Source organism: Spirochaetota bacterium, from assembly GCA_034190085.1.
Taxonomy (GTDB): domain Bacteria; phylum Spirochaetota; class UBA4802; order UBA4802; family JAFGDQ01; genus JAXHTS01.
The window spans coordinates 1-47,553 of sequence record JAXHTS010000026.1; the positions used below are offsets into that span (position 1 = coordinate 1).

Genomic DNA, 47,553 nt, shown 5'->3' on the forward strand with positions numbered 1-47,553 from the left:
CTTCTACAATTTAAACGGATAAACATATTTTAATCTATTTCAAACCTATAATTTTGACATTTCGCTTCCCAAATTCTCAGCACCAATCTAATTTCTAAATTATCCTTGTATTTTTTTTTTACTTCCTCTAAATTAACTTTTACTTGAAATACTCCATATTATAATACAATATTTGTTTTTCGTTATTCATTAATTCCAGAAGAGGTGAGCCTATCAACTAATAGTTTTCTGCCTAATATTGGCTATTCTTGGCAATTATAAAGATAATAAATCGATGCAATAGGAATTTAAAATGAAAATTGAGGATATCATTAAACAGGATAGCGATAGATTGTTTATTATTGATCCTGAATGTTTTATAATCTTTACAGGAGATTCTATTGATGATCCTAAACCCTTTATAAGAATTGGGAATTGGATAAATCTGCCTGTGAAGAGTATACCCCTTATTGAGAATGTAATTATCCCTGATAGAATTATTGGGAATCCTGCCTATGAACAATTCAACATTCATCTCAAAGAGATTGGATCAAATAGATATGTTGGAAGCAAAGCCATCATTAAGAGGTACTTGAATTTTCAGAATATCTTCGGGATTGATCTCTCAAACGTCCCAATCGTTGATGTTGAAACAGATTTGCCATCTTTATCAAAAGAAAAAATAATCTCCGACAAAGACACCTTCATCGGAGTGTTTTATATTAATGGCAATTTTTCAGTCATTCTTAATGATAACAAGGTCTTTGATCTGGAAGAAGTCGAAAGAAGTACAATCACCGATGTAAAAATACATGATATAATTTCATTCACCAACAAGGATACAAAGAGATATGCTGACTCAGGTATTATTTTATTTGGCAATAATCCTATTTTTTATAAAAATAGATACTTCACCTTTTATCATTTTCCAAATAATTATTTTGAAGGATTTGCACGATTGGGAATCGATCCTGCTAGAGTAAGAGAAATAATAATCCCAAACTCAAATCTTTTGAACATTACAAAATTTATAAAATGGAAGAACAGTAAAGGAGGTCGTATAAAGCTATTCTCTGATTCAAAGGAAAAAATCGATCTGATGCAAAAACTTTTTTCAGATGTGTCCATAATAAGAAAGGATTCCAATGGCCTGTCCTTCAATACTGGGGATGGAATAAATGTTAGGAACTATCCAGGGACACTTAATCTGATAATCACATATATAAGTATTAAGCCTGCATATAAGGAGATCACAATCGCCTACATTAAGAGTTACACTGGCATTCAAGAAATATTTAAAGAAACCCTTGATGCGATTTTTATTCCCTATACTATTTTTGAGAAGATTAACATACTATTTAAATCAGTGAGCACCCCATACATAATTATTTATGATGGAAATAAAAACATATCGAAAGTAATTGGCACAGAGAATATAGTACTCTATCCATTCATTCAGTATGAATTCCAAAAACATACAAACATTGAAAACATATTTCAAAGTGCAATAAGTCTAATTAATGACAGGGATTTAGCATCTGGTCTAATTGATGACTATATAAAGAGTATTCATGATGTAATATTTCATAACCAAGCGCCAGGGAAGGAATTATCCTTCAACGAAATGCAGGATATCTTTAACGTTATATCAATCTTAAGACTAAACCAGAACTCAACAACTGATAGAAAATTGGTCTCTTTGATCCAGAAATCACTCTATAAACTTCGATCCCTTGTTAATAATAATACCATGCTTATTAATAATAAAGAACACTTCAAGATTATTTTAACATTTTATAATAATTCAATTTATGAGTTTATAAAAAAAATAGATGTTGCCATTTCAGAAGAAGCTGTGTCGTTTGTAGCAGAAGATGGAGAGGAGATGATTGGATATCTTGCAGATGATAGTAATATTGATTATAGGGGTTTCCGCGAAAGGATAATAAATGATAGAAGAAGATTTAACGAATTAGTAAATATGTATAATAAACATCATAAAAGAGATAAAGATATCCCTTGGATGGATGACAAATTTAGAAAAAAGAGAGAAGGTCTCTTATCTGAAAATATTGAAAATGACACCAAAGAGCTGACAAAAAGCATCTTTAGGATGAGGTTGAGAAAAATCACACGAGTGTTATTGGTATTAGTTTTCACTGCACTCATCTTTATTGTATCTTTATTGAGTTTTAATTATTATCAACGATATCAGGAGAGAATAAGGATTGAAAGAGAGAGCAGAAAGATTGAAAAACTTATAAAGAGATACAATATTCATATCTCCGACAAGGATATATATCTCTATGCAGACGAGGTAGCGGTGAGGAATGGTTATGAAAGGCTTGATTTTAAGACCTTAAAAAAGAAGAATCCTGATTGGATATTTCCTAGTAATATTTTTATATTGCTAGATAAAGAAAGGATTGTTGTAAAAAAGGGGGACACTCTCTGGGGAATTTCACATAAGAAACTAATGCAAATAAGCATTGAATTCTATATGATAATTGATATAATAAAAGAAAAAATAGATAAAGGGACAGATATAACTGATGATTTGACAAAGGCAAAAAAGCTTGCCTTTTCAGAAAAGCACTTCAAGTTAATACAGAATTTACTGAAGAAGACCAAGGATGAAGAGAAGTAGCACTTAGAAATCATTTTGTATTCTTCTTTCCGCTCAATAATATTATTACTGCATTTTTTCGTTGATGGCGCTTATCAATTTATAATGACAACTGAAGATAAAAAAAACTTCTATATTGAGCCAGTTGAGATTGAGGTTTACTTTAAAAAGGCTGGAAGGGTACGAACCTTAATCAAGGACCTATATATAAAACTCATTGATGTTAAACCAGAAACAGAGCATAGCATTAGGATATTTAATTACTTTTTGGAGAAGGATGAGCCAATCGATCTGATGGAGGTTATGAATATTTTTCCTGAATATATGCCTGTTATCTTTGATTCATACTATCACAGAATAGCATTATTCGAAAAGCTAAGCATGCACTATAAAGAAGGTCTTTCCGGCAGCATTGATGCATGGAGACTCTCCCTATATTTCACAGAACTACTGCATAAATATGAGCCTACAGTTGCTTCTACCAAATATCTTGGCAATTTCCAAACGCATAATTTGAACTATCTGATCAGGAAACTCAATGAACTAAATCAACAATTTCTTTTAGAGGATTCTACTGTTGCGTTTCTAATAAAAAGGCGCAACAAGGCATTTGAGGGAAAACCTCGTGATCGAATGTTTGATAAACTCGTTGAATTGTGGGAGTTTAATGTAAAAGAGGGAAGCAGATAACAAATATAGTTACACAAATTTCGAATATACTCCAATCATCTGATTAACAGCGATCTCCCAGTTAAAGCATTCCTCAACCCTCTTAATGCCATTTTGCGCCATGAGTTTAAGTCTTTCACCATCTTTCAGAAGATCATTTATTGCTCCTGCAAGAGCGACATCATCCTTGGCTGGAACAACAATTCCAGCATCCCCAACAACCTCCGGAAGTGCGCCTCCATCACTAGAAACTACCGGTATACCACACGACATGGCCTCAGCGGCTGGGAAACCGAAGCCCTCATATACAGAGGGGACAATCGCAATCTCAGATTCACAATAATGCTTCACCAGCTCTTCAATTGTAACCTTTCCAGTAAATTCTATATTATCTCCAACTCCAAGCATTTTCATCAATCTTAGTGTGCTCTTTCTGTGTGGTGAACCGCCATCAACAACTGTCAAAAAGGCTTTTTTATTCACCTGCTTCATCGCCTTTAAAAGATAGACAAAGCCCTTCTTTCTATCCTCTACATTCCCAACAAAGATCAACTTACCCCTTTTTTTCTTTATCCCCTTAATAGGCCTAAATATACTTCTATCAAGGCCGTTATACACCACAGTTTGCTTTTGCATTGGCACCTTAAGATAGCGATTTGTCTTCTTTTTAGAATCCTCAGAAACGACAATAACATGATCAAGTCGCGGAGTTACAAGCCTTTGCATTAGGACTGGATAGAAGAGAACCGGACCCATCTTTACCCTGAAGTTTGGCGCTCTTTCAACAGTTTTTTCAAGATCAATATGCAAGGGATGATGGACAGTGGCAATAATTGGAATACCAAGAGACTTCATCAGGAGAAGCCCATACCCTAGGCATTGATTGTCATGAATAATGTCAAATTTTATTTGTCTCGAGAGTTCCTTCAACTTCAGATATGCCCTTATACTAAAGGCCATGATTTCAGAAAATATACCAAACCTTGTGCTGAAATATTCATAGAAATTGATAGGGCTCAAAACATTAAAAGGGAACTCATTGTTTATCACATGAATGCCTTTTTTTATAAAATACTCATTATTATATATGTAGTGGACTGTTACTCCCTTACTCATAGTTGGATATGGCGGGCCTATAATAGCATGAACATCATGACCCTGACGCAGTAGTTCATCAGCAATATATTTTAAATATATACCCTGCCCGCCAGAATATGGATTCCCTCTATAGCATAACAAACAGATTCTCAAAGCTTAGTCCCTCCGAAATTGAAATTTGGCTGTACTATCATACTATACAAATTGTCATCTGCAATTACCATCCCACATCGACAAATAAAAAAATATTTATCAGTATCTGTGAGATATATCACTAATACATACTATTAAACTAAACCTGCGATATCTATTATATCATGGTAATATAGTGACTAATAAATTCAAAATTTCTTATTATAGCTTCCTTACCGATAATATAATCCATATGTCCAGGAAGAAGTATCTCAATATCTAGATTTCGTATCTTCTCAATACTATTCTTAAGCAGTACTGCATCCCCTCCCGGGAAATCCACTCTACCCACGCTCTCCTTGAAAATCAAATCGCCACAGATAAGCGCTTTTTTCTCTGGCCAATATATACACATTGAACCAGGAGAATGCCCGGGTGTATGATATACCTCAAGAGAAATATCGCCTACCTTCCACTCACCCTCTTGAAGAATTTTATCAAATGATAATGATGGTAACTGAATTCCAAGCATCTTAAAAATCACTGGGCCAATCTCATTTATAAAATCTATTTCATCATTATATATTACGATTGGCACACCCCTTTCGCGAAAGTATTCACTACCCTCAAAATGATCAGGATGTGAATGGGTATTTGCAATATATTTGATATCCTCTATATCAATTCCATCCCTTTTCATGTCCTCAAATCTTAAATCAATATAGCGTGTCAATCCCGGATCAAATAGAATGTTTAAGGGATCACCAAAATAAAACATATTACAATTATTTTCGAAAACGCCTCTCCATATATAGGCATATATTCCATCAAAAATCTTCATTTCTTCCACTCCATATTTTTCCTAAATTATTTGATCACAACCCTTTTACTTATAGAGAGAAGATAAATTGGAAAAATATAGCTATTATTTTAAACTTCCCCCCTGAAGGACATAAAGGATTATATGTGAATTATTAATTTCTATAATAATTACTCAATTGCTTGACTCTAACGGATCGATCACGTTAATATAATTAGGTTAACAACTCTGATAAACCCTTATACCCTTATTCTAATATACCTTTTAAATTGCAAGTGACTTTTTTTATGATCCTTATAAGAGTTTATTTCTCAAAAAAATAATTAAAGAGAATTGTTCATCACCTTTATTTTTAATGTTGCTAACCTATCAATTATAATAAAGACGATCCAAGCCTACAAGCTTAAGAGTTCCTGTATTTTAAAGGGATTGATATGAATATAGAGGTTAAACTTTTTTTAAAGACATTGCTCTACCTAACACTATCACTTCAATTACATCTTATTTGTCCAGATCAAACTTTTGGGAAAAACAATTTAATAGTTATAGATAATTTTGAACACCCGAGAGGTGATCTCTTTCAAACATGGTTATTGCGCAATGCGCCAATAAAAGAAGCTAACAAAATATATAAGATTCAAACAAGCAACAACAATAGATTTTTGCATGCAGAATCCATAGGAACATCGATACAGATAGCAAAGAAAGTTAAGTGGAATATAAAGCGATATCCTATACTCACCTGGAGATGGAGGGCTGTTGAATTAGCTGAAGGAGCTAATGAAGGGGCAAGAGGGAGAAATGACACAACTGCAAGCATTTATGTCATATTTCAGAGAAATAGTATACCCTTCCTCTCATGGAAATACCAACCCGTGAATGTTATTAAATATCTATGGAGCACAACCCTGCCAATTGGGAAGGTTGTTCAAAAGGAAAAGGTCAAAATGGGTAAAACAATCTTTGAAGGGAAGTATTTGGTGCTACAATCTGGCAAGAAATTGTTAAATAAATGGATTTCTGAAAAACGAAATGTATTATTAGACTATATCAATTTATTTGGCACCCCCCCTAAGTATAATCCCATACTCATTGGTATTTTAACGGACTCAAATGATACTAATAGTACTGCAATAGCTGACTATGATAACCTAATTATTCATGAATTGAGCCAGTAATATGAGAATCATACATATATATATGATATAAATTCTATTATTAAAACACTACTCATTGACTAAGCCTTATACCTTCCGTCTGGCAAAGATAGGGGAATCTATATTCTTTCCGATATCAATATTAGAATATATTTCAATTATCTTTTTCACAAAACGGATATCAAAGGTATGTCCCGACCTACAGACAATGAAATAACCCAATACTGGCTTTCCGATTAGTGCTATATCCCCTATAAAATCAAGAATCTTATGCCTAACGCATTCATCTGAAAATCTGGGTTCATTAATATATGAATCATCGGATATTACTAAAGCATTGTTGAGGCTTCCACCCATAGCGAAAGAACTTTTCTGTAGGGATTCAACGTCCTTTTCAAACCCATATGTCCTTGCTGGAGCGATCTCTTCTTTAAAGGTATCCTTAGTTAGGGTAAATTGTGCATACTGTGTTTTAACAATTGGATGATCGTATCTTATTGTATAGGATATCTTTGGAACATCAGAAGGTAATGCTATGATGAATCTATCGCCATCCATTATCCAAATGGGATTTATTATCTCTATCGGCTCAATCCCCTTTTCGAATATATAAAATCTCTTTTCATTAAAAAGATTTATTATTGGTGTTGCAGAACCATCGAAGATTGGTATCTCATCCCCATCAATCTCAACAATAATATCTGTTATACCAAACGTATAGAATACAGATAAGAGATGTTCCACTGTCCTCACTTGCCACTTCCCATTACAAAGTGTAACAGCAAAGTTAGTGTCAATTACTGATTCCGCGATAGCCTTTATCGGATACTTTATTCCATATTTCTTATTGATAAAGATAATACCGGTATCAACCTCCGCTGGCAAAAGCTTCATTCTTATTGACTTGCCAGAATGAATGCCTATACCTTCTGTATATATAACATCCTCAATTGTTTTCCTGCTCCAAATAAAATGTCTATCCATTGCTATACCCGTAGAATTAAGACGTATAATTATATGTTAATAAATCAGCAGTCTCCTCTCTAAATAAGGAGATAGGTTTTGTTTATTTCAAATAGGGAGATAGTATTATAATATAAGCGCGTTCTCCGCTTAATAATTGGGGTGAGCTTAATGTATGCAAATCTCTGGATCCTTTTATTCACTTCTTCAAACTCGCGAATCTTTTATTACTCAAATTCCTCATTGTGAAGCAACATTATTAAACATTTTCTAATCTAAAAAATTCAACATCCAATACCAAAGCTAATATAATAAAATTACATCCTATTCTGCGATTCTCGAAAAATCAAGAAAATTTCTAAATGGATGTAAAATTATTGTTAATAAGGCTAGCCTATTATCCCTTAACTCAATATCATCAATCATAACCATTACTGAATCAAAAAAACTATCAATTATCGATTTTCCATCAATAAGAAGTCTAAATAACTCTATATATCGATTAGTGCGCAAGAAGCACTCTATCTTGGCTTGTCTGGTATTAAAAAAACTATATAAATCCCTTTCCTCTTCCTCTTTAAGAATATCTGGATTAAACTGAAGCCTGTATCCTGGATTTTTATCCATAAAGATTGAAAGGATGTTATTCATTCTTTTAAAACTCAATAACATCTGAGTAAAACCCTCCATCTTTCTGAAATCACTCAAGCTCTTTGCTCTAATGAACAATTCGTAAAAATCATATAAGCCAATAGATAAACAAGCGTCAATCTCATCATGCTTTAGGCCATTTTCGAGAAAAATAGTCTTAGTTCTAGCTGTAATAAAATGTAATATCTTCTCCACAAGGGAATCACCATTTTTATAGTGCTTTGATATATGACCAACCACACCCTTTAAGCATAGATTGATCTTGTTGACTATTAACATCTCAACAATGGCTGTTGCCTGTCTTCTCAAAGCATAAGGATCAACTGAACCCTTTGGAATATTGCCCACAGAAAAGGAACCAAAGATGTTATCAAGCTTTTCTGACAAAGAGACAACAATGCTAATCATATTATTAGGTAATTCATCGTCCTGATGTCTAGGTTTATAGTGATCACTTATTGCATTTGCAACCTCCAGGGCCTCCCCATCTAATAGGGCATAGATCCTTCCCACCTCTCCCTGAAGAGATGAAAACTCTGAAACCATCAAAGTAGTAAGATCAGCCTTGCAGAGAATAATTGCCCGCTTTATCTTATTCATATCCTCCTCTTTAACATGTAAAGAGGTTGAGATGAACTCAGCGATAGTAGCAATTCTCTTCACTTTATCATCAATGGTCCCAAGATCTTTGTGAAACAGTATGCTCTTTAATGATTCAACCCTTTCAACGAGTTTGATCTTCCTGTCCTCATTAAAAAAGAAGGTGGCATCATTAAACCTTGCGGTAATTACCTTCTCATTCCCCTTTTTTATATATGAGGTCTGAGGATTGTTGGAAACGACCAAGAAATTTGGCATCAATCCACCTTCAGGGTATTTTAAGGCAAAATAACTCTGATGCTCCTTCATCTCAGTTATTAAGACTATTTCTGGAATTTTCAGGTATAATTCATCAAAATCACATGCAATAATACAGGGATTCTCAGTAAGAAAGGTTACTCTATTTAGAAGTTCTTCATCTTCAATTAAGACACCCCCAAGTGTACTCGCTGCATTGGACAATTCCTTTCGTATGAATTCCTTTCTTTCATGATGATTTAGAATGACTCCATGCTTTTGAAGCCTTTTTTCATATTCATTGATATCAACAATTTCTATCATTTGATTGGATTGGATATAATGCCCTCTAGTGGTATTAGATGATATGATTCCAGACAACTCAAAAGGGATGACCCTATTATTTAGGAGAATAAGGAAATATGTAATCGGTCTGGGGAAGTTAATATCTTTATCACTCCACCTCATCCTTTTGGGAAAAGAGAGACTAGTGATTATAAACTCGAATATCTCCGGTAGGATATCTGGTGTGCTCAAGGCTTCCATTTTTTTTATTGCATAGACATATTCTCCATTATCTGTCATTTTTTTGTAAACATCATTGTCCTTAATGCTGTTCGCCTTCATAAAACCATGGAGAGCCTTTGTTGGGCTGCCATTGCTATTATATGCTGCTCTAGCCGAAGGACCTTTTATTTCAACTTCACACTCCCTTTGGAAACTCGCCATATTAGATACAAGAACAACCAGTCTTCTAGGTGTTGCGTAGACCTCAATCTCATCAAATTCAATTCTACTATCATTAAGCTTTTGCTTAAATATCTCCATCATCGCATTTAAGGCGGAAGGGATATAAGCAGCAGGGATCTCCTCTGTCCCTATTTCAAAAAGAAAATTAGCATTCTTAAGCATATAAGTAATTCCACTTAGTTTTGTTATTTAAATTAAGGTTCCGAATTTGGAATAGGTGAAGGATAAGGCTTTAGTTAAATCCTATGATTTGATATAGAATTTTGACGAATTATTGATTATTGAATGCATGTGGGATCTAAAAAAATCTAAATTCCTTATTCAAAAAAATATAAAAGTCACACTATCTCAAATACTTGTAGGGATTGATATGCTTTCCCTTCTTCAATAACTCAAAATGAAGATGTGGTCCAGATGAGTACCCAGTATTGCCGCTCCTAGCTATAAACTGGCCCTGTTTCACATATTGCCCTTTTCTAACTATTGACCTTGAGAGATGCCCATATAGGGACTTCCATCCTCCGGGATGCGCTATTACTACAACTCTTCCATATCCCCCAAGCCATCCTGTGAAAGTAACCTTACCGTATTTAGTCGCTCTTACCCATTGGTATTTAGACCTAATGTCGATTCCTAAATGGAAGTGTCTCCTTCTATTAATTGGATGCCTTCTCCAACCATAACCGCTGGTAATATACTTGGTTTGAGCAGGCCATAAAAAACCAGGGATTATATTTAATGGTTTTGCATCTGGAACAAAAATATCCTCACCTATAGATATAAAATCATAATTTTTTATACTATTTTCAGATAATATCTTATCAATTGATATTTTATATTTGTTTGCAATATATATAATATTTTGACCCTTCTTAACCCTGTGAAGGATCCCATCCTTATTGGGAATTCGTAGAATAGCGCCCTCCCTAATTATATCATACGAATTGAGACAATTAGTTCCGCAAATAGTATCCATTGAAACCCCATTCTCTTGTGCAATCTCACTCAAGGTCTCTCCTCTTTTCACCTTATGAAACCTAATTTGAAGGGGGGTAATACTCTCGGGTGTGGAATAGTCTGTATTATGCGAAAGAAGAAGTTTGTTTTTCTTCTCCTCATCTGTCCATAACTCATCGCTATCCCTGATTTTATATGAAGCGAGAATAAGGAATATGCTGAGTAAAACAAAGGTGGATATAACAATTATTCTCTTTCTTGTAAGTAAGGAGTTATTCCAACTTATTGTTTTTACATAAATCCTTTTTTTCCCGCTGTATAGCAGTGTAACCTCGTGTAATAAAAATGAAACACAGAAATTACGAATTCTATATGTCTTTGAATATCTTTTTCTCATTAAATAAAGCGAACTTACCCAATGCTAACATTGTAATCATCGGATTATAAAAATTATTTATTTAACCTCTTTTGAGTTCTCCTTCTCCTTAACCTTATCGCCCGTATAGCATTCATCCACTAACTTTTTTATATTCTTATTTTCACCACCAGTAACAGTAATCCGCCCATCTGCAATGACTCCCTTCTCTATTGTAAGGATTGGAGTAACTATATCCCCACTCACCTTGCTAGAACCTATAAGCCTAACCTCCTCAGTTGCATTGATATTACCAATAACCGTTCCTGCTATAATCACATACCTGGCATCAATATTAGTCTTTACCTTTCCCGTTTCACCCACTACCAATTCCTCATCGGTCTTTATTTCACCCTCAAATTTTCCATCGATTCTCAATGATCCACTAATATAAAATTTACCCTCAAAGGTTGATCCTTCACCGATGGCGCTATTAACGGAATCATTTTTTCCCGCCATAAATATCTCCTGAGTTTGGTTAGAAAATACAGTATATCTTTCTCATGTTATTAGTATCAAATAAATTTTACTCACAAGGATAAAGGACTAATTACACCTATTGCTGAAGCAGCAGGCGTAATAAATATTTTTTATTCATTAATGTTGAAGATATAATTCCTTGTTATCAATCTCTTTCAGTCTTCCAATTGACGCAACAGCGAATCGCTTGTCTTTGAAAATTCTATTACAAACCCTTTTGAAATCATCAATAGTAACATTATCAATTTTCTCTACAATATCCTTAAAAGAAAAGTATCGACCATATGCCATTTCATTCACTGCGAGGTGACTCATCCTCACTTCCGTGCTTTCTAATCCTAAAGCAAGATTCCCCTTCATATAAGCCTTTACATCTGCAATCTCCTGTTCAGTAATGCCATTCCTTAAAAGTTTCTCACATTCTGTAATAATTAATTCCAGCGAGCGGTTGTAATTATCCGGGGAGGTACCACAATATATCCCGAATACACCATTATCAGTATAAGTCGAGTGAAAAGAATAAATTGAATAGCAAAGGCCCTCCCTTTCCCTTACACTCTGGAAAAGCCTAGATGACATGCTACCACCAAGCAGAGTACTTAGAATATATAAAGCCCATCTATCATCATCACTTTTATTTAATCCATCAGTTCCAATACAAAAGTGTATCTGCTCGAGGTCTCTTTCAATGTGTGTCCTGTATATTCTAATGGGGGAAGAAGAATCGCTTGAATGGTTGACTGAAGGGTTACCAAGTCTCTCAGAAAAATACTTCTCGACTAATGAGACAGCCTCGCACTCTTTAAACTTGCCGGCAACAACAAATATGGTATTATCATTGTGATAATACTCATTAAAAAAACCAATTATATCTTCCCTGCTAACATCCTGTACACTATCGGTAGTTCCGAGAATAGAATGCCCCAGTGGATGAGAAGATAGCATACTAGACATGAAGATATCATGGATTAGCTCATCAGGAGTATCATCATACATTCTAATCTCTTCAATGATCACTTTCTTTTCTTTTTCGAGCTCCCCCTCATCGAAGAGAGATCTGTAGTACATCTCTGCAAGCAATTCAATTGAAGACTCAAAATAATCGGATATTACATTTATATAATAGCAAGTATATTCTCTATTAGTGGCAGCATTATGCTGACCACCAACCCTATCTACAATCTGAGCTATCTCCTTAGCGGAATATTTTTCAGTCCCTTTAAATAACATATGCTCAACAAAATGAGCATACCCCTCTTCATTAGGGGTTTCATGTCTAGAACCAGCCTGCACCCATAAACCTAATGATATTGAAACCACGCTATCTATTGGCTCCAATAGAACAGTAAGCCCCTTATCTGTTTTATATTTCACAAACATTCAATAATGCTATCCAATCTTACTTATATAACTCTATAAATAATCAAATCTGAATACCCAACACCCAAACCCTGCAATAAGCCTCACATTTTATTTCAATTAGTTAATAAATAATGAACTCAGGAAATGTTTTTCTTGTATAATCATTGTAAATAGTATATTAAATCTTGCAAAGGTCAATCCTTCCCAAATCATCAATGCCTATAACCTTTACCATTATATTATCTCCTTCATGAAATAAATCTGCAACCTTTTTTTCCCTTTCATGCCCAAGTTTGGACACATGAGCCAATCCCTCTTTTCCTGGTAATATCTGCACAAATACTCCATAATCCATTACACGTTTAATTATACCATTGTATGTCTTGCCAATTTCTACTTCCTCTACTATAGCATTGATCCTTTCAACTGCCCTATCCACAGCCTTCTGTTCAACAGCTGACACAGTAATGGTTCCATCATTCTCAATATTAATCTCTGCTCCTGTCTCTTCAATTATATCTTTAACAACCCTGCCACCAGGGCCAATTACCTCTCCAATCTTATCCTTATTCACAGTTATCAATACAATTCTGGGTGCATGAGGAGATAGATTTTTTTCCGGTCTGGATATAACATTATCCATCTCATCAAGTATATGCAGCCTGCCAGCCCTGGCCTGAAGAAGAACCTCCTTCATTATTTCCGGTGTAATACCCTCAATCTTTATATCCATCTGGAAACCTGTTATCCCATCCCTAGTTCCAGCCACCTTAAAATCCATATCACCGAGATGATCCTCAAGTCCAAGGATATCACTGAGAACCGCCCTTTTCTCTCCCTCTATAACCAATCCCATAGCAATTCCTGCAACCGATGACTTCAATGGTACCCCAGCATTAAATAGGGATAAAGAACTCGAGCAAATCGTTGCCATAGAGGATGATCCATTGGATTCAAGGATTTCTGAAACCACCCTTATAGTATAAGGAAATTCAGTTTCTTCTGGCAAAACATATTCAAGCGATCTTTCCGCAAGCATACCATGCCCAATCTCTCTCCTCCCGACACTCCCTATTCTTCCGACCTCTCCAACTGAAAAATTAGGAAAATTATAATGCAGCATAAATCTCTTATATGTTTCACCCTCCAAAGCATCCAGCTTCTTTGAATCTGCTACACTTCCAAGTGTAACAACCCCCAAACTCTGTGTCTGACCTCGCGTGAATACCGCTGATCCATGGGCTCTGGGCAAAATGCCCACCATGATATCTATTGGCCTGATCTCGTCTATTCTCCTACCATCAGCCCTAATACCATCATCAAGAATCATCTTTCTTACGATATCTCTGTCAAAATTATCCACAATCGATTTTACCTGATTAATAGTATCTGGAAATCGATCCTTTAATTCCTCTGCTGCCCTCTCAGCTATCGAATCGAAAGCTTGTTCCCTATCCTTCTTGTCTTTTATATTTCTTAAACCCTCAATATCTGAATAATAACCCTTTTCTATCTCTTCAATCAATTCATTGTCAATGACATGCGGAGAATAATTCATTATCGGCTTCCCACAAGCATCCCTCATTTCCTCTTGTGTTTTGCAAATTTTTATTATATTCTCATGAGCAATCATGATTGCTTCTATTATTTCATCCTCGGATATATTCTTGGCAAATCCCTCTACCATTGTCACACCATTCTTCGTTCCAGAAACGACGACATCCATCATGCTATTCTCAATCTCCTCAAAGGTAGGGTTGATTATTATTTTATCATCAATCTTTCCTACCCTTACCGTTCCCACAGGCCCATTAAAGGGAACCCCTGAGATAATAAGTGCAGCAGAGGCAGCATTAATAGCTATTACATCTGGCTGAATCTGGTTATCAGCTGAAAGGACATAGATAACGACCTGCACCTCATTTACATAATCCTTCGGGAAGAGCGGCCTTATTGGTCTATCCCCTAATCTGCTTGTTAAGACCTCCCTATCACTAGGCCTTCCCTCACGCTTTAAGAATCCCCCAGGGATCTTCCCAGCTGAATAAAACTTTTCTCTATAATCGACGGTTAAGGGGAAAAAGTCCCTACCCTCCTGTACTGTCTTTGATGCTACTACTGTAGCAAGAACTATTGTCTCATTACAGGATACTGCTACGGCACCATCAGCCTGTTTTGCAAAATAACCAGTATTAAAATGTATTCTCTCTTCACCAATCTTTACATAATAATCCGAACTCATATTATTAACCTTTTCTTTTATTATCTAGCCCTCTTACATTGAATAAATTATTCACTCTAATGTCAATTATTATCGCTTTAATACCCTACACTCGGAACAACCGTATACAAATTAAACATACGAACAATAAAACAACTTAATCCACATAAAAAATGGCTTTTATCTCCCACACCCATGAAATTAACGGTCTATCCTCAATCATACCTCAAGCATTGATAGTTATATAGGGGTGAATAATCATAACTATAATCCCTTGCCAAGGATACCCTTAAACATATCTATCTTCTAAGACCTAATGACTGGATCAAACCTCTATATCTCTCTAAATCCTTTCCTTTCAAATATGTAAGGAGCCTTCTCCTATGGCCTACTAATTTTAGCAGACCCCTTCGTGAATGAAAATCCTTCTTATGCAATTTGAAATGCTCAGTTAGGTTGTTTATCCTTTCTGTTAATAGAGCAATCTGAACTTCTGGGGAACCAGTATCCTTCTCATGAATTCTGTATCGTCCGATTGTCTCACTCTTGGTATTCATGCCTGTCATCTATCCTCCTCATTGTCTGGAATCATCATTCCTTACTGCCTATTCAATTCATAGAAATAAATGGGAATAACTGTTATACTCTATTAGGGTTCAATTCCGTCAAACCCGATTGTCTATCATTGGGGAAGAACTACCCCTTATTAAACACACTCTTATATTCAATTTTCCAATTACTAATATCTATATCTGCTATGGCAATAAGATTTTTATTCTCATCTAATATCATAAAGGGATTATCTTCCCTGTTGTTAATCTCTATTACATCCCCTCTCCTAAAATAGGCACCGTTTATGATTCGATGCCTGATAGAATCTTTTACTATAATGGAGCTAAGACCAGATAAAGCCTCAACTGGATTATAATGAAAAGTCTTATCTATAATGTTACCCTCAACATGTTCAGTCAACTGGCTCAATGTAACTGCATTTTCCACTGAAAAAGAACCAGATGCTACCCTACGAAGACTCTGTAGATAAGCCCCTGTCCCAAGAAATTCTCCTATATCCTTAGCGAGTGATCTGATATAGGTACCCTTAGAACAGAGGACATCAATTGTAATAATTGAGTTATCAAGGTCAAACTTTTGAATATTCAATTCCTTTATAAATATTTTCCTCTCCTTTAGTTCAACTTCCCTTCCCTCCCTAGCGAGATCAGAAGCCCTCCTCCCTCCAATCTTTATAGCAGAATACTTTGGCGGAAGCTGAAGCATCTCTCCTGTAAACCGCTTCTTGATCTGCAATATCCTATCATAACTTAAGCCTGTGCAATCCTGTCTTTCTATAATTTTGCCTTCTATATCATATGTATCTGTTACAATCCCTAATCTCACCTCTCCGATATATCTCTTATCACTGTTAAGAAACTGGTTAGCAAGCCTTGTCGTCCATCCTGTACATACAACCAGCAATCCTGAAGCAAACTTATCAAGTGTTCCAGAATGCCCGGCTTTTTGAATTTTAAGAAGCCTTTTTAGCTCTGATATTGTTTGATATGAAGTCTTCCCAACTGATTTATCTATTAGTAAAACAGAATCCATTATTGAATAGAGCGACCATTACGACCTTGATATATTGCAGATGATATGAGATTTACTAACACCTCTTTTTAAAAGGAGTAGTAGAGGTTCAGATGCTTGTTGCCAAAATACCGGGAATAAATGGCTGTAACCATCACTTTATATTATTCATATAAAGTATCTTCCTTCTCAAGCTTATCAAGGTGATCAATCATATCAACACCCTCCTCTATGGATGTGTCAATATGAAATTTTAGCCTCGGTGTATTCTTCAATCTAATACTCTTCCCAATATGATATTGGATATAACCCGATGCTGATCTTAATCCATATAATGAATTCTTCCTATCCTTTTCATCGCCGATTACCGAAACCCAAATCTCAGCATTTGTATAATCCCTGCTGAGCTTTACCCTGGTAACAGTAACAAATCCGATCCTAGGATCCTTAATATCCTTTAAAAGAGTATCAGCCACTACTCTCTTGATAAGCTCTTCTAATCTTTCCTTTCTATAACCAGGCATATCATTACAATAAAATTATTACATCTTTCAAGTATTCCTATCCTTATGCGATAATCAATCACCTATATATCCATAGTCTTTGCAATCTCAATAACCCTATATGATTCAAAGCTATCCCCAACCTTAATGTCATTAAATCCCTCAACGGAAAAACCGCACTCCTGATTGGTCTCAACCCCGGAAACATCATCAGTATACCTCTTTAAGGATTTCAGTTCTCCATCATAAACAACTACTCCATCCCTTATTATTCTAATCCTATTATTCCGTTCAAGTTTGCCTCGATGCAGCACCCCTCCTGCAACAACCCCAACCTTTGATATCTTAAAAATCTGCTTTACACCCCCAATGCCAACAGATTCTTCTTTATAATCCGGAGATAGCATTCCTTCCATTGCACTCTTGATGTCGTTTGTTGCCTCAAATATAACATTATAAAACTTAATTGAAACACCCTCCCTTTGTGCAACATCTGCCACCTTGGCAGTTGGTCTTACATGGTAACCAATCACTATTGCATTAGATGCTGAAGCAAGCATTACATCTGATTCGTTAATTCCGCCTGTCCCTGCATGTATAATCTTCACTCTCACCTCATCAGTGGAAAACTTTTCTAATGATTCCTTTAAGGCCTGAACAGATCCATCAACATCCCCCTTAACTATAATCCTCAACTCCTGAATCTCACCCTCCTTGATCATCTCGCTTATGTTTTCTAGGGTAACCTTTCTGATCTTCCTAGCATTCTCTATACGTTGAAGCTCCTGCCTTTTCTGAGCAATCTGTTTGGCATATTTCTCAGACTCAACACACTGAAATGGATCCCCAGCTGAAGAAACCCCCGAAATCCCAATAACCTCAACCGGGACAGATGGGCCAGCCTCTTTAATGAATCTACCCTGATCATCAAACATAGCCCTTACCTTGCCGGAATATACACCAACGACAAAGGGATCCCCTACTCTAAGGATTCCCTCCTGCACAAGGATAGTGGCAACAGGCCCTCTACCGGGATCTATTCTTGACTCAACAACAGTCCCCAAAGCCATAAGCTTAGGATTAGCCTTGAGTTCTAGCATCTCAGCCTGAATAAGAACAAGTTCCAGCAATCCCTCTATGTTAATCTTCTGCTTTGCGCTAATCTCTGCAAAGAGGGTGTTGCCGCCCCACTCTTCGGGAACTAAGCCATAATTGGATAACTCCTGTTTCACCCTCTGTATATTGGCGTCCTGAAGGTCTATTTTATTTATTGCCACAATTATCGGCACATCAGCATCCTTTGAATGATTTATCGCTTCTATTGTCTGGGGCATAACACCATCATCCGCTGCAACTACGAGTATAACTATATCCGTAATGCTTGCACCTCTTGCCCTCATGGTTGTAAAGGATTCATGACCGGGTGTATCTAAAAATGTTATGTATTGATCCCCTTCCATAATCATATATGCGCCAATATGCTGGGTTATTCCTCCAATCTCTTGATCAATAACATTCGTCTTTCTTATGGTATCGAGCAGTCTAGTCTTTCCATGATCCACATGACCCATTACCGTAACTATAGGAGGTCTTAAAGTTCTATCTTCCTCTCTATCTACCTCCTTTGTCTTAATTAGTGTCTCCTCAAATAGAGATACAACCCTAACCTCTGTATCATACTCAGAAGCTAATATCTCGGCTGTTTCTACATCAACCACCTGATTGATGGTAGCCATCACTCCCATTTTCATCAGTTTTGTTATCACTTCTTTAGCTTTAATATTTAACTTCTTTGACAAGTCACCAACTGTTATGCTCTCTGTAATCTCAATACACTTGGGTATCACCGACACTGGTATGACTTCATCCTTCTTCTTCCGATAATGAAGATCCTTTTCAACCTCTTCATCTTTATAATATTTCTTCTTATAATTTTTATCTTTATCCTTCTCTTTACCTTTTTTCCGCTTTTTCTGAGATTCATCTTTTGTAGGTGCTACAACAGATTCTTTATCCTTTCCCTTTGATTCTTTATCCTTTCCCTTTTCTTCAAAGGTCTTCCCTTTGGTGGGTTCCCTCTTCTCAACAACCACTTGCTGATTGATCTTATTATCTTTTAAATTTTTCTCACTTGTTTCTCTTACAACCTCTCTGGATTCATCCAATTGCTGACTCTTCGTAGGCAATTCAGGGGAGGGCTCTGCCGGTTTATCTTTTATCAACCCCTTGGATCTCTGAACCTTTCTCTTCAATTTTATCTTTTTACCTTTTTCCCCAGCCTTTACACCCTTTTTAGCCAAAAGTTCAAGGGTTTTGCTGGCTCTTTCTTCTTTTAACACCTCAATCTTCTTCTCTACAAGAAAGACATCCTTTTCAGAAAGGTCTGAATCATCATTCTCACATGAAATGCCAAGCTCTTTACATATTATCATAACATGCTCTAATGAAACCCTGTTCTTGGTTGCAATATCAACTGCTTTCATTTATTAAATCCCGCTTTAGGTAAAAATTATATAAGACCACTAATACATAATACTATAAAATGCTGTGTAGTATCACTTCTCTATAATCATGATATTATGTTAATAAAATTGGCCATATATCCCCTAATATTGCTAAGCTATTCCTCTATACTCCCTTCATCTTCATCATCTTCATCATCCTCAAAATCAACAGACTCCTGAAGAATATCTAGAATCATTTTGGCTGTTTTTTCACCAATGCCATCAATCTTTATCAAATCCTCATAAGAAGTCTCCACTAAGTCCTCGACTGAGAAAATACCACCAGACTCCAAAAGTTTAATGATCCTTGATTTAAGGTCTGATAACTCCTCCAATGGTGTCTCTTCAATCTCCTTCTCCGGGAATAACTGTTCAATTATATCCTGAGATTCCTTTGAACTCAAAAATTCATGATACTCTTCCTCAGTCTTAATATCAATTTCAAATCCACACATCCTTGATGCAAGTCGTGCATTATGTCCTCCCCGGCCAAGGGCAAGCCTATATTGATCCTTGTCAACTACTACAATAACCCCTCCATCCTTTTTCGCGATAACATCCTTAACCCTTGCTGGTGTTAAGGAATTCGCGGCCATGATTACGTTATCTGAAGAGTATTGAACAATGTCTATCTTTTCCCCTTCAAGTTCTCTTACAATCGATTGAATCCGAACACCCTTCATGCCAACACAAGCGCCAACGCTGTCAACATCATCCCTCTCACTAATTACTGCTACCTTTGTCCTAAATCCAGCTTCTCTTACTATCTTAACAATCCTTATGATACCATCATAGACTTCAGGTATCTCCATCTCAAAAAGCTTCTCAACAAATTTGGGGTTTGCTCTTGATAATATAACGGACGGTCCCTTTGAATTCTTTGAGACACTTAGCACCAGGGCTTTTATCCTATCTCCTATTTTATAATGTTCTAATGGCGATTGCTCTCTGACAGGGAGAACCCCCTCAGTTCTACCAAGATCAATATATAGGGCATCCCTCATCTTCCGCTGTAGATACCCATTTATCAAATCACCCTCCCTGTCCTTAAACTCATTATGTATTATATCTTTTTCAACTTCTCTTATCTTCTGTACTATAACCTGTTTTGCTGTCTGTGCTGCGATTCTTCCAAAGGATTCAAGGGGATATTCCTCTACCTCAATCTCATCCCCATATTTCACGTCTGAATACTTTAATCCTGCCTCATCAATTGAAATCTCCTCTGCAAGGTTCTTTGGTGTCTTTACTACCATCTTACGCGTTACGATTCGCACCCTATTCTCATCCCTATCAAAATGAACAACAGCGTCATTGATGGTACCATATTGCTTTTTATAAGCAGAGAGCATAGCAGATTCAACAATCTCTTCAATATGTTCTCGTGGTATCCCCTTTTCTGTTGCAATCTGGTGTAACATTTCAAAAAAATTACTTGCCATCTTCAAATCCTTTGTAAATTCAAGATTTGCTTTTATATATTGTCAATTATATTCTTATTTAAGTAATAATCTGTAAAAAAAGAGTGGCAGTGCCACTCTCTCTTCAAATGCAAAGGGAATTAACTAACACTATAAAACAACATTACCCAGTATCACGTTAGTATTATGATATCAATAATTTCAAGTCTTTTTTAATTTTTCTTTCGATCTACCTACTATTTATTATATATTGACTTCTTCAACATATATTCATATAAAACGAAATTGAATGGGAAATATCTCAATCATTGATTATAATCTTCTCTTAAGAGGCTTTTAATTAAATTCAATTATTGAGGGCTGATAATCCTCAGGAGGTTCATATCCCATAAGTAGCAGTAGTGTAGAAGCTATGTTAGCAAGGCCAGGACTATTATCAAATCTTCTTATCCTATATTCCTTATTATAATCCGGATCAAAGATAATGAAAGGCACGGGATTTAATGTGTGAGAGGTCTTTTTCATATACTCCCGACCCTCTTTGCCCATCTTAATTTTCCCATCGCTATCCAGTTCATACATCTCATCAAGATTTCCATGATCCGCTGTTATTATAGTCAATCCCATCTTATCACTCACTACTGGAAGAAGTCGGCCAATACATAAATCAACAACCTCAGCAGCAATTATTGCCGCCTCAAGATTCCCAGTATGTCCCACCATATCCCCATTAGGGAAGTTTAATCTTATAAAATCGTATTCACCACAGCTAATTGCCTCAATGACTTTATCGGTTATTTCAGCTGCCTTCATCCATGGACGCTGGTCAAATTCAATCTTGTCAGACAATATCTCTTCATATGTCTCCAGGTCTTCACTAAACTTGCCACTCCTGTTGCCATTCCAAAAATATGTAACATGTCCGAATTTCTGTGTCTCAGATACAGCATATTGTCGGCATCCCATATTCACAAGGTATTCGCTAATAGTTTTATCTATTGCAGGTGGGAATACAAGATATTTCCTAGGTATTTTCAGATCTCCGTCATATTCCATCATACCAGAAAATACGACCTTTGGGAATCTTATTCTATCAAAATGATTAAATTTCTCTTCCTCAAAGGCCCTGGAAATTCCTATTGCCCTATCCCCCCTAAAATTAAAAAAGATTACAGAATCTCCATCCATAATAGGGCCAACTGGTCCATTTTTGTTTGCTATGGTGAAAGATGGAAGATATTGATCGATTATGCTTGGATCTTCTTCTCTAAAGGTCAGAATAGCCTCCTCTGCAGACTGAAAGGGTCTGGCCTCTCCAAGAACATGAGCCTCCCAGCCTCGCTTCACTATTCCCCAATCTGCCTCATATCGATCCATTGTTGTTATCATTCTTCCACCACCAGAGGCGATCTGATAATCTAGACCTGCCTCCCTGAATTTGCTCAGATGTTTTTCCAATTTATCAACATAAATAAGAGCAGAGGTCTCAGGAACATCCCTCCCATCCAATAGGATATGAACCCTCAGCTTTCCTACCCCATCCATTGATGCCCTCTCTATCATTTTTAAAAGATGTTCAATATGAGAATGGACATTTCCGTCCGAGAGCAACCCAATAAAATGCAGCACTTTCCCTTCAGCAACAGGACCCTTTAACAATTCCTTCCATGTATCAGAGGAAAACATCCTACCCGATTCAATCGCTCTGGATACAAGTTTCGCTCCTTGATCAAAAATCCTTCCAGCTCCAATAGCATTATGTCCGACCTCTGAGTTACCCATATCCTTATCACTTGGAAGACCTACAGCGACTCCATGAGCTTTCAACTCGGTATATAAACAATTCTTCATCAATCTATCCAGATTCAGGGTTCTTGCCAGATATAAAGCATTCTCATCGCTTTCCCTGCCGATCCCAAAACCATCCATAATTACCAGAACTAAAGGCCCCTTTCTCTTTTTGAATTTCGAATTTTTCCCTAAAGTTATCATCCTATCCAATCCTTCCTTAATGAATGAGAATTATATTATTCCTCAATTATCGAGGAATAAATAGAATATTCATGCCTTTTATTTTACTAAAGCCTCAATATACCTCAATTGATGGGTTCTTTTTATATGTGTTCTCCTAAGGCAATAGTTATCCCTTGTTATGACATTCGATCCAAAATCTGTAGAGAAAACCCTTTCATAACCTGAGTCCTTGCACAATCCAATGATTTCTATATTATATCTTCCATAAGGAAAAGCAAAGTATTTTATCCTCTTTTTCAAATAAAGTTCAATAATCCTTTTTGACAAATAGATCTCTTCAAAAAGCTTTTTCCTCGCCTCCCTCGTCCCCTCTTTTGACAGGGCATCCAAATCCGCATGGCTTATGGAATGACACTCCACCCTAATTCCGTTCTGTTCCAACTCCCTTAGATGTTTCCACGTTAAGTTCCTCTTTGCCCGATGATAGATGTTATCAGTATACACGAATAGTGTCGTCGGATATCCATACTCACTAATCAGGGGAAGAAGTTTTGTATACATTGAGAGGAAGCCATCATCAAAGGAGATGGCTATAGCCTTTTCAGGAAATGGATGAGGATTCTCAAGTATAGAGACTAAATCTGAGAGTTCAATAATCCTAATATTCGAGTTCTTGAACAATTCAAAATGACTCTTCAATGTGTCAAGCTGTAACGAATATATACCCTCTCCATCTATATTATGATAGAGCAAAATCGGTGTTGTAACGAACCTGTTAATCGACTCATTCCCCTTTACCATCCAAAAAATACCATTTTCTAGAATTGGTTCTGATTGGTCTTTATTTATATTGATTAGGTAGGATACAGATAGGCAAACAATAAATAGACATAACAGCAGAATCAGTATATAAGAACTCTTCATTGCATAATCGAAGGTTGATATTTAAAAATAAACAGCTTCATTTAATGTTGAGTACAAATAATCCCTTATCCAAATCAAATGCCGGAATTGATGTCTCTACTTACTTCATCACTTTCTCCCTGGAAGCTTGCTACCTCCCATAATATCATCTGAGGAATTCCACCAGATAGTATGGTCACATTTTGTATTGATGGTATATTTTCAGTGATGGTTTTCTCCAATGCCATTCGAAATGTATGTTCTGAGCCTGGAATTATCTCCGCATTCTCGCTAAGGGATGAAAGGCCAACATCAATTATGCATCTATCATCATGGATCCATATCTTTCTAATAAAGGTATCAATCGGGACCACAGCAGAGGTGTTTTCATTATATGAACCCTTGACAACTATTTCAAACAACAGCTTTATGAATCCCTCCCTATCATTCAATAGGTTAATTCTTCTTTCCTCCTTTAATATACTCTTACCATCTATATCAGGAAGAAAGATGCTTATACGCTCTCTATCATCCAATAGTGGAAATGCGGGAAATATATCCAGGGGACTCCTACCAGTAAGATAACAGAATGCTATATAGTCAAAAAAGAATAATAGTGTTATGAGAAGCAGTATAAATCTTTTACCCTCAAAGGCATCTGATTGTATTCTTGTTCTATAACGTCCAAATTTATCATGAATAGATCTAATCATTTTTATAATACTTACATCAATAGATTTTCATTAATTATTAAGCTGTTTATTATACTTTCTTATAAATGATATTATACCATCTCCAATTCCATTGGCAATCCTTTTTTGGTAGCTGCTATTTTTTAATAATTTTGCTTCTTTATTATTTGTTATAAAACCAACCTCCACTAAAATAGCTGGCATTAGAGTGCCTCTTAATACAAAAAAATCTGCCTTTTTCACTCCCTTAGATTTAAATTCCCATATCTTTCTATCCATCTCCTGCTGAACACATTTTGCCAGCATTAAACTCTCCTTTTGAATTTGAGTTGTGAGCATAATAGCTTCAATATATTCAACATCATCATAAAATTTTCTCTTTGATTTATTTTCAAGAATAATCACATTATTTTCCAGAGCAGCGGTTGCTCTGGCTTCTTCATTAGTTGGATTTGGGGATAGAAAATATGTTTCAAAGCCGGATATCCTTTGCGAAATGGATGCATTGACGTGAATACTTAAAAAAATACCATTGCCTCTCAATTTTAATAGATTATTGGCAATATCCGTCCTTTTCTCTAATTCCAAAAACTTATCACTACCTCTAGTCAATCTAATCTTTATCTTTTTCATCCTCCTTTTGAGGTATCTCTCCAAATGTTTGGATATCTTTAGGGTGATCCATTTTTCCTTTAGCCCACCCTTACCAATAGCCCCAGGATCTTTTCCCCCATGTCCTGGATCAATGACTATAAAATCAATCTTATCTTTCTTTAATAGCTTATTCGTATCCTTATCAATCTCCCCCTTAGCAGGTTTACCCTGTCCTCCCGGAGAAACCCTTTTTTTATAATATAAACAATAGCTCCTTCCTCTTATTTTGAAGGAAAGATAAGGATAGAGGTGGCCCAATATGCTGCTAATGATACGAATTGGGAATAGAATTTCTCCATTCTTTTGAATTATTGGATAATCCGATTTCTCCAACACCCCGTTTACCAGTATAATGGAAAATCCAACCTGATATACGACATATGATCCCTTGTAAAATAACTTGCCCCTTCCAATAATGACATCATATGAATTGTTAATATCAAAGGCTTCAATAAATTCATATAGAGAAATATACTGTCTCCTATTCAAGGTTTTTACTTCCAATTCTCTTATCTGTGATAGAGTGGATGAGGTCGTTAATATAAATAATAAAAATAAAGGGAAGAAGCAGTATTTATGTTTTATTCTCAAAATATACCTTTGAATAGGTCTTCCAATAGAGGATAGTTGATAATAGCAAGAATGTTATGATAAGGATAACAGAGGTTAGCTGAAATGTTAGTCCATATAAGCTATAGGAGGGGGAGAGTATGTATATTATTGCGGAAAGGCCAATACATGCAACCATGATTTTCCCAAATTTGTTTGGTTTCACTTGGATATCTCGATTGGAAAAAATTATAATTCCGCCAACGATGCTATAGATATCCCTTAATAGCATAAGAATAACAATCCATAAGGGGAAATCCTTATATATATAAAGCAAAAAAAGCCCAAGGGTGCATACAATTTTATCTGCAATAGGATCCAGGAACTGACCAATCTTTGATTCCTGATTTAAGAGTCTTGCAAAGTAGCCATCCAAAAAATCTGTTAAGATTATTAAACCCACTATTGAAAGGGTTAGGTATTTATATTCTTTTATTCCTGTTGTGCCTTCAAGATAAAGAGAATAACCAAATACTGGCATTAGCAATATTCTTAAGAATGAAAGACAATTGGGTAGTGTTATTATCTTTTCCGATAAAAGTACATTGAGTCTCATGATTTCTAATATTTATAGGAATATTATACATCATAATCATATGATGTATAATATTCGGTCAAGATAATTTCATAAAAATTATTAAATGTCAAAAAGCTTTATAGTATTACTCATTCTCTATTCAAAAGAATATGAGCATATCGAAACCACATCTTATTCAAGTAAATCGATAGAAACTACTAACAGACAAAACCAAGAATCGATGCAGGGTTATGCATGCTTCTCCTTTGACATGTAGACCTTTTTGTAAGATTTCCTCAATCCCATTTGAGTGAAGAAGGAGGTTGTAGCGACATCTAAGGAAAAGCGGTTTCTCAATGCATGAAAAGTCCTGGATACAATACGCCCCATGGTGTATCCTTGGAGCATAACCTCTCCATTGATTTCAAACATCTCCTCAGGCGACATATTGGGATGCTTATAGACAATTGACTCACCGCCGTAACAATCCCAAGAAAGGTCCGTAAATATCCTTCCCTTATCGAGATACTCTCGGTAAATCTGGCTCCCAGGCATAGGCGTGAGGGTAAAGATAAAGGGGATAATGTTACATTCATTGCAGAAATCCAATGTTTGTCTGTAGGTTTCAGGGGTGTCTTCATCCCATCCTACTATAAAAAATCCCCAAACCTCTATCCCCAGGCTCTGAATGATCCTGATGTTCTTCTTCATTGTCTCAATATCAAAAGTATCGGGTGAAGCACAATGCAACTTCCTCCAGGCTCCGGATTGTGTCTGACCAGACTTGTTCACTGACTCAAGACCTGCGGCTATTGCACAAAGACCGCTCTCCGTAGCAAGTTCCAATATCTTCTGACCATCCTTGTAGTTTATAGCAGACAACCCTCCAGCGCCCACCCAAAGGTGTCGAGGACGCAGTTGAGCGAGTTCGCGATATAGATCAAGGTAATAATTATTCTCATGTAAGCGATCAACTATCTGCGGATGACCAAAGACACTGTCATCAACATTAAAATAGCGTTTCCGCAGGGTAGCAACCTCAGATACAACCTCATCGATAGGTCGATGCCTAATCTTTGCTCCGAAGATGTCAGTCACAGGACAGAACCTGCAATGATTCGGACACCCCCGTGTTGTAAACATTGAATCCATCAGATAACGATTCTTAGGCAGAAGGTCTCGTCTCATCATAGGCAGATTGGCCAAGCTAGGCCGTTGCTTGCTGTGAAATACCTTACCTGAAAGGAAGTCTGTTTTATAGGGACCGCTGACGTAATAATCACTTTGCATACCCCTCTCAACATCCTCGAGAACAACCGGCCACAGCTCTTCAGCTTCGCCAATGACAACAGAAGTGGCATGCTCCTTGGACTCCTCAGGGAAAGCATAGACATGAGGCCCCCCCAAAACCACCCTCTTCCCTTTAGCCAAAAAAATATCCGCTATTTCATATGCCACAACTGCAAGGGGAGTGCGAACCGTTATGCCCACCACATCCACATCGGAGTCATAGTCCACTTTATCGCCATATAACATATCAATTATTTTTACTTCATGTTCCTCTGGTGTTAAAGCGGCTAAAAGCGTTGGAGCCAGGGGCATTACCAGAGCCGTGGCTCTACTCGTCTCAAGTTCGCGTCCAGGAAAGATTAGTTCAATTTTCATTCCTGCCTCCTTAAGCAAATTGAATAAATCTCCCCTCGCTAATAACGATAGCTCGATTCTGCAAATTACTGAAGGGGAGCTTTTATTTTATAATCTTTTTTCTCTCTTTGCAATCATCCTCTTTATCTTTTGATATGAAGGTGGAGGACCTGTCCTGACCTCTTTCGCATCTATGAAAAGTGCATCTGAAATTCCCCATTCTAAAAATACATCTCGATCAGAAGTGTTTATTTCACGAAAGACAACACTATCAGCAAATTCTGAAGCAGCCCTCTTTGCTCGCTCAAAAATCATATTTTGAGCAGGACACCAGCCATTAAGGAATGCTGTCACCGTCACCTTCCCTGGAATAGAGTCAGGCTTCTTTTCGTTTTTTATCCATTTAGGAGCCTCTGCATCTTCAACAAAGGGCTTCCAAAGCAGCACCTGCATCCCTTGCTTATCCACTTTTTCATATCCCTGCTTTTTATACCTGAGGACTTCATCCAAAAGGGCAGGGAAATCCCCCAAGCAGCGATTCCCTTTGCACCTTTAGCCTTCACATCACTTTCAGCAGCCTCAAGTAACGATTTTCCCATCCCTTTTTTCTGAAAATTTCCCCTACCCTTCTTATGCCCATGAACCCAAATGCAATTTATAAAATAAACATCCTTTCCTAATGCAAATGAATGTTCAATTGGAATATACTGAATCATCCCTCCCACAATTCCATCATCATCAAGAGCAAGCTTCACATCAAGTCCCTTGTCTTTCATATTATTATACCAGACCCTCTTGTGGTCACCCGCCTCTTTAATCTCCTCTGACCAATCTTCAAGGCAAACATAATACAAATCCCTATATTCATCAGTAAGATTGATTATCTTCATTTCTCCCCCTTGTGAACACTTAAATTGCTCAATTCATAATATTTATCTCTCAATGAACAAGGTCAAAACGCATTAAAGCGGTTGTAGATAGGTGAGCATAGGAAATAGGATTATTCAAGTACAAAAAAATATTTGTCAAAAACAACAATAGCCCTTAAATAATAGGGCGACGAAAAGCAATTTCACCAAAAGAGAGAAAATCGACTTTTCCTCACCCGATGACGCTATAATGATGCTGTCAAATTTTCTCATATTTCCTCAAATGAGTAATTACATCTACGCATTTGATATATTTAATAATTTAGAATAGGCCATCGAGCAAAAATTAATATTATAATAGGATTTATCAATTATGCAACTTAATAACAAGAGAGCAATATTTGGATGGGGAATGTATGACTGGGCTAATTCAGCTTATGTCACTTCAATCATGGCTGTCTTCTTCCCAATTTTTTTTAATCAATTCTGGAGTATTGATACAGATACTACAATCAACACGGCTAGGTTAGGAATGGCGAATTCCATCGCTGGTATCTTTATTGCAATGGTAGCTCCAATACTCGGAGCGATTGCTGATAAGGGAACATCAAAAAGGAAATTTCTTTTCTTTTTTACCTATTTAGGTATTGTGATGAGTTCTTCTCTATACTTGGTTGCAAAGGGGAGTTGGCAAATTGCCATAATATTGTATATCCTTGCAACCATTGGATTCTCAGGGGGGAACATCTTTTATGACTCTCTGATAACTGGTATCGCTTCTGAAGAAAAGATAGATTTCGTTTCGTCGCTGGGTTACTCTTTAGGGTATTTAGGCGGTGGAATTCTTCTATCCTTGAACGTATGGATGACCCTAAGTCCAAAAACCTTTGGATTTACATCCATTGATGAGGCTGTAAGATGGTCATTCCTTTCCGTTAGTATCTGGTGGGCTCTATTTTCTGTGCCCTTATTCCTATTTGTCAAGGAACCAGCTAGTGAAAAGGAAAAACCTACAGTAGGCATGATTAAGTCCGGATTTATACAACTCAAAGAAACATTTCAGCAAGTTCGTCATATGAAGACCATCTTTTTATTCCTAATATCTTATTGGCTCTATATAGACGGGGTGGATACTATCATTCGTATGGCTGTAGATTATGGAATCTCAATTGGACTTAAATCCAACAATATAGTCCTAGCCTTGCTCATCACACAGTTCATTGGGTTCCCATCCTCTATAGCATTTGGTTACCTCGGAGGCAGAATCGGCACAAAGCGGGCAATATTTATCGCCATAATCGTTTATCTCTTCGTTACTATTTGGGGCGCCTTTATAAACAGTAAAATCGAGTTCTATATTCTATCTAGTATAATTGGCCTAGTTCAAGGCGGCATTCAAGCATTAAGTCGGTCATTCTATGCAAAGATTATACCTGTGGACAAATCGGCCGAATTCTTTGGATTCTATAATATGATAGGTAAATTTGCTGTAGTGATTGGCCCAGTGCTCATGGGCGGAGTCGGTCTCTTAGTAAGATCTATGGGATATAGCGGTGATATTGCAACTAGGGTTAGTATTACATCTATCTCATTATTGTTTATTATTGGGGGGACCCTATTCTATTTTGTGAATGAAGACAGAGCTATAGATGAAATCAAAAATTTGTCATAGTGATTTACCCCTCTTTAATCTGTGTTCAGAAAAACGAGGCAAGCCCAGTACATCGTTTGCTCCATGTGCAAGGATTTTGAGCTAATTCTTACATTTCCCCTGCACTTAATGGAAGCATTATGTCACGAAAAATCTCATCCGCAAGCACGGCATACTGTCTTAAGCACGTGATAAGCAATGGCTCTGTTTCCCTCAAATAGCCAAGTTTGTATATTTTTATTTACTTCCATGCTATCATCAGTTATTTTTGTTCCATTTATCCAGACCTCAGCAATTCCATTTGCCTTTGCGGTTTCACCAGCCCAGGTTTTCATCTTTAGGTGGACTTTATACTCCATCCACTTTCCGCGGGAATCCCATTCTACATGATCAACACCCTCTGTTGTTGTTCTTGTGGTGTACGAACTAATATAGTTAGAGCCGGGATTATAAAAAACACATGTTGGACATTCATCACCCAAGGAAAATCCATATGAATTATACATTTCATGATTTACAGGATTGTTTCCATTTGATTTTCTAACACCAACAAAATCAACTACCCAATTCCCAAATGTTCTGTAGCCATTATCATGATAAACCGTCCACAATTTATCATCAGGAGGACGATAATCATGGTCAGTATTTGTACCGGATTCTTCGGGCCAATCATCATCATATTTTTGATAATAAACAAAGAAAATTTCATCTGTGTTTGAAAAATCAAGTTTTAGGGAACCATTTGGCAACCCACCAGCAGATAAACTACCATCCCAATATTCCGGCCACTCCACAAATGACCGACCAGTGGAATAGTGTGGTGAATCACTGTTGATATTGAATAACGGATGACCATCAATATGTGTCATGCAACAATCCATACTATAGGGAGAGGTTTTGCAATCACCCATTCAAAAAATCAATTTTTTCCACTGAATCTCACCTGTACTAGGGGGATTAGAGCAACTACCATCTGCATTATCACATGACCAATCTGTGGTTTACTCATCAAAATAATCGTAATTTGTCAGGGTATGCTTTACTCCAAAACCAGTTCTATGCACCAGTATAGTCTCATCTTGTTGGATTATTCCATCAACTGAATTAATTTCTATTTCATATAAATTATTATCATTGTTATTATCATTGGTTGAATTGCATCCATATTCGATTGAAAACAAACAAAACATGATGAACAATTAGCTGATAATTCTTATTTCGGTCTTATGGAAATTCTTAAAAAACATAACACTTCTTATATTAAGTTCATAACACTTACTCCTAATCGCATAGGTCAGTGTTGTTCCTACCACTTTCCCCCTAAAAACTGTACATTATAATCTCCTGTCATTTGTCATATGAATTTCAAAAATATATCGTATAGAAGTTAGCCGCTAAAGAAAAAATTGACTCGTCAGCATTGGGCTACTTATTGATAGCCCTAGTACCTATCAGTAAGAAATGAATTATTACGAGGTTCTTTTAGCTACTTTAATGTTAATGTCTCCCTTCCGAAATTTGTCAACATATGAGTCAAGCATATACATAAAACTTTTTTGACGTTTTCATCTATATTGTTTCAGTTGTTTAATATAGAAAAGAGGCCTATCCATCCCCTTTCCTATATCTGATCATGAACAAAAAAAACTTCAGTATTGACTATTTTAAAAAATCGATTATAATTATTATACATAGAGTTATTTAGATTATATGATTTCTAATAATGGCGTTACTGCAAAAATTACTTTTGACAAAATTTTGTGTTCCATATTTGGTTATAGTCGCCTGTAATTGACTGTAATCAGTATCGATATTATAGAAATCGACTTTTTGCAGGAACGCCAATAATGCATATTTAATATTTCCCAATTATTTTATCATAATCAAATAAAAACAAAGTTGTTTTAATTAGCTTATAATATTTATGATGGTCATAAATAATTTAATAAAAAAGATCAAGGGCAATAGAAGAATAATCATACCCATACTTTCATTCTTCATCCCATCTGTTTCTGTATTTTTATACTTTAGTTATATCTCTTGGATTAATGAACAACAATCTTCAGCAGCGGTTCAAAAGATACTCCCCAGGACTCTTGCCTATATTCAGTTAGAGGAAAATATAATGAAAATGCAGAAAAGCATTTCACTAACTTGTGCAACCAGGGGTGAGAAGGAAGATGATAATGAATTTTTAAATTCAAAATTATATTATGATAAGGCGCAAAAGGATATATTAAAATTAAAGCAGTTATTTATTAACGACCCTCAAAAGCTGAAGAGTTTATTGACCCTTTCTGAATCAATAGATACATATTTTGAGATAGGTATTGAGGTGGCAAAAGCTTATATTGAAGTTGGAACATCCTATGGGAATGCAATGCTTGAGGTTTTTGCGATCGTTGATGATCAACTGATTTCAAATCTTAGCAGTCAGATCGGGGAGCATACAAGTAAGACAATTAGTATTAATTCTTCGATTCAGCAATTGCTGAATAACACAAGGATTTTATTTATTATAATGGGGTTTCTTTTTATAATTTTGAGTATTGTTGTATATTTATTTATGCAGAAGAGGGAGGAACTGCATCAGTCACACATGAAGCTTTCTCAGGCAATGGATTCACTTTGGGGAGAAATGCAGCTTGCGAAGAAGATTCAGACAGTGCTTCTGCCAATAAATCCAAAGATAAATGGATTTGAAATTTCAGGAATTATGATACCAGCTGATGATGTTGGAGGTGATTACTTTGATGTGATCAATGCTGATGGCGTAAATTGGCTTATTATTGGAGATGTTTCCGGGCATGGGGTTCCAGCAGGGCTTATTATGATGATGGCTCAGACATCTATCCAGACAATTCTAAATCAACATCCGAATATATCACCATCAAAATTGTTGACAATTCTAAACAAGGTTTTATCAAAAAATATTAAGAATCTCGGTGAAGAGAAATATATGACATTATCTGCATTATCCGCCAATGATAAGGGTGAGGTTACCTTTTCAGGGCTTCATCAGGATATAATGCTCTATAGGGCGGATTGCGACATGGTTGAACGGATTGAGACAAACGGGATATGGCTTGGAATATTTGATGATATTGATAGAATTAGCAGCGATGAATCCTTTAAGATGAATCATGGTGATATCGTTCTGCTCTTTACTGATGGGATAACTGAAGCAACCGATGAAAGGGATGTTATGTTTTCTGATGAAAAGTTATTAGAAATATTTAGGAGATTTTGCAACATGGATTCTATTGATGCTATTCAGGATGGAATTTTGAAGGAATTGGAATCTTATCATAAGAGTGATGATATTACTTTACTCATGGCTAAACGGATATAGAAATGATTTAGACTGTATTTATATTTAGCGATATAAAAAAAGTGAAGTTGAGGAGTTATTATGGAGTTTCAATTAACAGAAGAACAACAAATGGTTCGGGATTTGGCTCGACGGTTTGCTGAGGATCATATTAGACCTGTGGCTGCTGAATTGGACAGGATTCATGCCCACCCTGTGGATATTCTCAGAAAGATGGCGGAGCTTAAATTTTTAGGCATAGCTGTTCCAGAGGAGTATGGCGGGGGAGGGATGGATAACGTCTCTTATGTGCTGGTCATGATCGAGATATCAAAGGCCTGTGCTTCCACCGGCGTCATCATGAGCGCAAATAATTCCCTCTATTGCTATCCGGTCATGGCTTTTGGCACTAGGGAGCAAAAGGATAAGTACCTCACTCCTGTGGCAGCAGGCAAATCCTTGGGGTGCTATGCCTTGACCGAGGCCGGGGCTGGATCTGACCCAGCCAGCATGCGCACAACTGCTGTAAGGGATGGTAGGGGTTGGATACTAAACGGCGAGAAGAGGTTTATTACCAATGGTAATGTGGCCGATTATTGTGTTATGGCCGCTGTAACGGAGAAGGATAAAGGTTACAAGGGTATATCTAGTTTTGTTATAAATCTAAGGGAGACCTCTGGGTTTTCCGTGGGTGTGGTAGAAGAGAAGATGGGTATTCGCGCTAGCGGAACAGCTGAGCTTATCTTCGAAGATGCTTGGGTTCCTGCTGACGCCCTGCTGGGCAGGGAGGGAGAAGGTTTCAAACAGATGCTGATCACACTGGATGGTGGGCGTATCGGTATCGCCGCCCAGGCCATAGGGATTGGGCGGGTCGCGCTGGAGGAGTCTCTAATCTATGCAAAGGAGCGGACGCAGTTCGGGCAGTCTATATCTAAATTCCAGGCAATCCAGTGGAAATTAGCCGACATGGCCATGGAGCTTGATGCAGCGGAACTGTTGACCCTGCGCGCTGCTTATCTTGAGGATAATCATTTACCTTTTGAGAAGGAAGCGGCTATGGCTAAGTGCTTTGCCTCTGACGCTGCTATGCGAGCAGCAGTTGAAGGTGTTCAGATTCTGGGTGGATATGGTTATATAAACGAGTATCCCATGGAACGGCATATGCGTGATGCCAAAATTTGTCAGATTTACGAGGGGACGAACGAGATTATGCGTATGATAATTGCGAATAATATTCTGAAGGATAAGTGATATTTTATCGATGAGTACTATATAAAATATTCATTGAATATTCTATATAATCCGAAAAACAATTTGCTGCCGGTAATGGCTACAGAAGGGGTGCAGGAGTTATTAGCAGTGGAATTCAGTTGGATATTAAGATTACTTGATTACGGTGATAGCTTACTTTTTATGAAGTCTTTTATGGTTTGAAACCTATTGCAATTCAAATTTAAATCCAGGAGGCTTAAGAGAAATTACATTTATTCATTTAAAAATGCTTGCGTTTATCATCATGTGACATAAAATAAACATATGATTGCAGATCGTAATAACCTGCCAGATGACGCTGAATCAATAATAGATATAATACTTACCCTGATGCAGGAAGACTATCAATCCCACCAATACCACAATCAATATAAACCTGTAATTTTCATGAAGATGATCTTCGGTTATTTAAGGACTGGATGTTCAATATGAGATATTAAAAAGATCACAGGGGGAGAGTCATATTGTAACAATCTTGTAATATTCTTGAGTATGCAAAGTAGCATTGGGATGAGTATACACCAAAGGTATGAGATAAATCACACAAGGCCAAGTATGTTGATGCGAGATAGCTTTCGGAATATTTCATGAATAGAAATTGAGCATGATTTGCCTGAACAATATAGGAAACAGAACATGATCACATAAAGACTTGTATTAGCTTATAAAAATCGGATTAGGCAACGCTGTGCGTTGCCATGAATCGCGGCTCCGATTAGCACTATGGTTATCAAAGGGGATAATGACAATAAGCAAGAACTTGAGTAATAGAGTATAGCGGTTTAATAAAACAATATTGTCGAATAGATATTACTGCTTAATCGAATTAAGCAGTATTAAAGCTGCATAAAGATAATTGATAGTATTTATTGGGAGGTAACAATGAGAAAGTATATAAATTTAATATGCTGTTTAATGCTATTCATAGGAGGTATTACGCAGGGGCTTAATGCTCAACTCGAAGAAGGGCAACGTTTTTTTATCTCAGGATTTATGAGTATGAGATATATGCAGACTGAATTCGATTCCCTACATAATTCCTCAGCAGCTGGTTATTCTCCAAATATAAATGAGAATGTTTCTTTTTGGCAGAGTAATCTAAATCTTTATTTTACATTCAAACCCACTAGAGATTGGTTTGCCTTTAGTGAAATCAGATTTAATTATGCGCCAACTGGCGATTATCAACTGATGCCATATGACATGGATGGTGATGGAAATAATGATACATATAGCTTTATCAATTCACTTACCGGACAAACGGAGCCTTTACCCTTGATATATGCTTTGCCAAACAATACTACACATGTTGACCGATACTTTTTTATGTTTGATTATGGATCAATCTATATTGAACGGGCATATATTGAATGGGAAAGACTTGCTTATGCTAAGCTTCGAGCAGGAAAGTATATAACTCCCTTTGGCATATTTAGCCAGGATCATGGCGAACCTGCCACTACTTCCATAAGACTTCCATTAGTAGTTTCCACCTCCCAACCTTATTATGGTATGCCCTTAACACAAACAGGTGTAGAGCTTTATGGTGAATATGGTATTCCCTTGGATATTTTATTCGAATATGCTGCTTATGTTGGGAATGGTATATCAACAGGCGATGCTGAATCAGATAGTTTTGATAAGAATAAATCTATTGGCGGATTTATGAATTTTATCCTGCATCCAATTGCTGATAACATCTATATTGAATTTGGCGGTTCAGTGTATTATGGGGAAAGATCCCTATTGTTGTACAAGGTTTATAAGACAGTGCCTGGCATAGCGCCTAATGAGGCAACGGATGATCCAACGGATATTGCTACATATGTTAATTTCTCAAGTGATTCCTCATTAGATAGGTATACAGCAAGGCAAATGGAAACCAGTGGCCTAGCCCACCTGAAAATTACAATTCGTTCATTGCCCTTGGATGGGACTTTTGTTCTACAAGCGGAAGGGATATACCAAAAGATAGAGATGAATAATGATCCTCGTATTGTAGATCCTTTCTCAAAACAGCAGTTAATAATAGAAGACTATTATTATTATGCCTATTATATACAAGGGGAATATCAATTCTTCGGAAAGATAACTCCCTATTTTCGATACGAATATTCAGACAGAGACGTAAAAGATCCCCTAAAGCTTATATGGGGAAAAATTATATATTTATATGTTTTGGGTCTTAATTATAAACCAGACCCTGTGGTTTCCATTAAGGCAGAATGGAATCATATAAAGTCCAATACTCCATTAAGTTATTTCAACAATGATTTTGATGTATATACAGCATCTGTTTCATTAGCATTTTGAGGAGGAATCAATGAAACCAAAAAGGGCATATTTATATATATTTTTAGTTATATTTTTTATATTGGATTCTAATAATATTATTTTTAAAGATCTTCCTGCCCAGAACAATGATGTTGTAGTTATAATTAACAAAACCAGGGGCAAGCTATCAAAAATCCAGATTAAGCGGATTTTTACTGGTAGAATTACACGTTGGCCGAATGGCGGTGGAGATATCAAGATCCTATTAAATAAAGATCCCAAGATTGCTAAGCGTTTCTGCAAAAAATATCTTAACCTAAAACCGCACGAACTTGATGATATATGGGTAAAGAGGTCCATTCGCACCGGAATTCCAAGGCCGCGTAAGGTTAACAGTGTTGTAATAACCACTATGGTAGCTAATTCCGATGTCTTTATTGGGGTTGTATCAAAAGCCGAGACAAATACATCAATTAAACAATTATGATTGTATAGTAAACGATAATGAGATGGGAGGCCTCAATAATAATGCACCCTTTCACGAATGGAGATCGAACACGACATACCGGAATTTTAAAGAAGAAGATAAATGAGATCATATGAAGACCTGCATTGGCTTGAAAAATCGGATTAGGCGACGCTGTGGATTGCCAAGAATCGCGGCTCCGATTAGCACTGTAGTTATCAAAGGGGGTGATGACAATAAGCAAGAACTTGAGTAATAGAGTATAGCGGTTTAATAAAACAATATTGTCGAATAGATATTACTGCTTAATCGAATTAAGCAGTATTAAAGCTGCATAAAGATAATTGATAGTATTTACTTGGGAGGTAAAAATGAGAAAGTATATAAATTTAATATGCTGCTTAATGCTATTCATAGGAGGTGTTACCCAGGGGCTTAATGCACAACTTCTTGAAGAAGAGCAACGTCTTTTTATTTCAGGATTTATGAGTATGAGATATATGCAGACTGAATTCGATTCCTTTGATAATTCCTCAGCAGCTGCTTATTCTCCAAATATAAATGAGAATGTTTCCTTTTGGCAGAGTAATCTAAATCTTTATTTTACATTCAAACCCACTAGAGATTGGTCGGCATTTTCTGAAATCAGATTTAATTATGCGCCAACTGGAGATTATCAACTGACACCATATGATATGGATGGTGATGGAAGTAATGATACATATAGCTTTAACAATCCACTTACCGGGCAAACGGAGCCCTTACCCTTGATATATGCTATGCCAAACAATACTACGCATGTTGACCGATACTTTTTTATGTTTGACTATGGATCAATCTATATTGAACGGGCATATATTGAATGGAAAAGACTTGCTTATGCTAAGCTTCGAGCAGGAAAGTATATAACTCCCTATGGCATATTTAGCCAGGATCATGGTGAACCTGCTACTACTTCCATAAGGCTTCCATTAGTGGTTTCCCCACCTGGTAATTATGGCATGCCCCAAACACAAACAGGTGTAGAGCTTTATGGTGAATATGGTATTCCCTTGGATATTTTATTCGAATATGCTGCTTATGTTGGGAATGGTATATCAACAGGCGATGCTGAATCAGATAGTTTTGATAAGAATAAATCTGTTGGCGGATTTATGAATTTTATCCTGCATCCAATTGCTGATAACATCTATATTGAATTTGGTGGTTCAGTGTATTATGGGGAAAGATCCCTATTGTTGTACAAGGTTTATAAGACAGTGCCTGGTATAGCGCCTAATGAGGCAACGGATGATCCAACGGATATTACTACATATGTTAATTTCTCAAGTGATTCCTCATTAGATAGGTATACAGCAAGGCAAATGGAAACCAGTGGTTTAGGCCACCTGAAAATTACAATTCGTTCATTGCCCTTAGATGGAACATTTGTTCTGCAAACGGAAGGATTATATCAAGAGATAGATATGAATAATGATCCTCGTATTGTAGATCCCGTATCAAAACAGCAATTGACAATAGAAGATTATAATTATTATACCTACTATATCCAAGGCGAATATCAATTCTTCGGAAAGATAACACCATATTTTCGATACGAATATTCATATAAAGACATTAAAGATCCTCTAAAACTTACAGTTTCGAAAAGTATAAATTTGCAGGTTGTGGGTCTTAATTTTAAACCTGATCCGGTGGTTTCCATTAAGGCGGAATGGAATCATGTTAATCTGCATATTCCCTTAAGTTATATCAACAATGATTTTGATGTATATACAGGATCTGTTTCATTAGCATTTTGAGGAGGAATCAATGAAACCAAAAAGGGCATATTTATATATATTTTTAGTTATATTTTTTATATTGGATTCTAATAATATTATTTTTAAAGATCTTCCTGCCCAGAACAATGATGTTGTAGTTATAATTAACAAAACCAGGGGCAAGCTATCAAAAATCCAGATTAAGCGGATTTTTACTGGTAGAATTACACGTTGGCCGAATGGCGGTGGAGATATCAAGATCCTATTAAATAAAGATCCCAAGATTGCTAAGCGTTTCTGCAAAAAATATCTTAACCTAAAACCGTACGAACTTGACGATATATGGGTAAAGAGGTCCATTCGCACCGGAATTCCAAGGCCGCGTAAGGTTAACAGTGTTGTAATAACCACTATGGTAACTAATTCCGATGTCTTTATCGGAGTTGTATTAAAAGCCGAGACAAATACATCAATTAAACAATTATGATTCTAAGGTATACTATAATGAGATGAGAGGATCAATAGTGCTGGTTGGTTGGGAATGAACGTTATAAGGCTTGTGTATTGATTTAAACATTGGCTTTCTTGCGGTGTATATGAGAATTGTATGTGTCCTTAGAAACGACTACACATTACGTGTAGTATGGGAAATTTATAAATAATTAAACCATATCGCTCTCATGCTTTCCAAGGAATGCCTGAGAATTTAGTCAGGATTGTTAAACCAATTAGAGGAATTCAGCTATCTTCGGGAAGATAGAAAATTTTGGTATTGGTTCATATTATAGACGGTTCGGAAGGCCGATTGAAAAGACTCAAAAGTCGGAATATTTGCGCGGTTATACTTACCCAGAGCTTCTTGTCGAAGGGCTTCACCCTCAAGGGTTAAACTCCTCTGGAGTATGATGAAAATGGGTTTATTCAAATTCACTATAACCTCAAGTGTCAGTGCTATAAAAGCATCTAAGAGACGTCTTCCTCCTATCCCATAGATTGTATCCATCTGTTGAGTGAAAATGATAACATCAATGTTTGGATCGTAACGCAGAAGCGCGAATACCTCTTTAAAGTGATCTTCATTAAAGAGTGCAGGCATAATATCGAGTGGATTTTTTACGCTGCTGCCTTCTATAGGGATAAACTCTTCCAGAGATTTAATGGTATCGGCTGAAAGTTGAGGCACCTTTAATCCCTCGCGTTCCGCGGCATCTGTCATGGTCACACTTCCACCGCCAGCACCTCCAAGTATGGCAGCATTCCTTCCTTTAGGAAGGATTGTCTTTTGCAGGGCAGATATTGTAAAGACCATCTCATCTATTGAGTTCACTGAAATTATCCCAGTCTGTTTGCAGAGGGACTGCCATATCTGTGGTGATCCGGCAATTGCTGCTGTATGAGACTGTGTGGCTCTGGAGCCGCCTTCAGTCTGTCCGCCTTTCCATACTACCAGCGGCTTTGTTAGAGTAACTCCCTTTGCAGCTTCAAAAAAACTACGTCCGCTTTTCATCCCCTCAACATATGAGCCAATGACTTTAGTCTTTTCATCTTGAGCCAAATAGTTAATAAAATCATGACACTGTAAATCACTGGCATTGCCAAAGCTGATGGTCTTACTTATACGAAGCCCATGATGTTTGCATTGCTCAATGAATTGTGTCGCAAGTTGTCCGCTCTGCGAAACAAATCCAATTGTTCCTGGTTTCCTTGAAAAATCATTTGACCAAGAGAGACCCCCCTCGGGGCAGTATATTCCCATACAATTGGGGCCGAGTATTCTTATACCCCCTTTATGGGCGATACTAAGCAACTCTTTTTCTATTTCAGTATTTTCTTTACGGTCTGTTTCGCTAAAGCCTGCAGTGAAAATATGCACAAATTTAACCCTTTTTTTCACACAATCACGCATTACTGAAAGGACAACGGATCTAGGTACGCTAAAAATTGCCAAGTCAATATCCTCTGGAATTTCCAGAATATTTTTGTATGATTTATATCCCAATATTCTTTCAGCGGAGGGATGAACTGGATAGATGCCGCCTTGAAAATTTAATTTGATTGAGCCTAATATGAAGCCATTGCCACCAAACAGGAATGCACCTGATTTAGGAGAGGCTCCGATTACTGCTATATTTTTTGGATAAAAAAGTCGTTCCAATTTGTTATCAGTTGCTAAAGACATGTCTATCCCCTCCATATATATTTTGATGCAGCCTTAAGTGACTAACTAAGGAAGATGAGATTGAGAAGTAAGTCGAGGAAATGAATAATCACCTTTTCTTTTTCTTAGAAGTAAAATCAGATATTGACTTAAAGAACTTTTCTGCATTCCATTTAGTTAAGGCGAAAACATAGGGCGATTCGCTTGAAGTACACATATATTTTTCGTCTTTAACCATATTATATATATTCAAATCAACCGTCTTTTCAAGGGTGGTTAGTTTAATACTGCATATGGCTCTTTTGAGTGATTTTTTTGATATATCAGGGTAAGATTCCGCCCTTACTGAGCGTGAATCTATTAAAAATGAATCGAATTTTTTCTTATCTATCTCAAGATTCTTATATTCATTACATATCCATCTAAATTCTTCCTCAGGCTTCTTCTTCCCCTTCTTATCCCACTCACCTTTGGATTCGGTCTTATCAGGTTTTTCTTGTTCAACCTTGGAAAACGTGAGCTTTTTGCCCTTATATATAAAATCAACAGAGGTGATAGAATCCTTGGTGATGTTGTAAACAACCTTTTGCCTCATCTCCTCAATGGTTTTATCAAATTGGCGATTAAGATCGCCGGAGGCAAGATATATCTCAGGCGTATCATACATTTTCACATAGGTGCTCTGACCTGTAGAACTCTTTTTCCCGATTAGAATATCCCTTAATGTCTCCTTATCCTTTGTGACGGTAACCCTTATCGCCTTTTCAGGAGATAAATTATATCTCACATAATGTTCTCTACGAGAGATAAAGTCAATTATTTTCAGTTCCTTCATCCCATCTTTCATTGTTGTAACAATCGAGTCATCAGCAATATATCCTGGTTTATTTATTACCCACTTGCCTTCCTTCTTATATATCCTAATGGCACCATCCCTATCTTCTCCTTTTTTCAGAAGGATCTCGTCAATATCATCCTGCCATCCTTGAAGCTCAATAATATCTTCCGATTTATGATAGTTAGCTATAAGATAATAGATTAGTAAAATCGCGATGATTCCTAGGCTGATTGCTACCCTTTTATTCATGATTACCAAATTCCTCCATTATTTTATTTTTTCTTGATATTCTTCTTCTCCATATAACAAGCCCAATTATTATTATAATAAATGGCAAGCCGGCAATATTAAAGAGCTTTATTAGCAATTTAAATGTTTCATCAGTATCCTGTAAGGGATTAATCTCCAGTCCCTTGCTTCTCATCTCTGGGATGTTGTAATTGCCAGAAAGATAATCAATCATATTGTGAATAAAAACAGCATTCGGGGACCTGCCATCCTTATCAACTACAGTGGATGCGGCTACTTCAGAAGTTCCAACAACGATCAATCTTGCCGGTTTCTTCGACTTTATGAGATACTCAGTGGATTTTATAGGAGTCTCCTTTGCCTTTTTATTCTCCTTTTTGATCGGGATTTCCTTATCCTTGAAGTAGCTCTCAAATTCTCCTGTCAAGAGCGTTGATAGATTATATTTTGACATATTCGATTCATTAGGAGGCGACATGCCCCAGGGCGCATAATTGATTCTTCCCTTCATCAACCAGCTTTTTTCTGATGAGGATACTAATTCTATAGCCTTGATTCCCAATTTCTCAAGTTTCGTTTTATCAACACTCAATGATGATGCCTTGGGTATAACAATTGTCTTGATAAACCTTGTTATTAAATTGTCCATATTTAGTCCATCAACATCAATAATTGGAGCAAAATAGATTTCTTGACCTCCAAATCCTCCCTGAATCGCTCTGTAGCATTTTTTATCAAGCACAATATCCTTGTTAACAGTTATACCATAGTGTGCTACTAACTTTTCCAAACCAGTATTCAGCGGCAAAATAACAGGGCCCCTCTGAAGCATATTACCCATCCCGGGATTAACCTCATTGAATGAATCAAGTAGAAACAATACAGATTTCCCATTCATTATGAACTGGTCTACCTTGAATAATTCTTCATCGCTCAACTTCTTTTTGGGGCCATTAATTATTAGGGTGTTAAGATGTTCAGGTATATCCTCTTTGGTAAGATCAATAGGCTTTAATTCATACATATCAGAGAGTAAATTCTTTAAATATAGGGCTTCTTCACGATTATTGAGTTTCTTCTCGTCATGTCCGGTTATGTAGCCTATTTTTGGATTTATGCTTATTATATTATCTACCGCATTATTGATTCTATCCTCTAGGGTCTTCAATTCACCCACCATGTATTGACCAAAGATCGTTCTGGAAAGCAGTTGTATGGTCTCAAATTTTTCTCCCTTTTCAACTACAATCCCCACAAATCCCTCTCCTGATTTAATTGTTTTGCCTTCCATTGATTTAAAGGAAGGCCAATTCAACTTTATTATTCCATAAATGTCCGCGGCATCCATTGCGCTATTATCTGCATAAGGATCTATATAACGATACTGTAGCTTATTGTAATTATGGACATTACATTTTTTTATGATTTCCGATACCTTTTCATTTAGGTTCTCCATCCCAGATACAGGAAGGTTGCTGCTTGCGTATAACGTAATGTTTATCGGATTCTCCAGTTTTAGAAGAGAATCTATCTTTCCAGTAATCTTGTTTATTAGAGTTGTTATTCTGTATTCAATTCCGGTTGGTTCTGTTATTGAGGCTATCTTCTCAATCATGTCTCCATGGACTATTGCCAAACCCATATATGCATTCCTAAACTTGATCTGATCGTCTTTAATCTCTCTAATCTGTGCAGTAAATATTCCAAAGTCACTTGCCACATCCTTATGCTTCTCCACATCCACAATCTCATATCGGAAATTCTTGTTTCCATATTGTGAATACTCTTCGAGTAGGTCCGAGAGATAGCGATATACTGAGTTATAGGGTGATGGCAGATCCTTTGAAAAGAATACCTTTATGTTAAGCGGATCCTCTAGGTTGGATACTAAATCCTTACTCACATCAGAAAGGGAATAAGCATGATTCTCAGTTAAATCAATCCTGAAATATAATGTTAAACCCACCAAGTTTATTAATACTATAATTGAGAGGTTTAAGAAAATTGCATTCCTTTCTATAAGTTTTTTGGCTATTTCTTTCAGTTTCATATATCCCTATCTCCTTTCCTCTAATATTTGAATTGTTCCAATTATTCCTATAACTGTCACTGAAAGGAAGTATATAATGTCTCTAAAATCTATGATCCCCCTTGATATATTCCTAAAATGGTAATCTGCTCCCAGATACTCCACAAAATTCAGTATTGTTGGAGGAAGAAAAAAAAGAAATTTATCTATCAATGTGAGAGTTAGGCAGATTGATAAACAGATCATAAAGGCTACAATCTGATTTCTGGTTAGAGATGAGGCTAAAACCCCAATCGACGAGAATGCAGCGCCAAGAAGCACTGCGCCTACATATCCTCCCACAACGGGGCCATAATCGAGTGAGCCAGCAAAGGAAATTGTAATCACGTATGCAATCGTTGGGAGTAGCATCACAGTGACAAAAAGACTACTAGCAAGAAATTTTCCCATCACTACATCAAAGGTGCTCACAGGGAGGGTCATGAGTATCTCAAAGGAGCCCGTATGCTCTTCCTCTGAGAATAGACGCATAGTTACTGCTGGTATAACAAAGGAGAATATTATTGGAAGAAGCTTGAAAAATCCTCTAAGTTCAGCCTGCATATATAGAAAGAAGGTGGAGAAGAAGAACCATCCAGTGACGACTAAAAAAACAGTAATAACTATATAGGCAATTGGTGTTGTATAATAACTTGCCAGTTCTTTCTTCATAATAATAATGGATTTCCTGAGTCTATTCATTATCTCCTCCTCTCGTCAATTCTCTAAAAACATTTTCAAGAGTCCGATGCTCCTTCAACATTTCAAAGAGTATCCACCCTCTTTCACTTATCAGCTTAAATATATCCGCTCTAGCGTCTTTATCAGAAGATGATATTACTGTAGCAGAGGTCAGCCCTTCTTCGTCGTGCTTTTCCTTTATGCTATTTATCCCATCTATTTTTTTGACTTCTTCAGAAAGGGTATTAAAGTTTACTCCACTGACCTTTATGGAAAGCTTCACATCCTTGCCTACACCTGATTTTAACTCAGAGGTTCTAGCGTCTGCCACAATGTGACCGCTATCAATTATTATTACCCTGTCACAGGTAGCTTCAACCTCTGATAATATATGTGTTGAGAGAATTACCGTCTTTTTCTGCCCAATCCTTTTGATAAGATTTCGTATCTCAATTATCTGGTTGGGATCAAGCCCGCTTGTGGGCTCATCCAGTATTAGTATCTCTGGATCATGAATCATGGCATGAGCAAGTCCTACCCTCTGCTTATACCCCTTGGATAGTGCACCGATGTTTTTATGCATGACATCATTCAGCCCACAGAGATTAGCTATCTCCTTAATCCTGGTTTGATCCACTATGCTTCTGATTTCACCAACAAACTGAAGATAATCATAAACTACCATTTCACTATATAGTGGGGCAGTTTCAGGAAGATAACCAATCAGTTTTTTTACCTCCAGTGGATTTTCATCTACGAGATAATCGCCAATGTTTATCCTCCCTGAAGTTGGATTTAGATAACATGTTAGCATCCTTAGGGTTGTTGTCTTCCCAGCGCCATTTGGCCCCAGAAGCCCAGTAATCTCACCTTCCCTTATGGAAAAGGAGATATTGTCTACCGCTAAAAAATCTCCATAATACTTTGTTAAACCGCTTACGTTTATCATATATTAATCCTCCTAAAATGTAAGCAACGAAATTTTTCACCTTCATTATCTTTAGTAGTAACGAATAGTCGCAATTGGAAATCTCAATTAGGATCTCGTCTAGCAAATATTGTAAATTATAACCGTATCCCCCCTATTACATCAATAACTATAATTCTGAATGGTATAACATCTTAATAAGTTGTTTTATGAAAGATGATACTATCTCTGATGTAATTTTATTGAAAGTTAAGGGATGTCTCATCCTAAAGAAATAATAATTGATATGCTTCCAACCGCTGATTTCCTTGAATATATATTTTTTTCATTATATCAATACTAATTAATCCAAATGTTATAAGCACTAGGAATATGAACATTTGTCAAGTTAGATTAATTTCAAATGAACAAAAAGTATTTGAGAAATAATAAGGTTAGTTAACATCGATTATTTTACTTTACTAAATGTAAGGTATCAATAAATAGCATGGGAAGATTACCTGCCACTTTTTTTGAAGTAGTTACTTAAAATTATCATAAGGATTCATCAAAATAATTGATCTCCTCCAAAGAATTGATCCTTTATTTAGGCAATCATTCAGTTTTGAATATAACTATCAGGGAATATTATGATATCAATAAAAATATACCCTACCCCCTATATAAACAGGGATAAGGTATTATTCCTGATCTTTTACTATTGAAAGCAAAAAACCTTAATTCTATTCGTATTATAAATCAAAGGAAATGTTACAAAAAAAATGTATGTCAATTTGGTCATAGTGTCTCGCTTCAATGAAATGGGACAATAATAATCAGAAATTAAGTTGGTAAATCCTCCGAGAATAATAACCAGGAGGACAAGATGCAAGAGAAGCGAGTTAGACGGAGATATACAGCTGAG

The 47,553-nt window shown here is 36.5% G+C and carries 39 protein-coding genes; 11 read left to right on the top strand and 28 right to left on the bottom strand.

Features of this window, described 5'->3' with window-relative positions; all coding sequences use genetic code 11:
• The first annotated feature begins 292 nt into the window (after nucleotides 1–292).
• On the top strand, nucleotides 293–2,626 hold the full coding sequence (locus SVZ03_05060; GenBank protein MDY6933579.1) for a hypothetical protein: 2,334 nt from the start codon (nucleotides 293–295) through the stop codon (nucleotides 2,624–2,626).
• 84 nt (nucleotides 2,627–2,710) lie between these two features.
• A complete protein-coding gene (locus SVZ03_05065) occupies nucleotides 2,711–3,295 on the top strand; it encodes a hypothetical protein (protein MDY6933580.1) in 585 nt (194 codons plus the stop codon).
• A gap of 9 nt (nucleotides 3,296–3,304) precedes the next feature.
• Here the strand turns inward: SVZ03_05065 and SVZ03_05070 are convergent, their stop codons facing one another.
• Together SVZ03_05070 and SVZ03_05075 are read right to left on the bottom strand one after the other, a co-directional pair.
• On the bottom strand, nucleotides 3,305–4,525 hold the full coding sequence (locus SVZ03_05070; protein ID MDY6933581.1) for a glycosyltransferase family 4 protein: 1,221 nt from the start codon (nucleotides 4,523–4,525) through the stop codon (nucleotides 3,305–3,307).
• A gap of 157 nt (nucleotides 4,526–4,682) precedes the next feature.
• Complete coding sequence (locus tag SVZ03_05075) at nucleotides 4,683–5,345, bottom strand: MBL fold metallo-hydrolase (GenBank protein ID MDY6933582.1); 663 nt, start codon at nucleotides 5,343–5,345, stop codon at nucleotides 4,683–4,685.
• 413 nt (nucleotides 5,346–5,758) lie between these two features.
• Here SVZ03_05075 and SVZ03_05080 point away from each other — a divergent pair, with 413 nt between their 5' ends.
• Entirely contained in the window at nucleotides 5,759–6,502 is a 744-nt protein-coding gene (locus SVZ03_05080) for a DUF3047 domain-containing protein (protein ID MDY6933583.1), read from the top strand.
• Nucleotides 6,503–6,568: 66 nt separating this feature from the next.
• Here the strand turns inward: SVZ03_05080 and lpxC are convergent, their stop codons facing one another.
• The 19 genes from lpxC to SVZ03_05175 all read right to left on the bottom strand — a co-directional run bounded on the left by lpxC (nucleotide 6,569) and on the right by SVZ03_05175 (nucleotide 29,012).
• Entirely contained in the window at nucleotides 6,569–7,465 is an 897-nt protein-coding gene (lpxC, locus tag SVZ03_05085) for a UDP-3-O-acyl-N-acetylglucosamine deacetylase (GenBank protein ID MDY6933584.1), read from the bottom strand.
• 303 nt (nucleotides 7,466–7,768) lie between these two features.
• Nucleotides 7,769–9,844 (bottom strand): glycine--tRNA ligase subunit beta, encoded by a 2,076-nt coding sequence (gene glyS, locus SVZ03_05090; GenBank protein MDY6933585.1) that lies wholly within the window; start codon nucleotides 9,842–9,844, stop codon nucleotides 7,769–7,771.
• A 181-nt stretch (nucleotides 9,845–10,025) separates the two neighbouring features.
• Complete coding sequence (locus tag SVZ03_05095; GenBank protein MDY6933586.1) at nucleotides 10,026–11,036, bottom strand: M23 family metallopeptidase; 1,011 nt, start codon at nucleotides 11,034–11,036, stop codon at nucleotides 10,026–10,028.
• A 57-nt stretch (nucleotides 11,037–11,093) separates the two neighbouring features.
• Complete coding sequence (locus tag SVZ03_05100; GenBank protein ID MDY6933587.1) at nucleotides 11,094–11,513, bottom strand: polymer-forming cytoskeletal protein; 420 nt, start codon at nucleotides 11,511–11,513, stop codon at nucleotides 11,094–11,096.
• A gap of 138 nt (nucleotides 11,514–11,651) precedes the next feature.
• Nucleotides 11,652–12,914, bottom strand: a complete 1,263-nt coding sequence (locus SVZ03_05105) for a pitrilysin family protein (protein ID MDY6933588.1) — start codon at nucleotides 12,912–12,914, stop codon at nucleotides 11,652–11,654.
• A gap of 160 nt (nucleotides 12,915–13,074) precedes the next feature.
• Nucleotides 13,075–15,138, bottom strand: a complete 2,064-nt coding sequence (locus SVZ03_05110; protein ID MDY6933589.1) for a polyribonucleotide nucleotidyltransferase — start codon at nucleotides 15,136–15,138, stop codon at nucleotides 13,075–13,077.
• A 278-nt stretch (nucleotides 15,139–15,416) separates the two neighbouring features.
• A complete protein-coding gene (gene rpsO, locus SVZ03_05115) occupies nucleotides 15,417–15,683 on the bottom strand; it encodes a 30S ribosomal protein S15 (GenBank protein MDY6933590.1) in 267 nt (88 codons plus the stop codon).
• Nucleotides 15,684–15,813: 130 nt separating this feature from the next.
• A complete protein-coding gene (truB, locus tag SVZ03_05120) occupies nucleotides 15,814–16,722 on the bottom strand; it encodes a tRNA pseudouridine(55) synthase TruB (protein ID MDY6933591.1) in 909 nt (302 codons plus the stop codon).
• Between the two features lie 143 nt (nucleotides 16,723–16,865).
• Entirely contained in the window at nucleotides 16,866–17,225 is a 360-nt protein-coding gene (gene rbfA, locus SVZ03_05125; GenBank protein MDY6933592.1) for a 30S ribosome-binding factor RbfA, read from the bottom strand.
• Between the two features lie 62 nt (nucleotides 17,226–17,287).
• The gene (gene infB, locus SVZ03_05130; protein ID MDY6933593.1) at nucleotides 17,288–19,687 is read right to left on the bottom strand and encodes a translation initiation factor IF-2; all 2,400 of its coding nucleotides are present in this window, start codon (nucleotides 19,685–19,687) and stop codon (nucleotides 17,288–17,290) included.
• A 137-nt stretch (nucleotides 19,688–19,824) separates the two neighbouring features.
• Entirely contained in the window at nucleotides 19,825–21,150 is a 1,326-nt protein-coding gene (nusA, locus tag SVZ03_05135; protein MDY6933594.1) for a transcription termination factor NusA, read from the bottom strand.
• Nucleotides 21,151–21,465: 315 nt separating this feature from the next.
• Entirely contained in the window at nucleotides 21,466–23,121 is a 1,656-nt protein-coding gene (gene gpmI / locus SVZ03_05140) for a 2,3-bisphosphoglycerate-independent phosphoglycerate mutase (protein ID MDY6933595.1), read from the bottom strand.
• A gap of 78 nt (nucleotides 23,122–23,199) precedes the next feature.
• Nucleotides 23,200–23,904 carry a polysaccharide deacetylase family protein gene (locus SVZ03_05145; GenBank protein MDY6933596.1) on the bottom strand — a complete coding sequence of 235 codons (705 nt, stop codon included), beginning with the start codon at nucleotides 23,902–23,904 and terminating at the stop codon, nucleotides 23,200–23,202.
• 197 nt (nucleotides 23,905–24,101) lie between these two features.
• Nucleotides 24,102–24,719, bottom strand: a complete 618-nt coding sequence (locus SVZ03_05150) for a hypothetical protein (GenBank protein MDY6933597.1) — start codon at nucleotides 24,717–24,719, stop codon at nucleotides 24,102–24,104.
• A gap of 30 nt (nucleotides 24,720–24,749) precedes the next feature.
• Nucleotides 24,750–25,841 carry an N-acetylmuramoyl-L-alanine amidase gene (locus tag SVZ03_05155; protein MDY6933598.1) on the bottom strand — a complete coding sequence of 364 codons (1,092 nt, stop codon included), beginning with the start codon at nucleotides 25,839–25,841 and terminating at the stop codon, nucleotides 24,750–24,752.
• Between the two features lie 85 nt (nucleotides 25,842–25,926).
• Complete coding sequence (locus tag SVZ03_05160) at nucleotides 25,927–26,517, bottom strand: CDP-alcohol phosphatidyltransferase family protein (protein ID MDY6933599.1); 591 nt, start codon at nucleotides 26,515–26,517, stop codon at nucleotides 25,927–25,929.
• Between the two features lie 210 nt (nucleotides 26,518–26,727).
• The gene (locus SVZ03_05165) at nucleotides 26,728–28,143 is read right to left on the bottom strand and encodes a radical SAM protein (GenBank protein MDY6933600.1); all 1,416 of its coding nucleotides are present in this window, start codon (nucleotides 28,141–28,143) and stop codon (nucleotides 26,728–26,730) included.
• 87 nt (nucleotides 28,144–28,230) lie between these two features.
• A complete protein-coding gene (locus SVZ03_05170; protein MDY6933601.1) occupies nucleotides 28,231–28,575 on the bottom strand; it encodes a hypothetical protein in 345 nt (114 codons plus the stop codon).
• Nucleotides 28,518–29,012 (bottom strand): GNAT family N-acetyltransferase, encoded by a 495-nt coding sequence (locus tag SVZ03_05175; GenBank protein MDY6933602.1) that lies wholly within the window; start codon nucleotides 29,010–29,012, stop codon nucleotides 28,518–28,520. The genes SVZ03_05170 and SVZ03_05175 overlap by 58 nt, the downstream gene beginning before the upstream one ends.
• Before the next feature lie 352 nt (nucleotides 29,013–29,364).
• Here SVZ03_05175 and SVZ03_05180 point away from each other — a divergent pair, with 352 nt between their 5' ends.
• Complete coding sequence (locus SVZ03_05180) at nucleotides 29,365–30,663, top strand: MFS transporter (GenBank protein ID MDY6933603.1); 1,299 nt, start codon at nucleotides 29,365–29,367, stop codon at nucleotides 30,661–30,663.
• 134 nt (nucleotides 30,664–30,797) lie between these two features.
• On the opposite strand, the gene SVZ03_05185 is transcribed toward SVZ03_05180, so the two are convergent.
• Both SVZ03_05185 and SVZ03_05190 read right to left on the bottom strand, forming a co-directional pair.
• The gene (locus SVZ03_05185) at nucleotides 30,798–31,511 is read right to left on the bottom strand and encodes a hypothetical protein (protein ID MDY6933604.1); all 714 of its coding nucleotides are present in this window, start codon (nucleotides 31,509–31,511) and stop codon (nucleotides 30,798–30,800) included.
• A 132-nt stretch (nucleotides 31,512–31,643) separates the two neighbouring features.
• Nucleotides 31,644–31,823, bottom strand: a complete 180-nt coding sequence (locus tag SVZ03_05190) for a hypothetical protein (GenBank protein MDY6933605.1) — start codon at nucleotides 31,821–31,823, stop codon at nucleotides 31,644–31,646.
• A 944-nt stretch (nucleotides 31,824–32,767) separates the two neighbouring features.
• Here SVZ03_05190 and SVZ03_05195 point away from each other — a divergent pair.
• The 7 genes from SVZ03_05195 (at nucleotide 32,768) to SVZ03_05225 (ending at nucleotide 40,214) form a co-directional block, all read left to right on the top strand.
• A complete protein-coding gene (locus SVZ03_05195) occupies nucleotides 32,768–33,994 on the top strand; it encodes a PP2C family protein-serine/threonine phosphatase (GenBank protein ID MDY6933606.1) in 1,227 nt (408 codons plus the stop codon).
• 60 nt (nucleotides 33,995–34,054) lie between these two features.
• The gene (locus SVZ03_05200; GenBank protein MDY6933607.1) at nucleotides 34,055–35,203 is read left to right on the top strand and encodes an acyl-CoA dehydrogenase family protein; all 1,149 of its coding nucleotides are present in this window, start codon (nucleotides 34,055–34,057) and stop codon (nucleotides 35,201–35,203) included.
• 903 nt (nucleotides 35,204–36,106) lie between these two features.
• The gene (locus SVZ03_05205) at nucleotides 36,107–37,537 is read left to right on the top strand and encodes a hypothetical protein (GenBank protein ID MDY6933608.1); all 1,431 of its coding nucleotides are present in this window, start codon (nucleotides 36,107–36,109) and stop codon (nucleotides 37,535–37,537) included.
• 10 nt (nucleotides 37,538–37,547) lie between these two features.
• Complete coding sequence (locus SVZ03_05210; protein MDY6933609.1) at nucleotides 37,548–37,985, top strand: hypothetical protein; 438 nt, start codon at nucleotides 37,548–37,550, stop codon at nucleotides 37,983–37,985.
• Nucleotides 37,986–38,097: 112 nt separating this feature from the next.
• Nucleotides 38,098–38,220, top strand: a complete 123-nt coding sequence (locus tag SVZ03_05215) for a hypothetical protein (protein ID MDY6933610.1) — start codon at nucleotides 38,098–38,100, stop codon at nucleotides 38,218–38,220.
• 115 nt (nucleotides 38,221–38,335) lie between these two features.
• Complete coding sequence (locus SVZ03_05220; protein ID MDY6933611.1) at nucleotides 38,336–39,766, top strand: hypothetical protein; 1,431 nt, start codon at nucleotides 38,336–38,338, stop codon at nucleotides 39,764–39,766.
• Between the two features lie 10 nt (nucleotides 39,767–39,776).
• Entirely contained in the window at nucleotides 39,777–40,214 is a 438-nt protein-coding gene (locus SVZ03_05225) for a hypothetical protein (protein ID MDY6933612.1), read from the top strand.
• A 255-nt stretch (nucleotides 40,215–40,469) separates the two neighbouring features.
• Here the strand turns inward: SVZ03_05225 and SVZ03_05230 are convergent, their stop codons facing one another.
• The 5 genes from SVZ03_05230 to SVZ03_05250 form a co-directional block, all read right to left on the bottom strand.
• Complete coding sequence (locus SVZ03_05230) at nucleotides 40,470–41,906, bottom strand: CoA-binding protein (protein MDY6933613.1); 1,437 nt, start codon at nucleotides 41,904–41,906, stop codon at nucleotides 40,470–40,472.
• Between the two features lie 88 nt (nucleotides 41,907–41,994).
• Nucleotides 41,995–42,972 (bottom strand): DUF4340 domain-containing protein, encoded by a 978-nt coding sequence (locus SVZ03_05235; protein ID MDY6933614.1) that lies wholly within the window; start codon nucleotides 42,970–42,972, stop codon nucleotides 41,995–41,997.
• A complete protein-coding gene (locus SVZ03_05240; protein ID MDY6933615.1) occupies nucleotides 42,965–45,022 on the bottom strand; it encodes a Gldg family protein in 2,058 nt (685 codons plus the stop codon). The genes SVZ03_05235 and SVZ03_05240 overlap by 8 nt, the downstream gene beginning before the upstream one ends.
• A gap of 6 nt (nucleotides 45,023–45,028) precedes the next feature.
• Complete coding sequence (locus tag SVZ03_05245) at nucleotides 45,029–45,742, bottom strand: ABC transporter permease subunit (protein MDY6933616.1); 714 nt, start codon at nucleotides 45,740–45,742, stop codon at nucleotides 45,029–45,031.
• Nucleotides 45,735–46,670 carry an ATP-binding cassette domain-containing protein gene (locus SVZ03_05250; protein ID MDY6933617.1) on the bottom strand — a complete coding sequence of 312 codons (936 nt, stop codon included), beginning with the start codon at nucleotides 46,668–46,670 and terminating at the stop codon, nucleotides 45,735–45,737. The genes SVZ03_05245 and SVZ03_05250 overlap by 8 nt, the downstream gene beginning before the upstream one ends.
• Nucleotides 46,671–47,553: the final 883 nt, after the last annotated feature.

Coding starts and splice junctions, on each gene's coding strand:
- SVZ03_05060 (MDY6933579.1), top strand. CDS start 293: ATGAAAATTGAGGATATCATTAAACAGGATAGCGATAGATTGTTTATT.
- SVZ03_05065 (MDY6933580.1), top strand. CDS start 2,711: ATGACAACTGAAGATAAAAAAAACTTCTATATTGAGCCAGTTGAGATT.
- SVZ03_05075 (MDY6933582.1), bottom strand. CDS start 5,345: ATGAAGATTTTTGATGGAATATATGCCTATATATGGAGAGGCGTTTTC.
- SVZ03_05080 (MDY6933583.1), top strand. CDS start 5,759: ATGAATATAGAGGTTAAACTTTTTTTAAAGACATTGCTCTACCTAACA.
- lpxC (MDY6933584.1), bottom strand. CDS start 7,465: ATGGATAGACATTTTATTTGGAGCAGGAAAACAATTGAGGATGTTATA.
- glyS (MDY6933585.1), bottom strand. CDS start 9,844: ATGCTTAAGAATGCTAATTTTCTTTTTGAAATAGGGACAGAGGAGATC.
- SVZ03_05095 (MDY6933586.1), bottom strand. CDS start 11,036: ATGAGAAAAAGATATTCAAAGACATATAGAATTCGTAATTTCTGTGTT.
- SVZ03_05100 (MDY6933587.1), bottom strand. CDS start 11,513: ATGGCGGGAAAAAATGATTCCGTTAATAGCGCCATCGGTGAAGGATCA.
- SVZ03_05105 (MDY6933588.1), bottom strand. CDS start 12,914: ATGTTTGTGAAATATAAAACAGATAAGGGGCTTACTGTTCTATTGGAG.
- SVZ03_05110 (MDY6933589.1), bottom strand. CDS start 15,138: ATGAGTTCGGATTATTATGTAAAGATTGGTGAAGAGAGAATACATTTT.
- rpsO (MDY6933590.1), bottom strand. CDS start 15,683: ATGACAGGCATGAATACCAAGAGTGAGACAATCGGACGATACAGAATT.
- truB (MDY6933591.1), bottom strand. CDS start 16,722: ATGGATTCTGTTTTACTAATAGATAAATCAGTTGGGAAGACTTCATAT.
- rbfA (MDY6933592.1), bottom strand. CDS start 17,225: ATGCCTGGTTATAGAAAGGAAAGATTAGAAGAGCTTATCAAGAGAGTA.
- infB (MDY6933593.1), bottom strand. CDS start 19,687: ATGAAAGCAGTTGATATTGCAACCAAGAACAGGGTTTCATTAGAGCAT.
- nusA (MDY6933594.1), bottom strand. CDS start 21,150: ATGGCAAGTAATTTTTTTGAAATGTTACACCAGATTGCAACAGAAAAG.
- gpmI (MDY6933595.1), bottom strand. CDS start 23,121: ATGATAACTTTAGGGAAAAATTCGAAATTCAAAAAGAGAAAGGGGCCT.
- SVZ03_05145 (MDY6933596.1), bottom strand. CDS start 23,904: ATGGTAAAGGGGAATGAGTCGATTAACAGGTTCGTTACAACACCGATT.
- SVZ03_05150 (MDY6933597.1), bottom strand. CDS start 24,719: ATGATTAGATCTATTCATGATAAATTTGGACGTTATAGAACAAGAATA.
- SVZ03_05160 (MDY6933599.1), bottom strand. CDS start 26,517: ATGAGACTCAATGTACTTTTATCGGAAAAGATAATAACACTACCCAAT.
- SVZ03_05165 (MDY6933600.1), bottom strand. CDS start 28,143: ATGAAAATTGAACTAATCTTTCCTGGACGCGAACTTGAGACGAGTAGA.
- SVZ03_05170 (MDY6933601.1), bottom strand. CDS start 28,575: ATGCAGGTGCTGCTTTGGAAGCCCTTTGTTGAAGATGCAGAGGCTCCT.
- SVZ03_05175 (MDY6933602.1), bottom strand. CDS start 29,012: ATGAAGATAATCAATCTTACTGATGAATATAGGGATTTGTATTATGTT.
- SVZ03_05180 (MDY6933603.1), top strand. CDS start 29,365: ATGCAACTTAATAACAAGAGAGCAATATTTGGATGGGGAATGTATGAC.
- SVZ03_05185 (MDY6933604.1), bottom strand. CDS start 31,511: ATGACACATATTGATGGTCATCCGTTATTCAATATCAACAGTGATTCA.
- SVZ03_05195 (MDY6933606.1), top strand. CDS start 32,768: ATGAAAATGCAGAAAAGCATTTCACTAACTTGTGCAACCAGGGGTGAG.
- SVZ03_05200 (MDY6933607.1), top strand. CDS start 34,055: ATGGAGTTTCAATTAACAGAAGAACAACAAATGGTTCGGGATTTGGCT.
- SVZ03_05205 (MDY6933608.1), top strand. CDS start 36,107: ATGAGAAAGTATATAAATTTAATATGCTGTTTAATGCTATTCATAGGA.
- SVZ03_05210 (MDY6933609.1), top strand. CDS start 37,548: ATGAAACCAAAAAGGGCATATTTATATATATTTTTAGTTATATTTTTT.
- SVZ03_05215 (MDY6933610.1), top strand. CDS start 38,098: ATGAAGACCTGCATTGGCTTGAAAAATCGGATTAGGCGACGCTGTGGA.
- SVZ03_05220 (MDY6933611.1), top strand. CDS start 38,336: ATGAGAAAGTATATAAATTTAATATGCTGCTTAATGCTATTCATAGGA.
- SVZ03_05225 (MDY6933612.1), top strand. CDS start 39,777: ATGAAACCAAAAAGGGCATATTTATATATATTTTTAGTTATATTTTTT.
- SVZ03_05230 (MDY6933613.1), bottom strand. CDS start 41,906: ATGTCTTTAGCAACTGATAACAAATTGGAACGACTTTTTTATCCAAAA.
- SVZ03_05235 (MDY6933614.1), bottom strand. CDS start 42,972: ATGAATAAAAGGGTAGCAATCAGCCTAGGAATCATCGCGATTTTACTA.
- SVZ03_05240 (MDY6933615.1), bottom strand. CDS start 45,022: ATGAAACTGAAAGAAATAGCCAAAAAACTTATAGAAAGGAATGCAATT.
- SVZ03_05245 (MDY6933616.1), bottom strand. CDS start 45,742: ATGAATAGACTCAGGAAATCCATTATTATTATGAAGAAAGAACTGGCA.
- SVZ03_05250 (MDY6933617.1), bottom strand. CDS start 46,670: ATGATAAACGTAAGCGGTTTAACAAAGTATTATGGAGATTTTTTAGCG.